Source organism: Candidatus Zixiibacteriota bacterium, assembly GCA_019038695.1.
Classification (GTDB): Bacteria; Zixibacteria; MSB-5A5; order GN15; family FEB-12; genus B120-G9.
Genome location: JAHOYZ010000021.1, coordinates 1 through 57,671, shown reverse-complemented (window position 1 = coordinate 57,671; position 57,671 = coordinate 1). Strand labels below are relative to the sequence as shown.

41 protein-coding genes, 2 rRNA genes and 1 riboswitch (1 of these 44 running past the window's edge) are annotated in these 57,671 nt (G+C 50.2%); of the genes, 11 read left to right on the top strand and 32 right to left on the bottom strand.

Annotated features, from left to right (window positions below; translation table 11 throughout):
* From KOO62_07235 to KOO62_07225, 3 genes are all read left to right on the top strand, one after another.
* Positions 1-230, top strand: the 3' portion of a protein-coding gene (locus KOO62_07235) for a zinc ribbon domain-containing protein (protein ID MBU8933785.1). It extends 61 nt beyond the left edge of the window; 230 of the gene's 291 nt are visible here — the last part of the coding sequence; the start codon falls outside the window, past its left edge; the stop codon is at positions 228-230.
* A gap of 45 nt (positions 231-275) precedes the next feature.
* Positions 276-1,640, top strand: a complete 1,365-nt coding sequence (locus KOO62_07230; GenBank protein MBU8933784.1) for an FAD-binding protein — start codon at positions 276-278, stop codon at positions 1,638-1,640.
* A gap of 164 nt (positions 1,641-1,804) precedes the next feature.
* Positions 1,805-3,085, top strand: a complete 1,281-nt coding sequence (locus KOO62_07225) for a citrate (Si)-synthase (GenBank protein ID MBU8933783.1) — start codon at positions 1,805-1,807, stop codon at positions 3,083-3,085.
* 51 nt (positions 3,086-3,136) lie between these two features.
* On the opposite strand, the gene KOO62_07220 is transcribed toward KOO62_07225, so the two are convergent.
* From KOO62_07220 to cobO, 4 genes are all read right to left on the bottom strand, one after another.
* The gene (locus KOO62_07220) at positions 3,137-5,161 is read right to left on the bottom strand and encodes a PAS domain S-box protein (GenBank protein ID MBU8933782.1); all 2,025 of its coding nucleotides are present in this window, start codon (positions 5,159-5,161) and stop codon (positions 3,137-3,139) included.
* Positions 5,162-5,209: 48 nt separating this feature from the next.
* Positions 5,210-7,198: a PAS domain S-box protein gene (locus KOO62_07215; GenBank protein ID MBU8933781.1), complete on the bottom strand. Its 1,989-nt coding sequence runs from the start codon at positions 7,196-7,198 to the stop codon at positions 5,210-5,212.
* Between the two features lie 383 nt (positions 7,199-7,581).
* A complete protein-coding gene (gene trxB / locus KOO62_07210; GenBank protein ID MBU8933780.1) occupies positions 7,582-8,517 on the bottom strand; it encodes a thioredoxin-disulfide reductase in 936 nt (311 codons plus the stop codon).
* 97 nt (positions 8,518-8,614) lie between these two features.
* A complete protein-coding gene (gene cobO, locus KOO62_07205; protein ID MBU8933779.1) occupies positions 8,615-9,166 on the bottom strand; it encodes a cob(I)yrinic acid a,c-diamide adenosyltransferase in 552 nt (183 codons plus the stop codon).
* A gap of 232 nt (positions 9,167-9,398) precedes the next feature.
* On the opposite strand from cobO, the gene KOO62_07200 reads away from it, so the two are divergent.
* The 5 genes from KOO62_07200 to KOO62_07180 all read left to right on the top strand — a co-directional run bounded on the left by KOO62_07200 (position 9,399) and on the right by KOO62_07180 (position 16,417).
* On the top strand, positions 9,399-9,836 hold the full coding sequence (locus tag KOO62_07200) for an Rrf2 family transcriptional regulator (GenBank protein MBU8933778.1): 438 nt from the start codon (positions 9,399-9,401) through the stop codon (positions 9,834-9,836).
* A gap of 100 nt (positions 9,837-9,936) precedes the next feature.
* Complete coding sequence (dcd, locus tag KOO62_07195) at positions 9,937-10,491, top strand: dCTP deaminase (GenBank protein MBU8933777.1); 555 nt, start codon at positions 9,937-9,939, stop codon at positions 10,489-10,491.
* Between the two features lie 59 nt (positions 10,492-10,550).
* Positions 10,551-14,174, top strand: coding sequence for a pyruvate:ferredoxin (flavodoxin) oxidoreductase (gene nifJ, locus KOO62_07190; protein ID MBU8933776.1), 3,624 nt, complete (start codon positions 10,551-10,553; stop codon positions 14,172-14,174).
* A gap of 179 nt (positions 14,175-14,353) precedes the next feature.
* Complete coding sequence (locus tag KOO62_07185; GenBank protein MBU8933775.1) at positions 14,354-15,202, top strand: hypothetical protein; 849 nt, start codon at positions 14,354-14,356, stop codon at positions 15,200-15,202.
* Positions 15,203-15,409: 207 nt separating this feature from the next.
* Positions 15,410-16,417 carry a hypothetical protein gene (locus KOO62_07180; GenBank protein ID MBU8933774.1) on the top strand — a complete coding sequence of 336 codons (1,008 nt, stop codon included), beginning with the start codon at positions 15,410-15,412 and terminating at the stop codon, positions 16,415-16,417.
* Positions 16,418-16,489: 72 nt separating this feature from the next.
* Here the strand turns inward: KOO62_07180 and KOO62_07175 are convergent, their stop codons facing one another.
* From KOO62_07175 to KOO62_07135, 9 genes are all read right to left on the bottom strand, one after another.
* Entirely contained in the window at positions 16,490-17,983 is a 1,494-nt protein-coding gene (locus KOO62_07175; GenBank protein ID MBU8933773.1) for a leucyl aminopeptidase, read from the bottom strand.
* Positions 17,984-18,208: 225 nt separating this feature from the next.
* A complete protein-coding gene (gene aroC, locus KOO62_07170; protein MBU8933772.1) occupies positions 18,209-19,408 on the bottom strand; it encodes a chorismate synthase in 1,200 nt (399 codons plus the stop codon).
* 47 nt (positions 19,409-19,455) lie between these two features.
* Complete coding sequence (locus KOO62_07165) at positions 19,456-20,781, bottom strand: HDOD domain-containing protein (protein ID MBU8933771.1); 1,326 nt, start codon at positions 20,779-20,781, stop codon at positions 19,456-19,458.
* Between the two features lie 85 nt (positions 20,782-20,866).
* Entirely contained in the window at positions 20,867-23,794 is a 2,928-nt protein-coding gene (locus KOO62_07160) for a response regulator (protein MBU8933770.1), read from the bottom strand.
* A complete protein-coding gene (gene miaB / locus KOO62_07155; GenBank protein ID MBU8933769.1) occupies positions 23,794-25,113 on the bottom strand; it encodes a tRNA (N6-isopentenyl adenosine(37)-C2)-methylthiotransferase MiaB in 1,320 nt (439 codons plus the stop codon). The genes KOO62_07160 and miaB overlap by 1 nt, the downstream gene beginning before the upstream one ends.
* A 228-nt stretch (positions 25,114-25,341) precedes the next feature.
* Positions 25,342-27,684: a hypothetical protein gene (locus KOO62_07150; GenBank protein MBU8933768.1), complete on the bottom strand. Its 2,343-nt coding sequence runs from the start codon at positions 27,682-27,684 to the stop codon at positions 25,342-25,344.
* A gap of 274 nt (positions 27,685-27,958) precedes the next feature.
* On the bottom strand, positions 27,959-30,475 hold the full coding sequence (lon, locus tag KOO62_07145) for an endopeptidase La (GenBank protein ID MBU8933767.1): 2,517 nt from the start codon (positions 30,473-30,475) through the stop codon (positions 27,959-27,961).
* A gap of 108 nt (positions 30,476-30,583) precedes the next feature.
* A complete protein-coding gene (locus KOO62_07140) occupies positions 30,584-33,346 on the bottom strand; it encodes a DEAD/DEAH box helicase (protein MBU8933766.1) in 2,763 nt (920 codons plus the stop codon).
* A gap of 24 nt (positions 33,347-33,370) precedes the next feature.
* Entirely contained in the window at positions 33,371-33,829 is a 459-nt protein-coding gene (locus KOO62_07135) for a hypothetical protein (GenBank protein ID MBU8933765.1), read from the bottom strand.
* 296 nt (positions 33,830-34,125) lie between these two features.
* On the opposite strand from KOO62_07135, the gene KOO62_07130 reads away from it, so the two are divergent.
* Entirely contained in the window at positions 34,126-35,559 is a 1,434-nt protein-coding gene (locus tag KOO62_07130) for a VCBS repeat-containing protein (GenBank protein ID MBU8933764.1), read from the top strand.
* A gap of 169 nt (positions 35,560-35,728) precedes the next feature.
* Here KOO62_07130 and KOO62_07125 read toward each other — a convergent pair whose 3' ends face one another.
* Positions 35,729-36,238 carry an energy transducer TonB gene (locus KOO62_07125; GenBank protein ID MBU8933763.1) on the bottom strand — a complete coding sequence of 170 codons (510 nt, stop codon included), beginning with the start codon at positions 36,236-36,238 and terminating at the stop codon, positions 35,729-35,731.
* A 226-nt stretch (positions 36,239-36,464) separates the two neighbouring features.
* On the opposite strand from KOO62_07125, the gene KOO62_07120 reads away from it, so the two are divergent.
* Positions 36,465-37,667, top strand: coding sequence for an aminotransferase class I/II-fold pyridoxal phosphate-dependent enzyme (locus KOO62_07120; protein ID MBU8933762.1), 1,203 nt, complete (start codon positions 36,465-36,467; stop codon positions 37,665-37,667).
* Between the two features lie 103 nt (positions 37,668-37,770).
* On the opposite strand, the gene KOO62_07115 is transcribed toward KOO62_07120, so the two are convergent.
* From KOO62_07115 to KOO62_07075, 9 genes are all read right to left on the bottom strand, one after another.
* Positions 37,771-38,514 carry a TonB family protein gene (locus tag KOO62_07115; protein MBU8933761.1) on the bottom strand — a complete coding sequence of 248 codons (744 nt, stop codon included), beginning with the start codon at positions 38,512-38,514 and terminating at the stop codon, positions 37,771-37,773.
* A gap of 283 nt (positions 38,515-38,797) precedes the next feature.
* On the bottom strand, positions 38,798-39,526 hold the full coding sequence (locus KOO62_07110) for an energy transducer TonB (GenBank protein MBU8933760.1): 729 nt from the start codon (positions 39,524-39,526) through the stop codon (positions 38,798-38,800).
* 3 nt (positions 39,527-39,529) lie between these two features.
* Entirely contained in the window at positions 39,530-40,183 is a 654-nt protein-coding gene (locus KOO62_07105) for a biopolymer transporter ExbD (GenBank protein ID MBU8933759.1), read from the bottom strand.
* Between the two features lie 73 nt (positions 40,184-40,256).
* Positions 40,257-40,745, bottom strand: coding sequence for a biopolymer transporter ExbD (locus KOO62_07100; protein ID MBU8933758.1), 489 nt, complete (start codon positions 40,743-40,745; stop codon positions 40,257-40,259).
* Positions 40,746-40,748: 3 nt separating this feature from the next.
* Positions 40,749-41,507 carry a MotA/TolQ/ExbB proton channel family protein gene (locus tag KOO62_07095; protein MBU8933757.1) on the bottom strand — a complete coding sequence of 253 codons (759 nt, stop codon included), beginning with the start codon at positions 41,505-41,507 and terminating at the stop codon, positions 40,749-40,751.
* Between the two features lie 48 nt (positions 41,508-41,555).
* Positions 41,556-42,548 (bottom strand): hypothetical protein, encoded by a 993-nt coding sequence (locus KOO62_07090; GenBank protein MBU8933756.1) that lies wholly within the window; start codon positions 42,546-42,548, stop codon positions 41,556-41,558.
* A 32-nt stretch (positions 42,549-42,580) separates the two neighbouring features.
* Complete coding sequence (locus KOO62_07085) at positions 42,581-44,500, bottom strand: tetratricopeptide repeat protein (protein MBU8933755.1); 1,920 nt, start codon at positions 44,498-44,500, stop codon at positions 42,581-42,583.
* A 92-nt stretch (positions 44,501-44,592) separates the two neighbouring features.
* Complete coding sequence (locus KOO62_07080; GenBank protein ID MBU8933754.1) at positions 44,593-44,796, bottom strand: hypothetical protein; 204 nt, start codon at positions 44,794-44,796, stop codon at positions 44,593-44,595.
* A gap of 291 nt (positions 44,797-45,087) precedes the next feature.
* A complete protein-coding gene (locus KOO62_07075) occupies positions 45,088-46,194 on the bottom strand; it encodes a hypothetical protein (protein ID MBU8933753.1) in 1,107 nt (368 codons plus the stop codon).
* 163 nt (positions 46,195-46,357) lie between these two features.
* On the opposite strand from KOO62_07075, the gene KOO62_07070 reads away from it, so the two are divergent.
* Complete coding sequence (locus tag KOO62_07070; protein ID MBU8933752.1) at positions 46,358-47,863, top strand: oligosaccharide flippase family protein; 1,506 nt, start codon at positions 46,358-46,360, stop codon at positions 47,861-47,863.
* A gap of 202 nt (positions 47,864-48,065) precedes the next feature.
* Here KOO62_07070 and KOO62_07065 read toward each other — a convergent pair whose 3' ends face one another.
* The 9 genes from KOO62_07065 to KOO62_07025 form a co-directional block, all read right to left on the bottom strand.
* Positions 48,066-50,798, bottom strand: a complete 2,733-nt coding sequence (locus tag KOO62_07065) for a hypothetical protein (protein ID MBU8933751.1) — start codon at positions 50,796-50,798, stop codon at positions 48,066-48,068.
* A gap of 254 nt (positions 50,799-51,052) precedes the next feature.
* Positions 51,053-51,472 carry a hypothetical protein gene (locus tag KOO62_07060; protein MBU8933750.1) on the bottom strand — a complete coding sequence of 140 codons (420 nt, stop codon included), beginning with the start codon at positions 51,470-51,472 and terminating at the stop codon, positions 51,053-51,055.
* A gap of 160 nt (positions 51,473-51,632) precedes the next feature.
* Entirely contained in the window at positions 51,633-53,669 is a 2,037-nt protein-coding gene (locus tag KOO62_07055) for a TonB-dependent receptor (GenBank protein ID MBU8933749.1), read from the bottom strand.
* 67 nt (positions 53,670-53,736) lie between these two features.
* A riboswitch (cobalamin riboswitch) is annotated at positions 53,737-53,939 on the bottom strand.
* A gap of 155 nt (positions 53,940-54,094) precedes the next feature.
* On the bottom strand, positions 54,095-54,490 hold the full coding sequence (locus tag KOO62_07050) for a VOC family protein (protein MBU8933748.1): 396 nt from the start codon (positions 54,488-54,490) through the stop codon (positions 54,095-54,097).
* Entirely contained in the window at positions 54,490-54,852 is a 363-nt protein-coding gene (locus KOO62_07045) for a DUF1801 domain-containing protein (GenBank protein ID MBU8933747.1), read from the bottom strand. Before KOO62_07045 ends, KOO62_07050 begins: the two co-directional genes overlap by 1 nt.
* Positions 54,853-55,529: 677 nt before the next feature.
* Positions 55,530-55,985, bottom strand: coding sequence for a hypothetical protein (locus KOO62_07040; protein MBU8933746.1), 456 nt, complete (start codon positions 55,983-55,985; stop codon positions 55,530-55,532).
* Positions 55,970-56,515 (bottom strand): hypothetical protein, encoded by a 546-nt coding sequence (locus tag KOO62_07035; GenBank protein MBU8933745.1) that lies wholly within the window; start codon positions 56,513-56,515, stop codon positions 55,970-55,972. The genes KOO62_07040 and KOO62_07035 overlap by 16 nt, the downstream gene beginning before the upstream one ends.
* 78 nt (positions 56,516-56,593) lie before the next feature.
* Positions 56,594-56,710: ribosomal RNA gene (gene rrf, locus KOO62_07030) — 5S ribosomal RNA — on the bottom strand.
* A gap of 100 nt (positions 56,711-56,810) precedes the next feature.
* Positions 56,811-57,671: ribosomal RNA gene (locus tag KOO62_07025) — 23S ribosomal RNA — on the bottom strand; the annotation flags it as partial.

The window sequence follows — 57,671 nt, the reverse complement described above, 5'->3', positions numbered from 1 at the left end:
TAACAGCCCCCCCGATAACTTTCTGCCCTGAGTGTGATGGACTAACTGAGCGGGTGATTACTGGTGGAGTCGGATTTATTTTCAAAGGTCACGGCTTCTACCAAACTGATTATCGCAGTGATAAATACAAATCGGATGCTCGCAAGGATACCACGACAGCTACGACCTCCTCCAGCACCAGTTCATCCGATAAAACCAAGAAGAAAACGGACACGAAAAAGAAGGATTGACGTCTGTCCTAAATCCTAACAGACATCAGTACTTCACCGAGATCAATGCTATCCAAATCCGATTGCGATTCACTCCGAAAGCAACTCTCGAATCCGGATAGCCTCGTTCTTGATCCAGACCATTTTGAACCCTATCGTCATGATGCCACCGACGAGACTGGTGAGCCAGCCGCGATTGTCTTTGCCGAGAGCGAAGAAGATGTGATCGCATCGTTTTCTTTTTGCCGTGACAAAGAAATACCACTAATCCCAAGGGGTGCCGGTACCGGTTTGTCCGGCGGGTGCGTACCTGCTTCAGGTGGATTGGTTCTATCTACCGAGAGAATGATGAAGCTGGACATCGATACGAAGTGTTCTCGCGCTTTCTGCGGTCCAGGTGTTATCACCAAACAGTTGCAGGACGCCGTCGCCGAGCACGGTCTGGCCTACCCACCCGATCCGGCAAGTTTTGAAGAATCGACACTCGGCGGGAATGTCGCTGAAGGTGCCGGCGGTCTACGCTGCAAAAGATTCGGCGTCACTAAAGATTATATCATCGGACTAAGAGCGATTACTCCCGACGGAAGTCTGCTGCGAACCGGCCTTTACGGTGGAGGAAAAGGTTTCGCGCTTGGAGATGTTCTGATCGCCTCCGAGGGTACGTTGGCTGTGATTACAGAGATCGCTGTCCGTTTGATCCCGGCCAGTGACGTCGGCACGACCTTGTTGGTCGCTTTTGACCATACACAGTCTGCTGCACAGACTGTATCCGATATTATTCGAACCGGACTGGTGCCTACAGTACTCGAGTACATCGATGGCGATGCTGCCGCTTGCGCCAATGAATACGAGCACTCACAAGAGCTCGATAATGCTGCCGCACTCTTGCTCATCGAAACCAACGATCTCGAAAGGGAAATCCAGACCAATACCATTCGGCATCTGTGTGAATCCAATCAATGCTCATATCTTCGGATCGAAACTAACCACAATAAGGCCGACAGTCTCTGGGCAGTTCGCCGTAATATATCAAAAGCCATGAAAGCGATGGCTGTCTTGCGAATGTCCGAAGATGTAGCAGTGCCTATCTCCCGACTGCCTGAGCTGGTCGCCTTTGTCCGTCAAATGAACACCTCTTCCCCGCTTCGCATCAACTGTTATGGCCACGCCGGTGATGGCAACCTGCACATCAATTTCATGGCGACAGAAGACTCCGCCAGTTTTCGCCGGACGATGGAACAAGAGATCGAACATCTTCTTCATAAAGCTATCGAACTTGGCGGCACGTTGACCGGCGAACATGGTATCGGTTTGACCAAACGCAAATATCTGGAATCAGAGTTCAATGCAGCCACACTATTGAGCATGAAACGAATCAAGGACGTTTTTGATCCAAACCAGATTCTCAACCCCGGGAAAATCTTTCCTTAATAGATAAGAGCGTCTCATTTTAACTGTCTTGGACTTGACAATACCTTAAGGACATATTACAATTACGCGACAGAGGATGTGAATTGTTTCACATTGGAGGCCGTTTAGCTGAGTAAAGAAACTTACGAAATACATAAACTCACAGATCAAAGGAACATCTCATGGTGAAGACTCTGAAAGAGACATTGGCTGCACAGATCCCGAAGCTCCGCAAAGAGCGCGTCAATCTTCTCAAAAAGCACGGAGCTACAAAGATCTCCGACGTCAACATCGCTCAGGCGATTGGTGGTATGCGCGGCATCAAAGGTATGTGCTGTGATACTTCAGTCGTTGAGCCGGATAAGGGACTCATCGTCCGCGGCTACACTCTTGATAAACTCATGAAGAAACTCCCCGAGGAGATCTTCTGGCTGCTCACGATCGGCAAACTACCGACCAAGGGTGAGTTGGCCTTGTTCCAAAAGGAACTCAAGACCTACGGCAAAGTTCCCGACTACGTCTGGAAAGTCCTTAAAGCTATGCCGAAATCATCGCACCCGATGGCCATGCTCGACACTGCTATCCTGGCCATGGAAAACGAATCTGTCTTCCGCAAGCGTTACGCGGAAGGTATGGCCAAGCAGGACTATTGGGATGCAACGTTTGAGGATGCCATGCGAGTGATGGGCACGATTCACACCATCGCCGCCGGTGTCTACCGCATTAAGTATCACAAGGCAAAATTGATTAAATCGTCGAGAACTCTCGATTGGGCCGCCGACTATGCCAAGATGCTTGGTTTGGCTCCTCGCAAGGGCGACACCGCCAAAATGATGCGCCTCTACCTGACTCTGCACTGCGACCATGAAGGTGGCAACGTTTCAGCCAATACCTGCCACACGGTAGGATCGGCTCTTTCTGATCCTTTCTACGCCGTCTCAGCCGGTCTGAATGGTCTGGCTGGTCCTCTGCACGGTCTCGCCAACCAGGAATGCCTCAACTGGGTCCTGGAGACAATCGACAAGTTTGGTGGCGTACCGACCAAGAAGCAGATTACCGATTATGCCTGGGAGACTCTCAACGCCCACAAGGTGATCCCTGGCTACGGTCATGCTGTACTGCGTGTTACTGATCCGCGCTTCACCGCCTTCCTCGCCTTTGGCAAGAAGTATCTCGCCAAGGATCCGGTCTACAAGACGGTCAAGCTGGTTTACAACGTTGTGCCAGGCGTTCTGAAAGAACACGGCAAGGCTGCTAACCCGTGGCCGAATGTCGATGCCGGTTCCGGCGCCGTTCTGTATGCTTTCGGCCTAACCCAGTTCGAGTACTACACAGTACTGTTCTCGGTTTCACGTGCAATGGGTATGCTGTCGCAGTTGATTCTCAACCGCGCGCTGGGCTCCCCGATCACACGGCCAAAATCAGTCAGCACCGCCTGGCTGAAGAAGGCTGCAAAGAAAAAGTAAACACGATTTGTGTGACTACTTTGAAGGCGGTCCCGATGGGGCCGCCTTTTCTTATGAAGGTATCCTGATGATGAACTCCGCACCGCTGGATTCGGACGCTCCCACCGTTATCGTCCCGCCAAAATCAGAGACAATGCGATGCACTGTCGGCAGTCCCAATCCAGTTCCCCCATCCTTGGTCGTGAAGTATGGTGTGAAAATCTTATCGCGCTGATCAAGTTCGATCCCGGGGCCGTTGTCCGAGAATCTGATCTCTACTCCGATATCGACTCTCTGAACACTGATGCGAACTTGTCCGTCGGAACGACGAACCAGAGCTTCTTTAGCATTACCAAACAGATTTGTGAATAGCTCGCGCAGGCGGTCGGAATTGGCCCTCACGGCAAGATGCGGTTGGACTTCAATCTCCAGCCTGATGTTCAACTCACCAGCCTCAATCTTCAGAAGACGGCCAAATTCCTCAAAGAACTCGCTGAGGACAACCTCCGACAAGACCTCGCGCCCGGTCTGGGCCAGAGCCAAGAATCGGGTAATGATGTCATTGAGGCGCTGTGCTTCCTTACGGATTTCACCGGTGAATGCTTGATACTCATCCTGGTTGGAGTCCGGTATAAACTCTTTGGCTAATCGTTGGGCGGCGATGGCAATTGCATTCAAAGGATTTCTGATCTCATGGGCTACTCCTGCGGCCAATTCACCCATTTCGGACAGCCGTTCACGCTGAGCGGAAGCCTGTTCGATCTCTTTCAGGCGTGTGATGTCATAGACAACGACAACCAATCCCGAGGGGCTTTTCTCACCAAGAGCAACTTCGGAAGCTGCCACCAATAGAGTCTTGCTCCGACCATCAGCACCAGTCACAATTTCGCGTTCTTCAGAAAATCTTTGCCACTCTCCCACCTCTCCCAAGTGTAGCTCGGGAATAGTGACAACCTCATCCCATAACCGTCCCAGGACATCTCTCACACCCAGAATCTTCTCGAAAGCGCGGTTGGCGATAACTATCGTACCATCGGGGCTGAGTGCTGCCACACCGGTCCGCATCTGATCAAAGATTACGTCCGTGCTGGATTTTATGTCACGCAATTCACGACTGATTTGCCGACGTTTCTGACGACTGTTGAAATAAAGCAAACCAAACAGAAGCAGACCGAACATAGCAATCGCCAGAACCGCCATCAGACGATCGAACCCCCGCGAAACGGCATAGAACCCGTCCAGTGAAAGGCCGATCCGAAACAATCCGAAAGGATACTCATCGGTCGCAAACGGCCGCACCAACTCAAGCACGTCCCGATCCTGGAACCGATATTGTCGATGAACAATCGTATCACCTTCAAGGGCTGCGGCCAGAAAAGGATCGGACTCAATCGCCAGCAATTGACCGGTAGCACGGGAGGCAAAGATGATGCCGTCCGTTGATTGATAAATGATATATTCCACACCCGCTTCCCGGGCCATGCTCTGTACCAGGTAACCAATCTGAGTCTGGCTGAGTCCTTCCGCATAGTAGAGGGCATCAGCCACCACCACGAAAACACGATCAAGCGTGTTGGCTAACCGAAGATAATAATGATCAGCCTGACCCACGTCACCACCCTGATAGAAGAGAAGCACATAGTAGCTCTCAGGATCGTCAGCCAGAGCTCTGATTTCCTCTATCACGAAATCTGGAAGAGAACCGTACTCCCCATTGTTTGGGGTGGAGACTATTGTCGAGCCGTCGAGGTCACATATGAATGCCGCTCTAAGATCATGCCGCTGAGCGATCTGCTGCAACGATTCGTCAGCCTTCCCGTCCAGTGGGATGTCACTCAGATTCGCTACTATCTCACTGAATCGTCGATGAACCAGATGATCGTAGAATGACTCCGATGCAATTGCATTCCTTGAGGAATTCGCTAGCGCCTCTGTAAATGTCGTCCCCTGCATCACCAACAGGCTAAGACTGTCAGCCCGGCTGACTCGCATCCCGACCCACGCAAACACGAAGACTAATAGGGCCAATAGCACTACGACTATCACGAGCACAGGCCGATCAAGTCCCGATGCGGAAGTCCTTTTCAACTCACTCATGTAATGAAGAAAGAGGCGCGAGCTCCTGGCTGCAACAAAAAGCTATGTCTACGCACTGGGCATAAGCGTTGAAGAAAACGAAGTCACGTCAAAATCGGCAGACTGCCAGACGGGCAAACAGAGGGTGAAGATCGCACCCTGGTCATAGGCGTATGTAATTTGACCGTTATGGCCGTCGAGTATTTTCCGGCAGGTCACCAACCCAATTCCATTTCCCCGTAGTTTGGTCGTAAAACGGTGCTCAAAGAGCCTGTCTACCTTATCAGACGGTACTCCTGGACCATTGTCGGAAACCTCAATACAGGCAGCCCGCTCACCGCAGATAACAGTAGTCGCTGTAGAAACAACAATGTGTCCCTCAACTCCACTATCGCAGATGGCCTCAGCAGCATTATCAACCAGGTTCACCAATACCTGCTGAACCTGTGCCGCATCAATTTGCACCAGTGGAACACTCGTCGATAGACGCGTATCAATGGTAACCCTATCGAAACGATTCTGTGGTTTTAGAAATGTGATCACATTCTCTACCAATTGGTTCACATCACACACTTCAAGTGTAACATCACCCTGGACACTCTGATTGCTGTCCATCAGTCCATCCGAGAAGCGATTTATGCGTTCAACAGCTTCCCGCATTTGTTGCAGATTGCGATCAGTTTTCTCTTGCTCTCCTCTCGCCATAGCAAGTGGCAGCAATTCCAGATTTCCGGACAGAACCGACAGGTGGTTATTGATTTCGTGAGCAATCTCGCCCGACATCCGTCCGCGGTTATAGAACCGGTCCAACCGAATCATCATTTCCTGAAACCGCTTACTTTCGGTAATATCCCGGACCATGTACAGTTGCGCAATCGGAGATCCGTCGCCAGCGGCTAACGGCAGGCTTATCAGGTAGGCTGGAAAATGGCTGTCATCCTTCCTGCGTCCAACAATCTCAAACCCTGATTCGCTATCGGTGGATTTCTCTTCGTCGGTCTGAGAGTCAACTGCTCTGTCGAATATTGTCTCCAGTGGACTACCCATTGCCTCCCGAATACTATAACCAAAAAGCTCCGATGCTTTGCGATTGAAAATGATAATACTACCGTTGAGATCGCTTGCCACCACCCCGACTGGTGAGTTTTCAATGATCGTCCCGAGCAGAATCTGTGACTCCTTCAGACTTACAGTGGCATCTTTCAGTCGATGGTCATACTGCGCCATCTTTTGCTGGTCATCCCACAAAGTTCGAGATATTTGGTTAAAGGCAGTTCGCACTCGATCCAATTCCTGTTCACCCTCTCCCTTAATTTCGAAATACATTTCTCCTTGTGCCGTTTGTTCGAGACCATGAAGGAGGAGGCGGTATGGATGGTTGAACCGTCGAATGATGAGATAGACCATCAACAACGCCGACAGTGTCGCGCCGAGGAAGAGAATCAACAAGGCATAGAGCATTGCGGACCGGTCAGACACCAGAAGATTATGTTCCCACACAAAAAGGAGCAACGCTGTATTGCCGGTTTCTTCTCCGAATGAATAACCGTACAGGATACGTTCGTTATCCAGTTCAAGAGGAATCAAACGCCCATGCAGATCTGCACCCCACAACTGCCGGTCATCAATGGCTCTGACTTCGCACAAGATATCCAGATCCTGGCCGACGGCTGCCGTAGTATCAGGCCGATACCAACACTCCAGAGATTCTCCATCAGATTGGTGAAAACGAAGTTGGGCTAAGACAATGCCCTTGTCCACAGCCATTGTCTCCCCCAAAACAACCTCGGCCCTGGCTTGTGTCAGCGAATCAGCTGGCCCACCGTTCGAGTCGCCCATAACCGTCAGCATCTGCGATTCATGCACCTTCAAATGCGCTGTTAGACGCTCGGTATCCCTACTCCACGATCCCTGAGCACTGGGATACAGGACTATCAAGATGAAAGCCGCAAACACAAAAGCCACCTGTACGATAATCAGATGGCTCAACCTGACCATCAACCCAGGTTTGTGATCAGCAACAAACTTCTCGAATGCTTTTTGCGTGTTCTGATACATCAACCTATATATCGGCAGATTTTGAATGAAGAGTCGGGTTGGATAAAAAAAACTGGGAGTGGTGGAGGGGGATTGCCCGACTCAGATGTCAGGTGGCTGGAATACCAGCGCGCACCACTCCCAGGAATTTCCCTGAAAGATAATTATCACCGCTATGCATATATAGCAATCCACATGCCGTTATTCAACATAGGGACGTTCAAGATTGTAGCTTGTTCAATGTATGACGCGACTTAGGCGCTGTATGGTATCTTCCAGACAACAGCAGAGCAGTTTCAAAACCAGTTTCGTACTGCCTGCTGATTCATCAAATGCGCAGGATCATGCACACTTGACCTCACTAGTTTGTGCCTTCGGAATCAGAGTTCGACCAGAACGGAGACTTAATCCCCCAATTCTTCCAGCCGTTTTTCAGCCGCAACTGCCGCTGTTGTACCGTCGCCAACGGCATTGGTAATCTGTCTTACTAATTGAGCCCGAACATCTCCGCAAGCATATATGCCGGGAATGGAAGTCTCCATCTTCTCGTCAGTGAGAATGTACCCACCCTGGTCCCTGCGAAGCGCCTCGCGGGTAATGTCGGAGTTGGGTCGGAAGCCAATAAATACAAATATGGCGCCAACCTTAAGTGTGAACTTGTCTCCCTTTTTGACATTCTTGATAGAAAGATCTGTTACCTTATTGCCATCTCCATTGACAGATTCCACTACCGAATCCCAGATAATCTCGATCTTGTCATTGTCGAAAGCTCGCTGCTGAATGATCTTCTGGGCGCGGAGTTCATCACGGCGGTGAATTATGCATACCTTGGAGCCAAACTTCGTCAGGAATATCGCCTCCTCCACCGCGGCGTCTCCCCCACCAGCAACGGCAATAACTTGATCGCGAAAGAAGGCTCCATCACAAATGGCACAGTAGGATACCCCCTTACCAGTATATTCCTTTTCTCCCGGTACACCAAGATACACGGGTGAACCACCTGTGGATAATATGACAGCCTTAGCCCGATAGGTTGTCCCGGAGGCACAACGCACCAGTCGGTCTTCGCCTTCAACACAAATTTCCTCAACTTCTTCCGATTCGATTTTCAAACCGAATTTCTTAGCATGATCGGCCATCTTCTGAGCTAATTCCCACCCCGAAATGTGTTCAAACCCCGGATAGTCCTCCACCTCTTCGGTGTTGGCGATCTGTCCTCCGGGTTGGAGCTTCTCAAGGCACACGACCTTACGTTGCGCTCTGGCCGCATACAATCCAGCAGTCAGTCCACCCGGTCCGGCGCCTACAATAACGATATCATACTTTTTCTCTTCAGCCATCTGTCACACCTCTATATCGTAACCCGTATAATTAACCTGAATCTCTTGCCAAACTAAACCACAATCCGGCCGGGAAGATCTCTCATTTCTAAACATTTCACCAGTCAATTCCCTTTTTGGCCAGCACACCCTTCTGGAAAGGGTGTTTGACTTCCTTCATCTCCGTAACCAGATCAGCCCTTTCGATCAACCACTCTCTGGCATTGCGACCGGTAATGACCATGTGCAATCTACTACCCCGAGCTTCCAGTAATTCCTCGACCTCTTCGTCAGTCACCAAACCAAGATCAACCGCCACATTAAGCTCATCAAGGACAACAAGTTCGTAACCATTTGATCGAATCTTTTCGATAGCGAGCTTGACTCCATTTCGCGCCGCCTGCCGATGTTCCTCGAAATCCTTTCTGTCATTCATGATGCCCACACACCCCTCACCTACAATATTCAGTTCAATGTGTGCGCCAAGCCGTTTGAGTCCCTCAATTTCCCCGTACTTCCAAGTTCCCTTGATAAACTGTATGACACATACATGCCAATCATGTCCAATCGCTCGCAGGCACATACCAAGCGCCGCTGTGGTTTTACCCTTACCGTCGCCGGTATAGACAATCAGCAGTGATTTGCTCTGTTGCTCGGTTTGATTTTCCATCACATCCTCGGTATCATATCCACCGACTGCACCAAGTATCTAAGTTAGCAACCCCAAAGGCCGAATGTCAACAGATGTTGTGGTTCTTTGGGACATCGGGTGACGAACGAGGGAAGATAGCATTTATTTTGACCTAAAGGTCTACATTATGTATAGTTAATTGGTTTGTTGATTTACTGGCTTGCCCGACCGGATTGTAATAGCCATAGGGCGAGGCGCAACGACGACAGATATGGAATCGACCATGCAGTTCACCAAAGCAGAAGAATACGGCATCCTCGGGGTCATGTACCTGGCTGAGAAAGACCAGAATATAGCCACTCCTCTCTCAGAAATTTCGGAAGCAACTGATATCCCGGAGAAATTCTTGGCCAAGATATTTCAGTCTCTTTCCCGGGCAGATATCATCCGTTCCCATCGTGGCGTCAGGGGCGGGTTCTCCCTATCCAGAAACCCCGCTGAAGTAAGTACAAAAGAGGTCTTAGAGGCGATTGTCGGATCGTACCATCTTATGAAATGCACCAATGATCGATCGGCTTGCGACAAAGACGGTTTCTGTGCCCTGAGGGAGTTGTTGGTCCTCGCCGAGAGCAAAATGGTCTCGGTTTTTGAGCATTACACAGTAGAGGACCTGGTCAAGTGGCAGAAGCTCCAGGAGTCCCCTTCCTGAAGGTAATCAGGCCAGTTCTTCATTAGATTTGTGTTTACACTTTACATATTTGACCTTATCTTCCGACACAAATTTTGATTGGTTAAGGAGTCGCCACAAGATGGCTGTAAAACCGGATAGTTGGATAATTGAAATGGCACGGAATCAGGCAATGATTGAACCTTTCTCGGCTGAGCAAGTCAGGACTGGTGTCAGCTATGGTGTATCCTGTTACGGGTATGATTTCCGTCTATCAAACAAGTTCAGAAAACCAGCCTTTGACGGTGTGGCTGAGCTGGACCCTAAACAGGTCGATGACAAACTATTCACTGATGTTAAGGCCGAATCGATCCTGATTCCGGCCAATTCATTCATTCTGGGCAGAACGCTTGAGTACTTCCGTATCCCGCGTGGAGTCATCACAATCTGTACCGGTAAGTCAACTTATGCCCGGTGCGGCATCGTGGTTAATGTTACTCCTTTTGAACCGGAGTGGGAAGGTTTCGCCACCCTTTCACTGGCTAATACCTCGCCGGTACCGGTCCGTATCTATGCCAACGAAGGCATCGGCCAACTGCTGTTTCTTGAGGGTGCTGATAGCTGCCAAAAATCCTATAAGGACAAAAAAGGAAAATACCAGAGCCAGCAGGAGATTACTCTGTCAAAGCTGGACTGAGTTCTATCATAATAGTGAATTGCGACAATTCGTGACATACACATTGCAGGAGATTTGAAATGAGTCAAGAAGCTGTAGCATCAGCTACGGACAAACAGAAAAAACATGACGATCGCAAACGACGCATGGTCACTATCGATGGTAACACGGCGGCGGCCTATGTCGCTCATGCAACCAACGAAGTTATTGCTATTTATCCCATCACTCCGTCATCGGATATGGGTGAGATGTCCGACGCCAAATCGGCCGCCGGTGAGAAGAACATCTGGGGTGCCATCCCCGATGTAATCGAAATGCAATCCGAAGCGGGCGCCTCCGGTGCCGTACATGGAGCATTGACTACCGGCGCTCTCACAACGACCTTTACGGCTTCACAGGGTCTTTTGCTGATGATCCCCAACATGTTCAAGATAGCCGGTGAGTTGACCCCGACTGCGTTCCATGTCACAGCCAGAGCTGTGGCCACCCACGCTCTGTCAATTTTCGGTGATCATAGTGATGTGATGTCGGTTCGAGGTACAGGCTTCGGACTCCTTGCTTCCGGTTCGGTCCAGGAAGTCATGGACTTGGCCTTGATCGTCCAAAGGTCCACGCTGGAGAGCAGAGTACCTTTTGTTCATTTCTTTGACGGTTTCCGTACTTCACACGAAGTACAAAAAGTCCAGGAAATCTGCTACGATGACATGCGCGATCTGCTACCGTCAAAGCTGGTAGCTGCTCAGCGTCAACGCGCCCTCTCCCCCGACAGTCCGACCATCAAGGGTACTTCTCAAAACCCCGATGTTTTCTTCCAGCACCGTGAAACGATAAACAAGTACTACGAGAATACACCGGCTATTGTCCAGAATGCTATGGACAAGTTTGCTTCTGTTGTGGGACGCCAGTATCATCTCTTTGACTACATCGGCCATCCCCAGGCAGAGCACGTCGTGGTTATTATGGGAACCGGCTCCGAAGTCGTTCATGAGACGGTTGATGCTCTCATGGCCAAGGGAGAGAAAGTCGGCCTCATCAAGGTTCGTCTCTATCGGCCATTCTCCGTGGATGCTTTCATGAAGGCTTTGCCAGCCACAGTTAAAAAGATCGCTGTCATGGACCGCACGAAAGAACCCGGTGGCATTGGTGAACCAATGTACATTGACGTACAGGCGGCTGTGACTGAAGCCCTGGCCGACAAGACAGCACCCTTCGCCGAGCACCCGGTCATAGTCGGCGGACGATACGGCCTGGGTTCCCATGAGTTCAATCCCCCCATGGCAAAGGCTGTTTTCGATAACTTGAAAGCGGACGCCCCCAAGAACCACTTTACCGTAGGTATCAATGATGACGTCACCATGACCTCACTTGATTCGGACCTGTCCTTCGATCTCGAAGGTGACAATTTCCGAGGTCTGTTCTTCGGCTTGGGATCGGACGGCACTGTAGGAGCCAACAAGAACTCGATCAAGATCATCGGCGGTAACACAGACAACTTCGCCCAGGGTTACTTTGTCTATGATTCCAAGAAAGCCGGGGCAATCACGGTTTCACATCTGCGCTTTGGCAAAGAACTGATTCGCAAACCTTACCTGATTAATAGCGCGCAATTTGTCGCCTGTCATAATTTCTCGTTCCTTGAGAAATACAACATGGTTGGCAAACTGATTGAGGGCGGCACTTTCCTGCTAAACTCACCGTTTGGAGCGAACGAAGTCTGGGATAACATCCCTAAAGAAGTCCAGCAACAGGTTATCGACAAGAAAGCCAAATTCTTTGTGATTGATGGCATCGCGGTGGCCAAGAAGTTAGGGCTTGGCTCTCGGATCAATATGATCATGCAGACCGCCTTCTTCTTCATCTCCAACATCCTTCCCAAGGACAAGGCCATCGACGCTATCAAGGATGCCATTGTCAAATCCTATGGCAGTAAGGGACAAAAAGTAGTCGATATGAACTTCGCGGCGGTTGATGCCGCCGTTGAGGCTCTCAAAGAAGTGAACTACCCTCACAAGGTCTCCAGCACAATCACCATGCCCCCGATTGTACCGGACCATGCTCCTGAGTTCGTCAAGTCAGTTACAGCTGAAATCATCGCTGGTCGTGGTGATGATCTCCCGGTGTCCGTTTTCCCTGATGACGGTACATACATGACCGCTACAACTCAGTACGAGAAACGTAATATCGCCGTCGATATTCCTGTCTGGGACACGGAGGCGTGCATCCAGTGCAACATTTGCTCGATTGTTTGCCCGCACGCGGCTATCCGCCCCAAAGTCTTCCAGAAAGCTGATCTCGAAGGGGCACCCAAGGCATTTAAGGCGGTCGAAGCCAAAACGAAGGCTTTTAAAGGACTATGGTATTCCCTGCAAGTCGCGCCTGAGGATTGCACCGGATGCGAAATTTGCGTCCATGCCTGCCCAGCCGAAGTCAAGGATACTGAGGGCAACAAGACCGGTAAGTTCGCCATTGAGATGGCTCCTCAGCCACCACTGCGCGAACAGGAGAGAACAAATTGGGATTTCTTCAACAATCAGTTGCCTGAACCGGATCCGGCCCTGTTCAAGATCGAGACCGTCAAGGGTTCCCAATTCGTGAAGCCACTTTTCGAGTTCTCCGGAGCTTGTGCTGGCTGTGGCGAGACACCTTACGTGAAGCTGATGACACAATTGTTCGGCGACCGCGCTCTGTGTGCCAACGCCACCGGGTGCAGTTCGATCTATGGCGGCAACCTCCCAACCACTCCGTTCTGTACTCGAGCCGACGGACTGGGACCGGCCTGGTCCAACTCATTGTTTGAAGATTGTGCCGAGTTCGGCATGGGAATGCGACTAACCGCCGACCAGCTCCAAAGGTATGCGCTGGATCTCACCAAAGAACTTGCACCCGAGATGTATGACGACCTCGCCAACGCCGATCAGGACAATCAGGAGAAGATCGAGGAACAACGCAAACGCGTTGCGGCGCTCGTGGCAAAACTCGACACACTCCCCGATAATGACAAGGTAACGGCGCTCAAGAATGTGGCCAATTTCCTAACCAAAAAGTCCATCTGGGCAATTGGTGGTGATGGGTGGGCGTACGACATCGGGTTCGGTGGACTTGATCATGTACTGGCCTCCGGCCGCAACGTGAACCTTCTGGTCCTCGACACCGAAGTCTACTCCAATACCGGCGGACAGATGTCCAAATCCACTCCGCGCGGTTCGACCGCCAAGTTTGCTGCGGCTGGCAAACCACTTGGCAAAAAGGACCTTGGATTGATGATGATGGCCTACGGTTCGGTGTATGTAGCTCAGGTAGCCATCGGAGCCAGCCACAACCAGACCGTCAAGGCGATGGTTGAAGCTGAACGATTCGACGGCCCCTCCCTTCTCATCTGCTACAGCCATTGTATCGCCCACGGTATTGACATGGCCAGTGGACTTGAACAAGAGGACAAGGCGGTCAAATCCGGCCATTGGATGCTGTACCGCTATAACCCGGATCTCATCGGACTGGGCAAGAACCCGCTACAGCTCGATTCCAAGGCACCGTCCATTTCGTTTAGCGACTTCGCCTATTCGGAGAACCGTTTCCGTACTTTGAAGGCCATGGATCCGGACCGGGCTAAAAACCTGATGGAACTCGGTCAGATCGACTGTGACCGTCGCTGGAACATGTATTCACAATTGGCCAAGATGGACTACTCGCTCAAAGAGAAGTAGTCAAGGGCTGATGCCAATGGCAGGCGTTCTGGCCTGATAACCAGACCAATCCAGGGCGGGTCGTAATGACCCGCCCTTTTCTTGAGTGCATATTCTACACACAGCGAATCAAGAAACCTCTCAATTCGTCCGATAATCGAACAAATAGCTGTTTCAACTGAACGTACCCGGGAGGTATTATGCGTCGAGTTATTATGATTCTCAGTGCCTTGGTCATTCTTCTGGCCGCCGTCACCACCGTCAGTGCCCAGACCGAGCAGGATATCATCGATAAATTCCTCAAGAAAACTGAGGAAAAACACACCAAGAAGCTCAGTTGGATATCTCTGAGTTATACGGCTAATCGAATAAACCGGGATAATTCGTACAACCGGTTCGCCACTGCCAACTCTGCCCGGGTTAACACTGCCGACATTGCCTCGCTCGACCTGGCCTCGTCATTCGGACTTGAAATGGGTCTGCGCATTGGTAATCGGATAGCCTGGACCGTAGGCGGCGAATACTGGATGCAACTCGGATCTGATGAAGCCGGACCTTTCACATACACACCTCCGTCGGGTACACCGATAGAAGTTAGTGATCTCACCAGCAAGATCAAAGTCTACGGGTTCTCCACAGGCATAAACTATTTCCTCAAGAACTCTCCGCAACCAGGGACACCGATCCAAAGTATATCTATTCGCCTTAACTCAACGGTGGGCTTATACAACGCCAGTTGGGACCTTTGGAACGAATATGAAAATCTCAACCTGGCCACGTCGGTTCCGATTGAAGGTAATACTACTTTCAAGGGTTCGGCCCCCGGTATCTCCTTCAATGTAGGTGTGGACTATCCGTTGAATCTCTTTAATCTGGCTCTCTGTGCTGATGCCGGCTACTTCTACCTGAACTTCAAGAACATAGCCTGGTATAATACTCAAGGTGACGAAGTTGTTGTGACCTATGATGAGACAGCCGACAGTCGGGTTGATCTGAACCTGTCTGGATTCCGGGGTAAAGTCGAATTTAGACGGTATTTTCAGTGGTAAGGCTGATCAAACCCTGCTGACGACCGGACTTGACCCAAAGTGGGGACGTATACTTCTGCCCTCTACGAGCAACCAAGCCTAACGGCGAGAGGGGTGCTATGACAATCAATGCAGGGGGGGTTGACACACGGCCTCTACCGAGTATACTTGGCTGTGCCCGTGAACATTAAACGGAGATTGAAACCTGTGATTGGAAGTGAATTTCGGATGAGAAAATTAGCTCTGACTACTCTTGCGCTGATTATGCTGCCGCTGGTAGCAATCAGTGCTGTTAAACTTCCGGCTGACAAAGCCGGGACCATTGGCCTACCTGAGGGGAAAATTGCCTTTCTCAGAAGTGGGAACGTGTGGGTCATGGACGCTGACGGAAAAAACCAGGATATGATCTGCGAGTCCATCAACGCCGACGGCCGTGTCAGCTGGGCACCCGATGGCCGCAGGATCGCCTTCACTCGCTCTGGCAAAGTTGACCTGAAAGGCCCCGACCCTGTCGTGGGCGGTATGCACAAAGTTTATGACATCTTCGTGGCCTGGCTGGATTCGGCATACGCCAACAATAGGATGTGGTGGACACGCCTGACGGACGACCTCGGTAGCAAAGGACCCGAGTGGTCCGCCGACGGACAAACGATCACGTTCTGCAAGGACATGAACGCCAATTTGGTCAATGCCAGCATGCCGAATTACCAGATATGCACTATGGGACCAACCGGTGAGAACTTCCAGATTCTCCGCAACGACTGGCAGAACTTCGATGACGATTTCCTGATCGCCCCGACAGCATCACCACAAGGTAAGATTGCCGCCGTCACTATCTATAAGAAGCGCCCGGTAGGATTTGTCGTCTTTGACAAAGATAACTTTATGGTCCCGGTTGATACCATCCGCGCTCGTTCCGCTAGCAATGTCAAGCTGGTTGCTCCAGCTTTCTCACCCGACGGCGAGTGGCTCGCCTACATAAACAACAACATCAACGATGGCGGATTGTATATAGCCTCCTCAGATCTGAGTGAACACTACCTCGTTTTCACGCCCCCGGTTGGAGCCTATATGTACACTCTCGCGCCATCCTTCTCGCCCGACTCCAAGTGGATAACTTTTTCGACCACCGATGGTTCTGTCTGGATAATCGACATAACCGGCAACGGCGCTCGTCGCCTGACCGGCCCCGGACTGGACAAATTCCCCGCCTGGTCAAAAGCCGTGCCTAAATAGATTTTCAGAATATCTCAAAGAAAGGCCGCTCAAATTGAGCGGCCTTTTTCTATGTCTATCGATGGGATTCTGCTACAACTTTTTCCAGTTGCTCAGAAGTTCGACCATCAGGCGCAATCCGAAACCGGTAGTACCTTTGGGCATATAGGGACGACCTTTCGGTTCCTGGTCCACTGAAGCGATGTCAATATGCACCCACGGCCAATCGCCGACGAATTTCTCAAGAAATACGGTAGCCGTAATAGTCCCCGCATACTTGCCGGCAGAATTGACCATATCGGCCAACGATGATTTCATCTGGTCACGGTGGTAGTCCCAAATCGGCAACTCCCAGACCGGTTCGGCTGTGGCCACCGAGGCATTTATCACTCGTTGCAATAGCTTGTCGTTATTCCCCAGAACAGGCGCTCCGGCATAACCCAAAATGTACTGCGCCGCTCCCGTAAGAGTAGCTATATCCAAGACCGCCTGTGGCTCAAAAGTATTGGCGAAATCAAGTCCGTCGGCGAGAATAAGCCGTCCTTCAGCATCGGTATTTATAACTTCAATAGTCAACCCCTTGCGCGAAGTGATCACATCTCCGGGTTTGGTTGCCGTACCAGAAGGGAGATTCTCGACCGCCGGCATGAGCGCAACCACATTCAGTCGCAGCTCCAGCTGAGCCGCAGCAACAATGGCGGCCAGAACTGTAGCCGCCCCAGCCATATCTCCCCGCATCTCGTGCATCAACAAAGGTGGTTTGAGCGATATACCTCCAGCATCGAAAGTCACTCCCTTACCTACCAACACGACCGGTTTCTGACCCGGATGACCACCTGAGTATTTTAAGATAATGAATTTCGGCGGCTCAACTGACCCCTTGGCCACCGACAATACGGCTCCCATTTTCTGGGCTTCGATTTTCTTCTGATCAAGGATCGTACATTCGAGACCATTAGCCTTCGCCAATTTCTTAGCCAACGTAGCCAACTTGGCAGGTGTCAAATGATTCGAAGGAGTATTGGCCAGACGACGCACCAGACACTGTCCTTCAGCCATAATGCGGCCGCGTGTGACAGCTTTCTCCAACCGCTTTAAAAGACGCTTGTTATCGATTACAAAATTAACCGTCTTGAGTTTGGAATCATCTTCGGCGTTATCCCCGGTCTTGAATTCTCGTTGCTTGAAACCACCCAGAATATAGCCTTCAATCGCTCCCTGATAAAATGTAGCATCTTCCGCCTTGCCAAAGTAGAACGAAGCCGAGGAAGAATTCTTGAGGCCGGGATCTTTGGACAAGCGCCCCGAAGCACGACGGTATGAGTCAGCATCCACCTTGCGGTGGTCACCTATTCCGACGAGAATGGCTCGCTTGGTTGAATAACCAGCCGGGTGCATGATGGTCGCTATCTGTCCTTCTCTGCCCTTGAACTGGCCCGAGTCCAGCAATGTTTCGACAGCCCCGCCCGAAGTTACGTTAAGTTCCCGCAGGGTTTTGTCGGAGATCTTCTCATACTCAGTCGTGAATATCACCAGACTGTCGGCGTCACAATTGGCCGGGTGTTCGGCCGTGTACTTTAGATTCATAGCATAACTCCTTGTTGTTGAGAACAAGCTAAGCATTGGACACAGCGTGGGCAACCGATTTGAACCTGAGACTTCGTTATACTCTGAATAATCACGGAGAGATTCCCCATTTACACTGCAATGAAGATTACCGTACTTATCAGTAGGTTAAGCTGCCTGCCATTTGATGATCAAGGTACATGATTTCAATACCAAACCAACAGGCGAATTGACATGCATAGACAGTTAGAACTCGGATTTAATAAACGATCGATAGTTGCGCTCCGTCTCAACCATATTATCCGAACCAAATTTTTGCAGAAAGGCTTCCGCCAACACCAGGGACGCAACTGTCTCTCCGATGACCGCCAGAGCAGGTACTACACAGTTGTCGGTTCGCTCCACCATTGCTATAGCCGGTTCCTTGGAACGCACATCAACTGTCGCTAGAGGGCGAGTCAAGGTCGAAATCGGCTTACTTGCCACGCGTATGATGATGTCCTCGCCGTTGGTGATACCACCCTCAATGCCGCCGGCGTTGTTGCTCGAACGGTAGAAATATTTCCGGTTCCTGCTCCCCTCAGGGTCGTGAAATATCTGATCGTGTACTTCGGAACCGTGCCGCGTGGCCATTTCAAAACCCATCCCTATTTCCACCCCTTTGACGGAGTGAATAGCCATCATGGCTCCCGCCAGCTGACCGTCAAGTCGATCGTACCACTGCGAGAAGCCACCCAGTCCGACGGGTAGACCACGGATAATTATCTCGGCCACACCACCCAGCGAATCGCCCGCTTCTTTCGCCTCATCTATAGCGTCCTTCATTCTCTCCCCGGTCTCCTTGTCAAGGCAGCGAACTTCGGATGCCTCCGTAACGCTCGTCACTAGACCAAGATCTGAAAGATCAGATTTTCTATCCAGAGCCACTGGTCCTATGCGCACTACGTGAGAAGCGATGGAAACACCGAAATGCTCCAGAAGCTGTCGTGATAAGGCACCCAGAGCAACTCTGGCCGCCGTCTCACGAGCTGAAGCTCGCTCAAGTACGTTGCGCATATCATGGTGGTTCCATTTCACAGCCCCAGCCAGGTCGGCATGCCCCGGTCGCGGACAGGATGTCTGGTACGCCAACCGACGCTCCCCTGGCGACAAATCATCTGGCAGGTCGTTGACGGGATGCATAATTCGCTTCCAGTTGACCCAGTCACGATTGGGAATAACGAATGTAATCGGCCCTCCGATAGTTACTCCCCCCCGAATACCAGAGACAATTTGGACTTGATCGTTCTCGATTTTCATACGTCCGCCCCGACCATATCCCTTCTGACGACGAGCGAGTTGGAAATTGATCTGGTCGATGTTCACTGATAGTCCGGACGGGAGTCCGTCCATAACGGCCGTCAATTGCGGCCCATGAGATTCGCCGGAAGTGAGGTAAGTCAACATGAGCTTAAATTAAGGATTGGTTGAGATAGAGTCAACCGGATAGGACATCACTTGCTCAACTCGGCAGTGCGCTTCTCAGGCAAGGTACTGTCGAAATCCATCTTCGTTAAACGCGACTCAATCCGATCGTCCAGGTTGAGAGCTTCCGACATTGAATGAAGGCGCTTCGAATCAATAGGTGAGATATCTTTCATCTCCGCCAGCACTGCCACCATCCTCTTTACTGAATTATCGATGACATCGAGTTCTCTTGGCAGGGTGTCATAGATCTTCTCCGTTTGTCCTCGCTCAAAGTGCATTCGCATTATCTGGGATCGGCCAAAGATGGCCATGATAGCGTTGTTGAGATAATGTGATAGGGTAGCCATCGCAATATTCTTGGCCTCCTCTGCCCCACGAACGCGTTCCTGCTCCAGAAGCTTCTGAGTAAGTTCCGAACGTTCTTTGAAGAGGTTCTCAATGGTCAGGTACGACTTCCAGATTTCCTGGTTGGCTCGCGTCAGGATTTCTTCGACATTGCCAATATCAACACCCACAAACTCGGCCGTTTCCAAAGTCTTAGGGAGTAATGAAAATGTAACTTCGTCAACCTGTTCCTTGCTGATTCCAAGCTCGTCAACAACCCGGGCAACATCTTCCAGTCGCCTCTCAATTGGTTGTTTGAAGCCAGAGAATTCATCAGTCGTCAGGAGGACAGCCAAACTCACTGAATTTGTCAGTGGGTGACTGTCTTGAAGTTCTGAGATATCGTGGTGTCCTCTTATCGCCTTCAGCACGTAGTCCGGCAATCCCCAGGTCTTAGCCAGGTGATACCCAACCTCCATATGATCAGTGCCGAAAATCTCCCGCTCCGCCTCAACCAGGTTAGGAGCCGAACTCCGTCCGGAGACAATTTCACCATACTCCCGGGGATAGTGATGCAGGAAAAACAGGACTCCAATATCGGTAAGGAGTCCGGCCACGAATGCTTCCTCCGATGCCTGGTGGCCCAAGCACTTGGCCAACTGTTCACTGGCCGCTGCAATCGAAAGAACGTAGGTAAAGAAAGACTTGGGATCTACGCCGGTTTCGGAGGCAACCTTGTCGGGATGAAACACCGAGGTGGACAAAGCCATACACTTAACGGTCGTCATGCCCAGAATCGAAACCGCCTGTTGAACAGTCTTTATCTCGCTGAGCTGGTGATAAAATGAAGAGTTGGCCAGTTGGAGAATTTTGCCGGTGAGTGACGGATCTTTCAGGATTATCTTCGCCAGCGAATCCGGAGAGAAATCATCTTTGCCAACTTCCGCCAGAATCTCCGAGAGCGTCTGTGGTAATGATAGTATCCGGTTGTTTTCTCTGATTTGCTCAATAATTCTCGTTTTATCCACAGCTACCTCTCAGTTTCTCTTTCTCTTATCGACCGATAACCCAAAATCGTTAGCCATGAGGTCAACAACTGGTTGGATAGAATGATCAGCGAGAGTCGAGTACGTGGGCAATAGACTGGATTTTTTCTGTTAATTGCTCGATCCTGAACGGTTTGTACAGCACATCTTCAATCCCAAGGGCCTCGAGTTGAGCGGGATCAATATCGACGCCCCATCCGGTGACCAGCACAATGGGCAGACCAGGGCTGATTCGCCTGATTTGGGCGGCGGCCTCCAGTCCCGACATCTCTGGCATAGCCAGATCCAGCAGAATGATGTCAAATCTTGAATCACGTACCGCCTGTATGGCCTCTTTTCCGGATGTAGCGGTTTTCACACTATAGCCAAGAGACTGACACATGGCCGAGACCAGATCAAGAATAACACTCTGATCATCCACTGCCAGAATTGATACTTCCTTGCTTCCGGCGGAGTACAAAACATCCTTCGGGGATCGAACGGGAAACCTAAACGAGAGATATGTAAGTGTCTGATTCGTCCGGTCATAGGCATATCGACAACCGGTATCGACCGCATGCCTGAGATAGCTATCGGCTGGACGAAATCGCAGGGCTTCCTGCGGAAGTTCGTAATCTCCGAAACCGGACACATGCTCGACGGGAGGAAAGTTCTCCTGATGACGCGAAATGTCAACGTAAACGTATTCACCTTCGCGGTAGCTTGTTACCGCGAGTCGGTCATCCTCTGCGGCAACGGCACCAAACCGATCCAGAGCACCGAGGACCAGATCCTGGACCCGCTGATCGATCGCATCAATTACGGTCTCGGATTTCAATTCCAAACTGAGCTCCCGCGGACGATCACCAATCATATGCAGCTTACCTGATATATGATGCGGCTTCAAAAACGACCGAATCAACACGTCCAGAGTTGGAGCTTCGTCCAGAATCGCTGCTTCATCGGCCGCTGATTCTGCCCCAAAAGTATCTTTCATATATCCCGCAGCCAATTCCGCTTCGATAATAATGCTGCGCAAATGCTCTGCCACCTCACCACCGAGTTCGGGACGCGATATGGCTAGCTCCGCATTTCCGATAATGGCAGAAAGATGGTTATTGAAACGATTCGTCGCAGCCCCAATCTGAAGGCCACTCTCGCCACCTTCCAGCGTTCGTCCCACCCGATGAAGTTCCCCGACCGTCAAACGCATAGAGTACAAAGACATGGCGAGCGTGAGAAGTCGTTCCCACTCTCCACGCTCACTCTCGGTCATATCAAAGACAAAGAGCATCACAACTCCTACTACCTGCTCTACGCAGTGAACAGGACAAGCAGCCACAAACGGCGGTAGACCACGTTCGCCTAACATCCGATACAACCTATCGCGAACGGAGGAATCGAAATCCTCAAGAGCTCTGGCCACGTCCTTCCTACCATACACAAAAGATGGCTCTCCACGATTGGAAGTTGCTCCAACCATTCCTTCACCGGGTAGGATTTCAAGCCCTTCAATCTCGCTGTCACCCAACCGCAGTCCCCCAACCGCCTTCATGCTACCATCTCTGGACCGCACAAAAGTTATTCCCTGACTGCTATTCGGGAGGAGTTTGTTCATTTGCTCAAGGAAAAACGCGGGAGAATCCTGAAAACGACCATCACCATCGAATTGCATCAAGCCCAGTATCGTCTGAAAACCACGACGTTGTGTAACACTAACGCGACGAGTATCATCCCTCTGAAGAGCCAACCGAGCCAGAGGCACGAACATCTCGACCGTTTTTAATTCGTAATCACTCAACTTGAACTGGGAACCCTCACGTCTCAGTAATAGAGCATTTCGGTCCGACGAATCGGGGATCGGAAACACTAAAGTGGAATACGCCACATATTGACGCCCACTATCCGCAGTTGCCTCCTGATTGATGATAAGAGGCTTGTGACGGTCAACGGCATCAACGAGAGCTGTCTTGTAGCTTTCCGATAAGCTTTGCAACGGTTCGCTTCCGCTAAGAACTTGTAATTGGCCGTTAACAATCCCAGCCAAATGCGCTGATCCGGCCGAACCCAACCCTACCAGGCAGCGACAAAATGCAGTCGCAGCATCTGATGAAGTCAAGGCACTCGCTACTTCCAGCACACGCGCCGACAAATCAGCCCTGGCCGTATTGTAGTTTTTTGATTCAGTTTGTGCTGCTGACAATTCCCGTTCCAATCGAGCAGACTTTATTCTCTCAACCAACCACTCGGCCACTGGTTGCAGATAGCGTACTTCCTGATGACTAAATGATCGATCATCATCACCCAGTAGAAGAATGCCTCCGATCTTGTCTACTCCCGAAATCAAGGGCAGAACCAGGGATGATTTGAATCGGGAAGAGTGGATTTTTCCTGATCGATCAACAAGATCAAACGGTCCCCCTAATAGTGGCTCTCCAACATCAAGTGCCTGGCTAACCAGATTGTGCTCCAACGGCAGGTACTCCAGCACCCCCTGTTCCGATTTGGTGAATCCAACTCCGGCGCCAAGAACGAACTGGCGTTGATTGCGATTCAACAGGAAAACTGCTCCGGCACACTCAGGCAACTGGGCAATGATTTCCTTGACCGACATATCAAGCAACGCCATGAGTTGATAGGGACCGCGAGCATCACGCTGCAGGTTATCCAGAATGGACAGTTTCTGATCCCGGATCTCGATCTCACGCCGCTTGCACTGCCAATGATCAGCGTACAGAGCGAGACCAATTGTCACCAAGGCAATCCCAATCAGAAGTACGCCCAACCAAATCACATCAATAATCTGGTAGACTCCGTCAAGGAACCAGTCATTGTACGCGGTTAGATATGTAACACTCCGCCATACTGAAACCAGCACGAGAAGAACCCCTCCCGCCAGGAAGAAACCCCTGCCCGAAACTCCCTCTCCGGCGAACAGTCGTAATCTAACAACCAGAAACACAATCACCAGCACGACGAAAACTGAAAGCAACATATGCGGCCACAACTCCAGCATCAGGGCGTCACCTCCATACAACCGTGCAATGTATAGGCATCGGCCGAGGTAATCCGAATCGGAACAACTTTGCCCGTTTCGACTTCTGCCGCCTCGAAGAGAGCAGTCTTGTTACCTTCAGTCCGAGCACGTAGCACATTGACATCGCGTCGTGAGGTCCCCTCTACCAATCCGTATCTGACCTCACCGACTTCTCGCTGATTACGTTCATTCCCGATTTGCTGCTGGATCTCAATTAGCTGGTTCAGACGGCTAATCTTCTCTTCCTCTGACACGGTATCATCCCAATCAGCCGCTTGCGTACCAGGACGAACCGAGTAACGAAACATGAAGGCCGCATCATACTTAACATGTCGAACAACCTCAAGAGTCATTTCAAATTCCGTCTTCGTCTCCGAGGGAAAACCGACAATCAAATCCGTGGTAAGGGATACATAGTCGAGAGTTTCGCGCAGACGATCAATGATCTTCATGTACTCCTCAATCGTGTAGCCCCGCCCCATCTTCTCCAACACCCGATCCGCTCCCGACTGAAGGGGTAGATGCACATGCGGCATAATCCTCGCTTCACGAGAGATGATATCGATCAGGTGAGAAGATAGATCCTTGGGATGCGAAGTCATAAACCGTACTCGCGGGACCTCGGTTTCGTTCATGACTCTCTCGAGTAATGTTGGGAAATTAACGTCCCCATGTCGGTAGCTGTTGACATTCTGCCCCAGCAGAGTGATTTCAACCACTCCATCCCGGACCAGAGATCGAACGTTCCTGACAATGTGATCGGCCGAGTGAGCTCGTTCAGACCCACGCACATGGGGTACAATACAATATGAGCAGTAATTGTCACAGCCACGAGAAATCGTAACAAACGCGGAAAACGGAGACTCGCGGGATGGCAATATCTCGTCCATGTTCTCATGACCAAACGCGGTCATTACTCGTGTCGTTCCTTCGATATTCTCCAGGACATCTGGCAATTCAAACAGTCGATCTGTGCCCAGAACAAAATCCGCCCCGGGATTGGTCCTTAGAAGGCCCTCCCCCAGCCGTTGGGCCATACAGCCGATCACTGCCACCTTCAGATGTGGTCTGAGACGCTTAAACCGCTTCACTTCGCCTAGTCGCCCAATGACTCTCTGCTCGGCTTTTTCTCGAACTGAGCAAGTATTGAGTATGAGTAAATCCGCCTCTTCCTCCCTGAAAACCTGTTGATACCCACGTGTTGTCATAGTGGCAACTAAGGTTGACGAATCCGCCAGATTCATCTGGCAGCCAAAGGTTGCAATGTGGAAGGTCTCTATTTGACTGTTTCGAGTCACCAGGAATCCTTTGATGGGAACCGAGTCTTCGTTTTCCTGTCTCCGGTCACACAATAGCCAAGTAGCCAGCCCAGATGCAACTAAAACTACAGATGAGACCCCACAAATGCCGTGGTGTATACAACTTCCATCCATCCCCGCAAGCTTCCACTTGACTCAGGGATACAAAAAGAGCGTCACCTCAGATTGAAGTGACGCTCCTGTATATCACGACATTTGATTCAGCGGCTAATACGGATTACCGCACGGCATTGGTCCACCGCTGAAGAGATAGCTGACGAAGTAGGTCAGATCAAGAATATCAACTGTGTGATCGCAATTCAGATTGCCGACGAAGTAGGTCGGAATCGGTCCCGGACCACCCAGGAACAAATAACTTACCATATAAGTTAAGTCCAGGATATTGATTTCACAACTGTAATCCATGTCCCCGTGGAATCGCCAGACCCGGAACAGTACATCAACCCGTTGTGGGCTATTGGCCGCTTCATCCGAATGAACAAAGAAGGAGTCAGGATACTCACCAAACACAAATCCATCGGCGTTAGACCCTATAGAGAAACTCGATGGAACCGTACCGGCCGTATCCGTTGGATACATCCAGGGAACGTTTTCAATGACATACCAGTCCATACAACCACCGTGTACATTATCAACACCCATTCCTATCGGCGGGACAGGTCCCGAGTTCTCCTTCGCAGGAATAACAAAATCGTATCCCGTCAGCCATATCTCGGGTGTCTCGGTGGGCTCTATCACATCATAACGTACGATCACCGTGTCCCACTGGATCAGCGAGGTTTGGGCATAGATCACGATCGTGTCCAGATAGGTCCCCACCGGCAGATTGAGATAGTTGGCCTGAATCATAACACCCGTAGGGGCATTAGGGAAAAGTGCTGTAACCGAAAATAGATCAGATTCCCAGGTGAGATCGAAGCCCATAGGATCTTCACCGCCAACATTGTCCACCGTAAACATTGATATCGGTGGGACATTACCCGCCCCCATTGTGCATTCATATAGCTCCAGATAGACCGTATCGCTGGTCACATACATGTACGCGGGGTTGTCCAGCAAATGAAACTGGAACACTACCGGGAACGGAGAATTAATGGCCTCATTGGAATACACCCAGAGTGTATCGTCATAGATATCACCCGCACTACCGGAAGTGAGTTTGAAACCGACCTCAACCTCCTGTGAAGCCGTACCCGAACTAGGAGTAACGGTGAACAGACGAACAGAACTTTCTTCCAACCAGAAGTTCATAGTACCAGCGCCAGCATTCCTGATTAGAATTGTACGAGGATCAACCGCCATCTTGGCCGTTGGTACCACTATATAGTTAAACGCCGAATCCACTTCAATGATGGGTAAGTCTGATCCGACCGACAGAAACACCGGTACCTTAACAGGATCATTGGATGCCATGGGGTCGGTGATAACAATTGTGTCCACATAATCATCGTATGAGAGACCAGTAATGTTGACAGAGACAGTCACATCGCCAGCATCAGTTCCAGCTCCCGGTGTCAGGCTAAGCCAGCTTTCACTATTGGAGACAGTCCAGTTGAGCGTGGGGCCACCCTCGTTAGTAATCGTAAGAATCTTGGGATCGGGATCATCCTCTCCGGCAACCGCATTGAAATAGAAAACCGTTGGAGTAGCACCGATCTCAGGTGGTGGTGATTCGATTACGAGCTCCACCTTCAAATACTGAGGAGAATTACCTCCCAAAGCCGATTCAACGCGAATCGAATCCAAATAGGTACCCGTCGACATTCCGATCGTGTTCGGCAAAACGCTGATAACTTGCGTGGTCCAGCCCGAACTGGGACTTATAGCCAACCAGGGAATGGTTTCAGAAATATTGATGAACAGCGGTACACCGTCGGAGCTAACCGTAAAGGACTGCGGATCCGGGCTTGACGCCCCCTCCACTGCATCAAAACTCAGCAAATCCGTCGATAGCACAAGGTTCGCCGAAGGAATACAGGCCGTATCATATGCTACAATCCGTCCCTTCCAATAGGGCTGATAGATATGATTGCCCTGACCAACAAGTCCAAAGTCCGATCCAGGTGAGTAGGTCAACGAGTCCAGAGCAATAGAGTCGCAGATATCCCAATCAGACAGAGTGAAATAGTAGCTCGCCCAAATCTGGCTCTCTGGCGCTGAGGCCACTCCGGAAGCGAACAGGAGTGCTCCGCCAAACAGAAAGCGCTGATTACTATTGGTCAGGTCAATGTCGGCGTCTTCATAAAAGAACGGTCCAATATCAAAAGCATTATCCGTCAGATCAGATGCAGTAGCGCTGTCCATTTGAAGATTCGCATTATCCCAGGTAAAACCTGATGTTGCACCTATGAGCAAATTCGCATCATTAAACACCCAGAGATCCATCTGCACGTTATACTGACCAGTAGTATAGTCGGGAATAACAGAAAATACCATTTCTACCGTATCCGCCGCCCCGGCATCATTGGGATCCTGTTCAAACTGAGCCATGGCTGACGTAGTCAATGAGATGACCAGAATCAACCCCAACACAACACGCCACTTCTTCATTTGTATGCCTCCATGCTTGTTACAAACTGTATTTCGCTCACAAGGATTGACCAGCACCCTTCACAGTCTCGAACACACGATCGCCCACTCGAAAACAGGGAGAAGACGTCATTGACCAGGAGAACCAGACGACCGCTGTCATTTTGTATTCGACTCATTTAGAATGCGAGGTTCAAGAAGTTTACGGTCAATTCAACAGAAGACCATTTACCCTTAGAGGTAGTATAGCAATTGTCACCGCACAGTGTCAAGCCCAAATCGCATTCCACGAACCTTACTTCTTCTTGCCAGTGTTCCGGCGCGCTGCGGATTTTTTGACCGTCGACTTACGGACTGAACGGGATTTGCGCTTTTTCGCCTTCTCGATCTCTTCAGCAAAGATCTTTTCAAGCGTATACGATGACGGAGTAAAGTCGAGCAAGCAAACCTCAAACAACTCGTCAACTCGCTCGATGAATGTGAATTTTAGCTTGCGAAGGATCTCCTTCGGCAAGTCTTTAATATCTTTTTCGTTTTCCTTTGGCATAGCCACATGGCTTATACCGGCTCGATAGGCAGCCGAGATTTTTTCCTTGATTCCACCAACCTGAAGCACTCTGCCCCGCAACGTCACTTCTCCGGTAACAGCCACATCGTTCCGAATCGGCCGTTCAGCCATCACTGAAGCAATCACCAAACAGACTGTGACGCCCGCCGAAGGTCCGTCCTTGGGAATAGCCCCGGACGGAAAGTGGATATGAATATCAAACTGACTGAAGTCGTTGGAGTCGATACCAAGAACATCGGATTTGGAACGGACATATGAGTGGGCCGCCAGGATAGACTCTCGCATCACTTCACCCAGCGAACCAGTAGTAATGATCTGCCCCTCCCCCTTCATCTTCAGTCCCTCAATAAACATCAAATCACCACCCGCTCCTGTCCACGCCAAACCAGCGGCTGTGCCAATTTCAGGCGTACTCACAGCTCGCTCGGGGATATAGATTGGCGGACCGAGGTAGGAGATAATATTTCGTTCGTTGATGCTCCATGATTTTCTTGGCTTGGCTGACTTAGCCAGAGTGACCTTACGGCAAATCTTCTCAATCTGCTGCGAGAAGCCAAGTAGACCGGCTTCCATAGTATAATTCGAAATGATCCTGGTCAAAATTTTGTCCGTGAAAGATAATTCCGATTTCCGCAAACCATGAGCCTTGAGTAGTCTCGGAATGAGAAATTTTTTCGAAATAGCAATTTTCTCGCGTTCAATATAGCCGGGTAACTCCAGAATCTCAAATCGCGGTATGAACTGTTCCGGTATCTCCTCGAATGACCGCACAGAGCAGATGAACAGAATACGGCTGAAATCGAAATGAACCCCAAGATAGTTGTCCAGGAAACGTGAGTTCCATCGATTGTCTACAACCTCAAGCAGGGCCGTATTGACAGAGGAGTCGTTGTCCATATTGAAATAGTCAATGTCCTCAATCAGCACCACCGGGTCACAGGTACCCGCATCGCGCAGAGTGCGAACAATCTTGCCCGGCATAGCACCCATAAATGTCCGGGGCGACCCCTTGACCTCAGCAACGTCCGATATCCCACCCACCGAGATTCGAACGAATTCTTTGCCCAGCGCGTGGGCGATCGCTTTGGCCAATGATGCCTTACCCGTACCGGGAGCACCCACAAGGCAGAGAGTCGGAATGACATTAGCGCCACCAGCCAACTTGCGCACTGAAAGACGTTCCAATATCTGTTCGCGAATGTTCGCGGGACCGTAATAGTCTTTCTCCAGTATCCGCGATACGTCGGCGATCTCGTAATCCTCGGGAGTACATTTCCCCCATGGCATGGCAAGAATCCAATCAAGGTAGCTCTTGACATCACCATACTCAGCCGAGGCAGGAGACAACTGCGATAGACGGTCGATTTCAATCGTCGCCCGAGCCACCACTTCCGACGGCAGCTTGGGGGTGTCCTTCAATATCTTATGAAACCGCACCGCCTCTCGCTCCTCAGACAAATCCTCGCCCAGCTGACGGCGAATCTCATGGAGTTGCTGTTTGAGGTAAGAGCGCTTTTGTTCTTCGGCAATTGTGGACTTGACATTCTCATCAATACTACGAGACGTCGCTACCCGGTTCAATTCGGCATTCAGGTTAGACAGGAGGTTCTCGTACCGCTTTTTGAGGTCAGCCGTATCCAGTAGCTTCTGCTTGCTGGACAGAGGGAAATGAAACAGAGAAGCAGCCTTATCTGCAAGTAAGGACGGGTCATTCTGATTCATCCGCAGAACATTCAGTACTTCGGACGAATAGCCGGGATCAAGCTCAGTAATCTCTTTGGCAATCGAGATCACGGCATCAACTTTGGTCTTCAATTTTCGATTTACTGACTTGGGCCACTGGAGATAACTCACCGTCGCCATCAGATAAGGTTTCTGACTGACAATCTTAGTGATTACAACCCGCTGCATTCCCTCCAGCGTAACAACCAGCGAATCGGCAGGTCCTTCCCGACTGTCACGAACAGTTGCAGTCACACCAACCTGGTGAATTGATCCACCATTCTGGTCACCGGGATGCGAGGATGAATATGAAGCCACAAACTCGCGTTTGCCATCCAGGCAATACCTAATCAGCTCCAGGTTGTCAAGTCGCCCAATCTGCAACGTCATCATCGTTCCGGGAAACAGAACGCCAGTCTGAAGCGGCAGAACCGGGAATCGATCCTCCTGATCCGAAGGCAGAATTGGAAGACTGCCTTTGGGCGGTACAATGGTCGGTGTTTTCCTGTCAGTACTACTCACTGCACATGATCTCCTTTCACTTGAGAAAAGGTAGACCGACCGTAGCGCAAATGTCAATTTTAATTTGTTGGGGACCGGTGATCATTCCCTGTCGAGAATAGAAGCCGATCAGTTCACCGGTCCCGATTCCCTTCCTGAGATCATATCGCGCAGTTCGTAGTCCGGATGGTCTCGGAGATTCTCCACGTTAATATCTATCCTGGTTGGATCGATCTGCAACCGGTAATAACCGAGACGATTGTTCTCAAAGACGGGCCAACTCATTCCCAACCCGGCCGCAATTTCATTCTTCATCCTGTACAGGTAACGCGCCTGGTTGAATCCCATCTCAATGTCTTCCTTATAAATCCAACCCCCATCGCTGCACAACCGGCCCCAGGCCAGCTTGGTAAAGTACTTAAACGACTTCCCCGTCAGCCGAACCGGAAAGCCATCAATCCTGACCAGATAGCGTTCCCGTTCGTAACTGCCATCGACAATAATCGATTCGGGTTGTGCCACCAGCACCGGCCCACGCGCCGTCACTCGTTCTTCGGTTCCAACATTGGACTGCATGTCTACCTCCTGTTTTAGTATTTCCACTTTCTCCATAAATGACATAAACTTACGAGCATTATCGATAATTTCCCTGAGTCTCTCGGAAGAACAGTCAAAAACGTCTCTCAAACTGACGAGACCGGCCTCCTTCAGAGCAACAAAATCAGACCTGACCAGACTACTGCCGAAGTGCCCGTACAACTCCCGCAGATCAGCCACCAATCCAAAACGAAGACCGAATACGAGGCCCTCAAGTTCACAATTTGACCCTGCCTGCCGATTCCCGACATCATCAAGACGTCTCAGCGCCATCACCAGGTGGGCCGCCTGATCCCCAAGATTCATTATCTGACCGAGATGAGCTTGAAAACGCTCCTCGAGACGTTTCACCGGTGTCATGCTAATCCATTCGCAGAGCATCAGCAGCCCCTTCAGGCGTACCGCGACAGATCTGCCAAGCGGCTCGCTGTTCGATGGTCGACCAATCAACATCGCCGCTGCGTCAACCAAATGATCATAGTGCTGCCACAACAGTTTCGCTGGACCGTTGCCCACCTGTTCCAACCGCGTCAGCATCCCCGCCGGCGGTTCCCAATCCGGCGCACTCAAAGCCAACGCAAGCCATGCCTCGAGAGATTCGGGCCTGTGATCGTTGAGCTTTTGTTGGAAAAAACCTGCCTGCCTGACCGAAAGCCCGATCAGTGCTACCGTCCGTCCAAGCGGGGTAACAATAATAGTGTCATCCAGCTCCAGTCGTACCAATCCCCTGTCTTGCAGGCACTGCAATGCCGTATCGAAATCAGGGGACAGTCCACCAACAATACTCACGGAATCATCAACCGGCCCAACGGCCGCATACAAGGTATTCGCAAACAATGAATCCAGATCCGTTCTGGCGCAGGCGACCCCGGCGACTGCCATGTTTAACACCCAATCCTCAAGCGGCAGACTTCCCAGAGCAGACCTGATCGGCGCCGATGTTTCCGGCATGATATAATTGCGCCAGAGGACATCGCGGTCAAACTCCGAGACCGCCAGGACAATCGCCCGACCGGGGAAATCACCCGAAAGCCCCAGACGTCCAGCTCGACCGGTAATATTGTCAAACTCCGCCAGACTGATCGGCACCAGTAAAGGACTGCCGGCATAGGTTCCATCGGTGTATTTGACCGTCTCAAGCAAAACTCGTTCGGCCGGGAGATCAACCCCCATAGCTAAAGTAGTAGTTGAGAATAACACCATAATATCATGTCGCGTAAAGGCATTCTCTACAATTGTACGCTGCCTTGATGACAAATCGGCGCTATGAAACCCCACTCCACGGCTGAGCGTTTGGGTGAGTGTGCGGATCAAGAAGGACGGCTCCTCGGCCTTGAGTTCCTCAATTGCCTGTTCGGCCGGTGCCCAGGCGACTGATGCGGCCAGTTTGAAAGCACAATCAATCGTCTCGCGGCGCGACTTCAGAAACACCAATGTCGGAACCGCCTCTTTTCTCAATTGGTTGGCGAAAGACTCGAAAGGCTCATCTCCCGCTTCCGGTGTTTCAAACGGTTCGCTCCCGTCTACACCGTCATTGTAGGACCGGTACCGGAAAGATCCTTCGGCGGCCACCCCGCGCAGAAGATCAACCGGACGTGTTGTCTCCTCTATCAGCGTGGCTCCCAACCAGTCAGCCAACCGACCTGCGGCTGTGTCCGAGTCACCAATGACAGCCGACAGCCCCACCAGCGAAGGAGTATAGACAGAGGAGATAACTTTGGTCAGTAACCGTTCAAGTACCGCCCCTCGCTTTGGCTCGGCAATCGTCTGAATCTCATCAATCACTATCAGCCCAATCCCCCCCAGCGCATCAAGATTGGCCGTCAGCAACAAATCGAACTTCTCATAGATAACAACTGCGACCTGGTACTCACCACGGGCCAAGAGAGCATCGTTCTCCGGGTGATCGCCGGTAGCTATGATGCACTTTATTCCCAGCGGAGCGTAAGTCTCCTCCAAGACACGGTACTTCTGCTCCGCAAGTGATTTCAACGGATACAGCAGCACTGTCTTTTGTCGTGATGTCAGCGCCTGTATCATGGCCATCTCAGCACAAAATGATTTGCCCGATCCGGTGGGCGCTGAGACCAACGTTCGCAGCGACACTCGACTGAGGTCCTGCCCCTCCATGCCAAGCAACCCCTTCCGTACTGCTTTGCTCTGCACCGGTAGCAGACGTGACCCCTGGCGGTCATTCCAGATGTCGATGATCCGCGACGGTATTCCCCATTTTTGTAAATCCATAACTGTCATATCGCCCTCTGACTCCTCACTCCAGGCTCGTTTCCCAGCCATCAATGGTATCCCATCGATCCATAATCAGCAGCAACTCCCCCAACCGCAGGCGGGACAACTGAAACAGCTCCCCAAGCGCACCATACCCGACCCACAGTCGGGACAGCTAGCAGCATTAACATAGTGACACCGATCAGGCGAAGCACCAGCCTCGCCAATGCGGTTGCGTACAGTATCACTGCATACAGTATCACTGCGGACAGTATCACTGTGAACCAAATCCTGGCTGATCTCAACCCAGGGATATGATATTTCTCCTTCACCCGCCACAGACATAACACCGACATCCGAGCGGCCTTGATCCAGTGGGCGGCAGACGCCCCCGTCTGCCCCATTCATATGAAGTGGCGGTGGGGCAAGTTGCAGTGATACTGTCGGCCTGCCGCTTGACGGGGCATGGAATTTCTTCTCCGTGTCAAGCCGACAGGCGGCTTGATCTACATGATTTTCACTTGCATTGTGTCCAAAAAGGAACTCCGACATGCTCTTTCCTTTCTCCAGCTACTTCCTTGTATCGGCTTGTAATCAACAATACTGCACATTTGTGCAGTTGTCAAGCAAATTAATCAGGAAAAACTCACGGGGTAATGAAGACGCCAAGAAGGTTGCGGTATTAGTATGACTGATAGTAGGTTACAAATTGTGTAGGTCGTGGTTCCGAGTGAGTCCGGCGTCAGACGGACAAATGAGAAACCCGACATCTGGGTTTCCAGTTGACCGACTGGATCGGAACTATTATGATAGTCCCATATCATCATTTCTTACGTATGGAGGATTGTATGAAAACTTGTTCACTTTTCAGGATTCCAATATTGGCTGCTCTGCTAACAGTCTCTCTAGCAGCCAATGTCTTCGCTCAGAATATGTTTGCCCCGGCGGTCAATTACGCGGCGGGAGACGAACCCAGATCAGTCTTTGCAGCTGACCTTGACGGCGATGGGTACAACGACCTGGCAATAGTTAATACCATTTCCGACAATGTCTCTATCCTGATAAACAATGGCGACGGAACATACCAGGCGGCGGTCAATTACGGTACGGGAGACGGCCCCAGCTCCGTCTTTGCGGCTGACCTTGACGAGGACGGTGACATCGACTTGGCGGTGGCTAATTATTTTTCCGACAATGTCTCCATCCTGATGAATATTGATAATACCGGAACATACCAGGCGGCGGTCAATTACGGTGTAGGAGACGAACCCTCTTCCGTCTTTGCGGCTGACCTTGACGGCAATGGGTACAAAGACCTGGTAACAGCTAATACCACTTCCAACAACGTCTCCATCCTTAAAAACAATGGCAACGGGACATACCAGGCGGCGGACAATTACGGCGCAGGAGATGGACTCATATCAGTCTTTGCGGCTAACCTTGACGGCGACGATGACATTGACCTCGTGGTAACTAATTATAATTCCGACAATGTCTCCATCCTGATGAATATTGATAATACCGGAACATACCAGGCTGCGGTCAATTACGCGACGGGAGACGGACCATATTCAGTCTTTGTGGCCGACCTTGACGAGGACGGTGACAGCGACCTGGCGGTGGCTAATTATAGTTCCGGCAACGTCTCTATCCTGATGAATATTGATAATACCGGAACTTACCAGGCTGCGGTCAATTATGCGGCGGGGAATTATCCCTATTCAGTCTTTGCGGCTAACCTTGACGAGGATACTTACATCGACCTGGCGGTTGCTAATCAGAATTCCAACAATGTCTATATCCTGATAAACAATGGCGACGGAACATACCAGGCGGCGGTCGATTATGGGACGGGAAACTTACCCTTGTCAGTCTTTGCGGCTGACCTGGACGGCGATGGCGACAATGACCTGGCCGTGGCTGATGGAGAATCCGACAATGTCTCTATCCTTCTCAATAAAACGGCAACGGGAGTTGATGACAGTCCCTTTGGACAAGTACCTTCAGGTTTCGAGTTGGCCCAGAACTACCCCAACCCCTTCAACCCGGCCACCACGATCAAGTACAACGTAACGACTAAGAGCAGAGTTGTAATCGACATTTACAACCTCCTCGGCCAACGCGTTGCCACCTTGGTGGACGAAGTGCAGTCAGCAAACACTTACGAGAAGGAATGGGATGGAACCGATAGCCGCGGCAAAGCGATCGGGACGGGAGTGTATTTCTACCGTATCACGATGGGCGAGCATGTATCGTCGAAGAAGATGCTCTTGATCAGGTAGGATCCGCGATCAAGTGGCCTGCCGCTTGACTGGGAGACTGGATGCCGGATCAAGTCCGGCATGACAAGGCTGAGCATAGCACCCTGTGTGACAATGTTCACAAAAAAGCCCCCGGGCATAAACCCGGAGGCTGCAATCACGACGCAGGGCGCGTGAGAAAAGAAGTTCCCTAATCCCCCAAAACGAAATCTACTTTGTAGGTTGCCCAGTACAGAATCGGCTTCCCCTGATAAATTGCTGGTTTGTATTTATTTTTCGCGGCTGCCTTTTTAGCCGCACGATCAAGCCAGACATTGCCCGAAGATTTCAGTACGGCCGACTTGAGCACCTCACCCGATTCATCAATCAACGTTTTGAGATAAACTCTGCCGGTGATGCGTGCATTCTCGGCGATACGAGGATATTCGGGCGGATGACGATAGACCAGTTCCGGCTGAGTGTCGACCGGAATGAACGTATTCATATCAGGCAGCGAGTCAAGCATCACGGCGCTGTCGCCTTGCGATGTGCTCTCCCCTGTCACCGTTGTTCCATAACTTGGCGCGGCCCACAACAGCGCGATGGCCATCAGAGTCGTCACGGCAGCGACTAATACCCTAATCCGGCGGTTTTGCAGAGTCAAATACGGCAGCACCCGGGCTTGAACAGCTGATTGATTTGCCTTTCCATGATTTCTCATTTCCTCCCAATCCTTTCTTTTCAATCCAGTTGCCTTCGTCTGCAGTACTGTCTCACTCCTCTTATGTGTAATACGAGGGAAACAGATAAAGTATTCACACAAATCGAAAGAATTCTTCACATCGGATCACTTGTTCCCTGATCATTGAGACCGTATTATGAACGCATGATTGATTCCGTATTAAAGTTGACGACAGCCAACAAACACTCAAGTGAGATTCGATAAAATGAGCAAGACTGACAAACGAAACCAGGGCTTCAATTCCCGGACAGTTCACGCTGGTTATCATGCACAATCAGGACCGGTGAACCCCCCCATAGAAGAATGTTCGACGTACGCTTTTGAAACCTGCGACGACGGTGCCACTCGCTTTGCCAGTCGAGACAAGAAAGGAATATATTCCCGGCTCTATAATCCGACCGTATCAGCACTGGAAGACAAGCTTGCCGATCTTGAGCACGGCTACGGCGGAATCGCCACAGCCTCCGGGATGGCGGCTACAAACGCAATCTATTACCACTTCCTGGACAAGAACAGCCATGCTGTTACAACTGCCTCCATGTACGGCCCCTCGCGCACTATTCTGGAAGAAGATTTCTTTTACGGCAAATGGGGGTGCCGGGCTACATTTGTTGACACTTCTGACTTGGACCTTGTCAAGAAGGCGATACGACCAGAAACAAGACTCATCTATATAGAGACTCCCGCAAACCCCACTCTCTCGATAACCAACATCAAAAAGGTCTCAGAGATTGCTCACGGCAAAAATATCCCCCTCGTTGTAGATAACACATTCTGCTCTCCATTCCTCCAGAATCCCCTCGATCTTGGCGCTGACGTCGTTGTCCACTCCATGACTAAATCCATTGGTGGCCATGCTGACGCGGTTGGCGGGATGATTATCTCAAAGACCGAAAAAGATTTCTATGATCTACGGAATATCGTCATGAACACCGGCGCCACCCTGTCCCCGCATTCGGCAGCACTTTTCTTCAAGGGCGTCAAGACGCTCGGCCTCAGGATGACGGTCATGCAGGATAACGCGATCGCTCTAGCTGACTACCTCAGGAATCATCCAAGAATTGAATGGGTGGTTTTCCCCGGATTCGATGACCATCCCAAATATGACCTGGTGAAAAGTGGTACGCAGATGAAAGGTCCCGGCTCGATGATCTGCTTCGGCGTCAAGGGAGGTCTCAACGGAGCCAGAACCTTCATGAACAGCGTTCGGCTCAACACCATCGCGGTGTCGCTCGGCGGAGTGGAATCCCTGCTTGAATCTCCCGCATTGATGACTCATGCCGGTATACCAAAGGAGAAACGAGAGGAAGCTGGCATTAAGGATGAACTCGTAAGATACTCGGTCGGGATAGAAGACGTCAACGACTTGAAAGCCGACCTCGAAAGTGCACTGGAGAAGGTCTCGTAGTCTCGCCAGCAGTACAAAACGGTACACCACTCAGAGCCGAAGGCGTCGGGGGAGAATCGAATTGTGGTATGTACCGATCGTCATCGTTGGGTACCAAATCAACCTACAACACGAACTCTACTTTGTATGTCACGCCGACCTTAACCGGTCGGCCATTTTGGATCCCAGGGCTGTATTGGCATTTGTATGCGGCCTTAACGGCGGCTTCATCCATTGCATCGTTCCCGCTCGATCTGGCCACTTGTGCCTTTGTCACTTTCCCCTGCTCGTCCACTAATGCCCACACCCATACTATACCGGTGATCCCTGCCTTCTGGAGAAGCTTCGGATACGTGGGTGTCTCTTCGTAGATCATCTCAGGCTCTACTTCGACCTTGACGAAGTCACCCATGCGAGGTTCCCAATCGCTCATAGGAGGAAGTGACCTACCCCGCAAATCAGTCTCCGGACCAGCCCCACCTCCACCGTCAAAAGGGTTTGTCCCTACCTTGTTCCTCAGATCGGCTTGCGATGCGATCAACATATCCTCGTCCGGTCCTTCCGTGTCAGGAACCGGTGTCGGAATACCGACTTCAACATTCTCCTTCCTCCGGGGAGCCTCCACTGTAAAGTCTTTCTTTTCACGAATTATCGTCGGTGGCGGTGTGGTGTTAATGATGATCTCTATGTACTCTTCCTGCGTATCAATCGGCTCAACATCGACGGCACTCAGTTGTGCCGCGACCGCCGCCGCCAACAAAACGACCAACACTGCGCTAGTAACAATCATCATAGCCACCAGCATATTGCGCTGGTAGGTCGCTTTGAGTTCGTATGCACCATAAGGGGTGCGCTGCTTGTGTTTCATTGAAGACATCCCAACCTCCTTCGTATTGGTTGAGCCGCCTGGCGAGCGGCATTCCAATGTCAGTGAAGGGCACCTTACGCAGGTGAGGCGGGACAACATCTTCCACACAGTTCTGCGGTGGAATCAACCTGTGTGGATTCACCATAATGACGCACAGAGTCCCCTTTTTGCTTACAACAAAATCGCAACAGGACCGTAAATCAGATTCAGACATAGAAAAACCCTCCGAAGAAACCTCCGGAGGGTGTAAATATTCTTTATTCTACTATCTATAAGTTACAATCTACAGTACGAAATCAACTTTGTAAGTCACCCAACATTTGATGGGTCGGCCATTCTGAATCGCGGGTTTGTATTTGTACTTGTAGGCTGCTTCAACTGCAGCTTCGTCCAGCGAAGTGGTACCCGATGTTTTGCCCACAATCGCCTTAAGCACGCTGCCACTTTCATCGACCAGCGCCTTGACCCATACAACACCGGTAATCCCGGCCTGCTCGGCCAAGCGCGGGTACTTCGGATCTATCGAGTGAATCATCTCCGGGATATGTTCCACCTTTATGAACTCATCCGGTGCCGGCAGGTAATCATCATCGGCGATGTCCACGACAATGTCACCGGCGTCACTCGAAGATGAGATATCCGGTGCCACGATTTCGGCCAGTTCGTCGCGAGTAGCGATAACCACATCTTCGTCCAACACTTCATCATCTGCGACAGGCTTCGGGATACCAACCTTTGGGGCTGCGACGTTCGGCTGGGCAAGTTCGATCTGTGGTTTGGGCTTGCTGATACTCGGTGGAGGTCCCAGATCGGCCACAGTTTTGATGACGACCGCAGGGGCATCAAGATAGTCTTCCTCGCCCATTATGGAGATCACCCACCCAATGAGTAGGATGAGCAACACAAAACCGAGCATAGATCCAGTACCGATTATGAAACTCTGCTGGTACTTGGCTTTCAGAGCATAGGCACCATAAGATGAGTACAGAGCGCTGTTGGTGTTATCAGCCATATCTTACTCACCTCCTCCTGCTGCCATCACATTGGCCAGAGCCGCCTCTAGGATCTTGTCATCGCGTGGGTTCCAATCACCGATAGCGTAGCGATAAGAGAACTTCTCATCCTTGGTAAGCTCATCTACTTTCTTACCGAGCTGGTCGGCTGTATACTTGTTCCAGGAACGCTCGATAAGGTCAACCTCGTCCAGAATGTCTACCATGTCGGCATAAGTGGCATCTTTGTGAATAAGGATTAGCGTGTTGAGCTTGTCGTTAGCTCGGTTCTGTTCCAGAAGCAAGCCCTGTAGAGTATCCGGGTTGAGCTTGTAAACTATCGAATCCGGCTTATTAGGATTCGACGGAAGCATCAGCGGCAGGTTCTCCGGTGTCGGGGTCTTAAGATTCCACCAGAAACGACTTTCCTCGTCGATCCGAATGGTCAACAGGTTAGATTCCTTGACCTCGATCTCCTCAGTCTGATCATCCGGCGGAAGGTTAATCTCCATCGCCTGAGGCATGGAAAATACCGTTGATACCATATAGAAAATGAGCAACAGGAAAGCGATATCCACCATCGGCGTCATGTCGATGCGGATCGAGATTCTGCGCTTCGGCCGTCTTAGACCTTTTTTACCGCCTTTTTTCTGGCGTTCTACTACGTCACCGGCCATGGTATATAATCACTCTCCTCTCAGGATCGTGTGTCAGTCCTACTAAATTATACAATCACAGGCATCGAAAGGCTCAACTGCCCTCCGCCGCCGCCTTCGTCTCAACTTCGTTGTCCGTGATGATAAGAAATCGCTCCAGGTGATTTTCCTGCATCGACGACATCACATCATCCATAATTCCAAAACTCGCCCGCCGGTCCGCCTTGATCACAAGTAAGGCCCTGAGAATCTTGGCGCGAGCGCGGTTAATCTCTTCCGAAACATTGTACTTGTCGCAGGTGCGAACATAGCGAACAGTAGTGTTAACCATCTGACCTTCGATCTCAATGGTAGCGATCTGGACATAATCAACATAGATTGAGTCGTACTTGGTGATCGTGATGTTGATAATGTCCTTGCCCGGCAATTCGATTTGCGAATGAGATGCGGGCAATTCTACCGCGCGTGCCTCCGGCGGCTTAAACGTGGTGGTCGCCATGTAGAAAATCAGCAACAGGAAGGCGATATCCACCATCGGCGTCATATCAATTGTAATTGCAACTCGCCGTTTCTTTCCGGCCATGACTTAGATCCCCTGTTTCGCTTTCAGGATCTGAATAATTTCAAAAGTGGCTTCATCGGTCGTGTAGTTGAAAGCATCCACCTTGTTCACAAAGAAGTTGTAGAAGAAGATACCCAAAATACCAGACAGCAAACCACCAGCTGTGTTGATCAGCGCCTCGGAGATACCGGTCGCCAGAGCGGTAGCATCAATAACGCCACCCTCGACATTACCGGTGGCGGCGAAGGCGCGAATCATACCAATCGTCGTTCCCAGCAGACCGACCATCGTTGCAATGGACGCAATCGTCGAGAGAGCGATCAGGTTCCGTTCCAACAATGGTCCTTCCAACGCATTGGCCTCTTCAATCGAAGCCTGGGTCAGCGTGATTTTCTTCTCAGAGTCATAAGCTGAACTATCCTTGACCTCGCGGTAACGGTCAATACCGGCCCGCAGGACATTCGCAGTTGTACCGCGTTGCTTGTCGCAGGCAGCCAGAGCGCCATCAAAATCATCGTTCTGGATCAGAGTGACAAGCTTCTTAAAGAAAACCTGTACCGAGCTCTTCCCCTTAGCCACCTTGTACAACGAAACGTAGCGCTCGATTACGAATACCATACACATGATGAAAATCGCGATCAACAAGACTACCAGCGGACCACCCTGGTAGACCGAGTGAATGATGGGATTCTCCGACGTTCTAAATACACCGTAAAAGAGACCACCGCCTATCGCGAAGGCTACGATCGCATTAAGCGTCACAAAGATCGTCTGTTTAACCACTGGGTCAATCCTCCAAAGTAACTATACTATAACTAATACGTTCTTTCTTCAAATCTCTGATCCCTTAGCAGCCACCAAAACAAAGGCGGCCAGAGACACTAAGATTCCCCATGACAGAGAATCCATGAACACACCAACCGAATAAGAATCTCCCAGGCTGGAAAATGCTGCTACGGAATCGAAGCCGTAGTCCGCTCCGAAAAACGACAGGAGCAACGCTAACACGAACAAGCATAACGGAATCCAGTTGTAACGAAGAATCTTCTTCAACTCCAACGCCTTTTCATCCGCATCACCCTTGACACCAAAAATGCCGTAGAGGGTATAGGCGGGAAGTCCAATACTAAGTAGCGTATAAAACAAGAAAATGACCGCCGTAAGGATTAGGACAAAGCCGGATGAGAACATGCTCCCCCCGACAGAACCAATGGAGATGAGAGCACCCAAACCGGATTTGTGAACCACCTCCTTGTGGACCTTCTTCTTCGCCACATAGCCGTGGATAACTTCCTCGGCAGTACTCCTGCTCGCTACAGCAGCATCAGGTCGTTCTTCACTCGCCTCAACGGTATCCTCGACTACAGCCACCTCTGAAGGTTCTTCCTCTACAGCCGTCTCGGATAGCAAAATTGCAGAGTCACTCTCGACAAGGGCAATTCCCAAACTGTCAGTCGCGAGCGAATCAACCACAACGGCGGCTACTGCCGTGCTATCAACCGGCGTTGGCACGGTTGTTATCTCTTCAATCTCATTGTAGAGACCGTACCACGGGATGAACAGCGTAATGAAGATTACCACCGAAGCGACCGTCAGGGTGATGCGATCACTCATATTGATGCGCTCTTCCATAAGAGAGCAATCTCTGAGGATATCCCCGCTATCCCGCTTCTGACGGACTTCATCCATCAATTTCTTTTTTTCCGCGTCAGACTTGAACAGGTCCTTCGGCTTGCCGGGGAAAACCTCGAAACCGATGAACTTGAAACGATCCTGATCACTAACGCGATTGGAACTACTTTTCTTTTTGTCCTTCTCAGGCATTCAAACTCCCAGGCAGCAACATGAGTCTGCGGTCAATTTTTCTCCGAAAACTCGAATTGGATTTCATCCCGGTTCTTCTTGGCTTCAGCATGTCCGGGTTCACACTGGAGCACACGACCATACCACTTATGAGCTTCTCTAAAATCATCCTCGCCCGCACCATCTCCCTGATTCTGAGTCTTTTCAGCAGCTCGCAAATGGTAACACTGAGCTACCCATAGCACCAACGCCACATCCGTACACGGCCCACCAGCATCGGTGGACTTGTAACAGGTATAGGCATCTTTGAGATATCCCAGAGCCTTGGTGTAGTTCTTGTTGCAAACTCCACCGAAATAGGCATAACCGAGCGATTTCTTGGCGTCACAATTGTCCGGATCAACAGTCAGCAACTGCTGGAAATACTTGACCCCTTCAGTACAGTTGGACAGCTGGTAAAGGTAGGTGTTGGCCACCATCAACATTGCTTTGACATCCTCTGGGTGATACTCGATGTACAGCACCATGTAATCCACGGCCTTCTGATACAACTCCTCCGGACTGGCCGGAAGCGCAATGTCCTCTTCCTCTTCATCAATATCTTCATCGTCGCCGTCACCCGCCTGATTGGCTAGGTTAAGTGCACAATATGCAGCGTTCTTCACGATCGAAGCGCTGGTGGAATCCAGCCCGGCTTCGATCCGCAGGTCGTAGTATTCAATCGCCTGTGCGTATGACTGAAGCGAATGATAACCAATAGCGATGTTTTGAAGCAGTCGCTTCTGTTCCGGTCTGGCTGCAAGTGACTTCTTGTAATGAGGTATAGCCGAGGCATAATCTTTGTCAGGTTTGCGATAGAAATAATCGTCACCCAAAAGTTGGTACAATTCGGCCTCGCTGATACGCGAATGGTAATCAGCATCCTGCTGACCCACCCACTCGATATGCTTCATCAGCATCTCGGCACTTTTGGCATACTCCTTGGTACCCCAGAGCGACTTGCCATAGTAGAAGTAGACATCCTTGGGCTCGTAAGGAATCGACAGAACCTGTTCAAAATACTTACCCGACTCCTCCCATCCAGACAGATTCACATACGATAGTGCGAGACCAAAAAACACACGAACATTGGAAGAATCCGGCTCGGTGGCAGCCAACTCAAGATACCGCTTGTAAGATCCAATCGTTTCCTTGAATCGCTCGTTTCGTTCGGCACGCGACCGCGAAGACAGCGCCGCTTTGAAATAAATCTCGCCGGCCCGCATCCACGCCGGGGCATGGGTGCTGTCTTTCTGGAGCACAGTACGAAGCTTCTCGATGGCACAACCATAATCCTTCGTCTCCAGGCAAGCTTCAGCCCAATGAAAATACACTTCAAGACTAGCCGTGTCCAACTGCAGAGCTTTCTCATATTCCACAATAGCCAGATAAGGAACACCCGAATAGAAATTCGCATCACCGAGATTAATATGGTACTCGGCATTCATAGAATCCCCTACGAGAGCCTGTCGGAAGGCATGATCGGCTTCCCGATAATCCCCCTGAGCCAGTTTTACCAACCCGTAGCCATTCTCAAACATGTGCTTCAGGTCCTTCTTGGCCTTTTTCCGGCCCTCTTCCATCAGCTTTTCGGCCTCGTCGAGCTCACCCAATTTGATGTAACAAAGCCCCAGGTAGTACTTGGACTCAAGGTGTTTCTTCTTCTTGGTCAGAGCCACTAAGAACTGGTCGCGGGCTTCGGGGCATCGACCCTGATTGAAGTGGATTCTTCCCAATATATAGTAGTTGTAGTGGTAAGCCGGGTCGACATCGATTTCATTGCCGAGAAGCCCAATCGCTTTGACGGTATCACCTTTGGTGAGAACCTCATTAATGATCGGTTTAACATCTTCGGCCTGAACCAAAGCTGTTGCTCCCAAAACAAGAACAGCAAACAATACTTGATAAGCAAATCGCATCAAAAACCTATTCATTAGAGTCACATATTCTCTCTACCATTATAACAAACAAGACCACATAATAATCTGAATTACAATGTTGTCAAGCTAAACTTTTTTTCGCCAAATCACCGCTCTACCGACGGCGAGATATCTCTTTCACTAGGCATAAACTGATCCAGCCGCAACAGAAAGTAAAGTAGGGCGCCCGCTACAATCAGCATCCTGACGGCAGGGGAAAGTATTACAGCAAATCCTACCTGAACATAGATTCCTGTCACGAGCAATAGTACCGCCGACAGAAGGTTAAGTATCCTGATGGTCCACTCCATGTTGTCACTCCTCTCGTACTACAGTTGACTCGTCTGTTTCTTCCAAAGCAAATGGCGGTAGAACGGTGAGCTAGTCACAGAATAGTTCAATAATCATGCCAAAAAGGACGCGCGATCCTCGTTGTCGCCATTAGTCGTTGACAAACAACATGATACAGATCGGTGGAATATTACAACGTGTGTATTAAATGCTCCCAACGCAAGATATGCGCAGCACATACCAAAATGAGTAGCCTGTAATCGAGTGTTCCCCCTATTGTTACGCAGATACGACTCTAATCACCTAACCTGCTACCACAGACAGTCGATTCGTATCCTTCCACTAACATCAAGCACGAGATGCACCAGTCCGGAGAATCGCTGAGGCCGACCGGCATAATCGAGTGCAGGATGAAAATCAAGTCGACCCCGCAACTCCCCTATTGCTTTGCGAATAGGTTTTGACACTTTGTTCGTTCGACGTACAGAGGCGTTACCTGAAGTATCAAACATGAGGACAGCGCTGACCGTATCTCGAGTGGGGAATGCACGAGCCGAAACATTGATCACCAACTCACCCGCTCTGCGAGGTACCGGTTTACGCATCAGACCAACGGTGTCGGCAATCAACTCGACTCGCCAACGTTGTGTTGGCGATAGAGTATCCGAATCATCGGGTCTCCACTTTCCGAGAGAGAAAGCTATTGACGGAAAAAGTGAAACGGCTACAAAACATTCGGACGAAACCGGCTTCCCTTTGACCACAGCTGGAGCATACTCCGCCCACAATGCCGCTGACGAAATCATCTGTGTGCAGGGAGCATAGGTCGAAAACACTTCCTGGACGTCGAGAACCTCCCCATGCTCGTCAAGGGCAATCTTCAGCATCATAAACCGATATAGGTTCGTACTGTCATCAGGCAAACTGCAAAAGTACTTGGGGAACATCTTTAGAGTAGGAAGACGGATATCATTAAGTTCGAATGTCCCCAGGTACAATTCGCGATCTACTACTCCCCCATCCTCACTGAAAGGGAACATGAAATCGGGATACTTGCGGGAAGGCTGCATAGTGACATAGACCGGCAACTGTGACGCTATCGGTTGATTCTCAAATAGCGCCGGTTCAAATGCCATCGTCTTTAGATAGTCGCGTACATATGTTGCAGTGGGAGACTGCTGGCTATCATCGGCCTCGACACCGGTCACGCGACCGGATTCATCTACTTGAATAATTACTCTGGTCCGCTCCTCTCTTGTGCGATAGGGCGGATTCGACGGCGGCGTGAACGCTGTCAGGGTATCTTCCAGATAGGCTGGCGAAAACCCAAAGAGCGACGGTCGCTCCGCAGCCGCTACACCAACGGAATCCATGAGAAGCACAGCAGACAATAGAATGGTCAAGATAATAGCCAACATATTCGTTCCTCCTGAACGTCCAGTATCATTACATGGATTATACGCTGCCACCCGATCACCGCGCAAAACAAAAAACTCTACCTCTCCCCTGCTTGACACCGGTACAAACAATGTCGTTTACTGTTGTGGCGAATTGGAGCTTTGATCCAACCGGAGGAAACTCGTGCTTAATGTTGGTCAACAATTTTTCAAGAACATGTGCTCATCATGGTCTGCCTATCTGGTACGGATCATAATCACCTTTTTCTTTGTACCCTACATAACTTCGGTACTCGGTGGTGAACGCTACGGTGTATGGGTAATAATCTTTCAGACTGTCTTCTATTTTTCACTGCTTGACTGCGGACTAACCTCGGCTCTCACCAGGTATATTAGTAAGTTTCTTGCTCGTCGTGACCATGATAGTATCAATCGAGTACTCAATACAGCCAACGTACTCTATTTTTTCACTGGTGCACTGGTTCTGGCCGGCGTGGTTGGCTTTGCTACTCTGTTCTTCCATTACTTCAAAATATCCGATCCGGCGCTGATGCATGAAGGAAGAACGGCTTTGATAATTCTCGGGGCTTTCATGGCTTTCAATTTCGTGGCTCTCCCCTTCGGCAACTCGCTCGGCGCGTTTCATCGCTACGATATTGTCAACGGTTTGAATGTCTCCGAAGAAATAATCCGTACTGCGCTTATGGTTTTCATGCTGACCCGTGGCCACGGTCTGGTGGCGCTCGCATTGGTAATTCTGCTCCTGACTGTGGTCAAGCATCTGGTGGCAGCTGGAATTCTGTTGCACCAGCAACCGGAAGTACAGATTGCCCCCTCACAAGCCGACAAACCAACAGCGCGGATGCTATTTACATATTCCAGGATCTCAATGGGCATCGCCCTGTGCTGGCTGATTCTATACAACACTGACTCCGTACTGCTTGGTTTGCTGAACTCCACAGTAGCGGCAGCAATATATAGCCCGGGTGCTCAACTGATGCGCCACCTGCGGGGTATCATCAATGCCATAGCTATTCCTCTTGTGCCGGCGGTCTCGCATATCGAAGCCACCAGTCCTCTGGAAGTCATTCGCAGTGTCTATCTGCGAGCAATCAAGTACGTCAGCTTTTTCTCCTTCTCAGTCGCAGTCGGGGTCGTGATCTACGCCCAGAACTTCGTTGATCTCTGGCTGGCACCAGAGTTCTCACAGGCCGCTGATGTCATGCGTATTCTGGCCGTAGGTACGGCCGTATTGCTGCCACAGATCATCGGTGATGCTATCTTGTTTGCCATTGAGGAACACCGCAAATTGCTGGTGGTGCTGGTGTGCGAGTCGGTTCTCAAACTCATTCTGGCTGTGTTCCTGATCCGTGAGTATGGAATTTTGGGGATGGCCTTCGCAGTAGTAATTCCGCAACTGCTACTGTTCACAACCCTCTACCCCTACATGATGTCGAAAGTGGTCAAAACATCCTGGTGGCGAATCATGCGTCGAATTGCCCTGGCCGGAACGACAGGAGCCGCTCTGACACTACCCACTGCGTATCTAATTCGATGGGTCTGGGAGCCGACAACATGGACCGGGTTCTTCGGTAACCTGTTTGTCATCCTGGCGATTTGTCTGACAGTCGGATATTTCCTGGTGGAACCAGAAGACAGAAAACGGATCAGAGGATGGACGGGACGATAGAAAGCAGTCACCTCCATGTGACATTACTTTCTTCTTGCCGTCACAAGCGAAGCTTGATGCTATAACTACAACCCTAGAATCGGAGTCCCGAGTTTTAGGAGTAGAGATCTGGGGGGTTAGGGAGGTTGATGAATTATTAACATAAGAGTGGGAAGCAGCATATAAGCAGAGAGAGTAACACTGCTTCCCACAGTAGGATATTTCACGGACACGCTACCGGAGCCGGTCCTCCCTTGAAAAGATGATCTACCAACAATGTCAACTCACTGACATTGATGCTCCTATTACAATCAAGATCAGCAGTCACCATAACCGGGGGATGAGGACCACCCAGGAATAGGTAATCAACCAGGAATGTTAAGTCAGCCACATTGGGACCGTTCCCATCTCCATTTATGTCACCAGGTATGTGACCAATAATGATAGTCGAGCCATTAAGAAGAAGCGGAGTCTCATCGGAGAAAGCACCGCTAACTGAATAGGTGACTTCGTTGATACCCCACGGTAGCCCATAACCCATTATGAATTCCTTGGCCGGGATAACCAAAGCCAGTACTTCCCCATTGAAATCGGGATGAGACGGTAATAGTGTAACCGATTCTGGTACCATCGACCCATTGATCAACAGGCTGGAATAATCTATATCACCTACAGGATCACTGCCTTGCCGGGTGATGAATATCGTATCCATAAGCGGATCCAGTGCAAACATGAACAAACCGTATTGCGGATCAGGCCGGATGGCAGCTATCAGTTCTGTCGGTGAAGGTGGTGGTTCGAAATTTAGAACTTCTTTAAGAACGGTAATAGAGGACAAATAATCCAAACCTTGGCCAACCGCAAGTTTGATTAAGACATATTGGCTGTCGCCGGGATTAAATGTCATGGGTCCAAAATTCCCCATCATCCGACAATCTGATGGATCAGAATCAATATCGCCTACACCTGTTACAGGATCCCCGGGTACCGCATACTTTGTACCGTTGGGAAGCGGTGTACCATCCCTGTTCAAACCCTGCATATAATTATAAGTCTCTTCATAATCATCAGGATCGGTTCCATTGATATATTTAATGAAGGCAGTCAGTCCGAGATTTTTGTATCCGGGTATATGGTTTCCGTCGAAAACTGCCGTACTACCCGGTGATGGTACAGTGGGTCCTTCGAGAACTTTGAATCCCACGGCTGGTGGATATACTCCGTATTTATTGTCTATCGGTTCGCCATTATAGCAGAAGAAGATATCGTCCAGAGTGTCGCAGCCAACAAGATCATCGGATGCCTGGCCGAGGTCGGAATCTGACCAGAGCGATATATAAAAATCATCAATTGTATTCCCGCCCTTATTATACAATTTGTATTTTATGTATATCGATATTCCTTCCGGACCACTGGTTGCTTGTTCGTAACTTGGAGTGAACGTAAATGTATCCGGTATGCCTGGATTACCAATTTGGGCATTAATTCTCCATATATCACCCGGATCAGGTTTGCCATCACCATAACGATGTCTAACCCATCCTCCGATCAAGCAATCGAAGTTACCAAAATCATTAAACAAGGCTTGATCCTGTGCATATGCCGGAATTTCCGAAGGAGAATAATCGGAATCTAAGATGAAGAAGTACTCCCTACCGGCTAGGCTATCACGGAATCCATTAATATCATACTGTTCGCCAGGATTCCAGATCGAGTCAGCGTCCTGTCCACTCGTATTAGAAGGATCATAAAACTCTACAAAAGCAAAATTTATTTGCCGTTCGGGTGAAGAGGTTACATCCCAGACAGTAAGATTCTGGGGAAACAATCCATCATAGGTATAGCCTTGATCGCGACGGTAGCAATATCCGTTTTGACCGGTTCCGTCCTCTATCCATCGTACTTCTACATTAAATGGAGATATGAAGTCAAATGATGAACCGAAGAATTCATATCCCAAACCAATTCCGCCAAAGAACCCTGATCCTCCCCAGTCTACACTTGTAAATGGTCTTGTCGAACCACTCCAATTCCATGAGATACCTTCGGGCACAATTACTCTTATTCTTAAACCATCTACAACCGGGCTGCTGTCATCTCCGCTGAAATTCGTCTGGTTAGTAAGGAGTTCTACGCTGGTTGTCGTGTTTATCAGATTCCAGACCGCACCATACCCTACGACACTATCAATAACAACCATGTAATCATCACCAGTGAATGCCGAACCGTCAACAATATCTACCTCTACGCCCACATCTGAATAACCATAGTGATATACCGGTATCGTATAGCTCAGAGGTATAGTAATAGAACCGTCTTGATCCTCTGCCCAGACTGTTTGCTGCACCTCTATTCCAAGCGGAGCGGTTTCCCCTGAGCGGTTATCGTGTTGAAGCGGATCGGCGTCGTTGAAAACTGCCCACAGCATTTGATCACCGATTATCTGTGGATTTCCTGATTCATCAACCGGCGCGCCCTGATCAACCGGCCATTGCAAATAATCGATGTTCGGATTGCTTTCTAAACTGTCTTTGTACAGCTTATAAACCCTGAAATCCGGATTATCGGGTTGATAGGTTCCACCTGCCATTGGACCGGAGACGTACTCATCGGAGTATTCGGCGATGGCCACCCGAATTTCGCTGTTGACAAGGCCACCCATCCATAGTCCGGCTGCATATAGTACACTCATATCGAGATTGCTATTCATAATTTCCTGATTGGAAACGTATGGATAATATGTACCGAAATCATTGCCGAATATACCAGCCAGATCACGACCGAAATTGCCGTGGTTTGTTACAAACATCAGGATTTTATTGGCATTGATATACGTGTCATTGTCGATAGATTTGGAGTCTTCAAACTCACTTTGAGGTTCATAGCCCGGAGGGGGCGCAGCCATAACCAAGGCGGATAATAAGAATATCAATACGAACAAGTATGCTGTTTTCATAAGTACCTCTTATTCCTACAATTTGCAGTATCTTGATATGTATTTCAGCGTGTAGCACGCTTGGTTCCTAAGATTAATAAGATACTCCATTCAACTAATATTGTCAACATGATTGCATTGGTAGTAGTGAGAATAATTTGTAATAACGGTCATTATTACAAATTAGCAAATCGAAGAATAGATTGTAAACTCTCACTGGTACTGGAATAAGAATGGGAAGCAGACCAACCCCTGCTTACTCCCATTTTCATAACTCAACGCCCCCCTAAAAACTCTCCTACCGTGAATCCTTGTTCGCGAAGAAACAACGCACCGTCCTTATGGTTACGATACATCTTGGAAATACTGCGCGTGCCACCGATGGCTATCATCCTCTTCAACTGGCCATAAGTAACCGTATTGTCTATGATATTGACCGACCACTTCATATTGTGTTCACGGCACCATCGTAGATGATCGCCTATCATTCTGATACATTCCGGGTGACAGGTTTTCCACTTCAATAGGTCAGTCAGTTCAACCCAGGGTTTCTCAATAATCGGAGTGACCTTCTCCTCGAAATCCCTGAGATATGCCAGAGTTGTATCAGGACGAAAAATGCCGTAGATCTTTTCGTAGACAACGCCATTTTCCTCATCAACGTCAATATCATATTCCAAGTGCCATCCGTTCATAACTTCCATCCTGTCGAGCGGTCTAGCCAATTTGCAATGACTGGGCTTATTATTAGTATACTGCTCCTATCCGTCGCAGTCAATGCCTAAAGCGCCGATTGTAACAATTGCGCCCCCCTTCTGCCCTCGCCGAACGCATCGCCGAAATGCTGTTAGTCACTCAACGTGGCGAAATCTTAACTTCCAGCAGGAACCTTCGGCCCAAACCGGGATAGTCGCCATCACCTGTTGTAAACCCAAACTGATCCGGACGACGCTGGTCAGTGAGATCATGAACGGATAATCCAAAGTGAAAGACACGGGACAAATGAACTCCCACTCCCAGTCCCAGTTCATAGACGGATGAGATTTCTTTTTCGCTTCCCCCCCACATTTCAATCGAACGCTCGGAAGTGTGTGACACCGTCACACTGCCATCCCAGAGCGCAGAATGCACTGCAAGGTCCGCACGCCACTTGATATCCGGTACATAATATGCCTTAACAAAGGTCTGCCCATGATCGGTAGTCTGCTCAGCCTCTTGTACAACCCCATCCCAGCTCAAACTGATTCCACTGCCCAGATCGGCTTCCAGGTTGATGTCAATTCCGGTCGAACGGAAACGCTCAACATTCACCGGCGCCGAGCGGAAGATCGTCGGATTGTACTCATACAAAATGAGCGAGGCGATACGTTGGTGAAAAACAGTCGTCATACAACTCAACCGGTCGCCCAGAGCAGAAACGGCGACGCTGCCGTGAAGAGATCGCGCTGTTTCGGGATCAAGGCCAGAGTTGCCGGCAGTATAAACATCGTCAGCGAATTGCTCGGCAATACTCGGTAGACGAAAGGCGTAGGCATAGCCGAGTTTGACACGAACAGAATGTGTGGCATGGTAGTTCAAGCCCAGATTGTAAGAGGGTTGCGTTTTTCTTCCACTAACAAACTGGAGTCGCCCACTCACATCGATGTGCATGCGATTCCACTCGGTAGAGGCTACATTCGACCACACATCAAATTGGTTCTGACGCCCATCCCAGTCGGCCGCTGTTACGTATCCATATTCGTATGGCGCAAATGGCCCAACGATATTGGTAGCGTGACTGGTATCATCGCTGCTGGCATGAAGAGACCCTGACAGCCAGTCCACTCCCCCGGCCAGAACCATTGGTCCCGTATCTCTTATGAGCCTGACCGACAAGCCGGACGACCGTTTCAAATACCGACTGTAGGCCAGCACATCAACAGAATCGACATTGAACGATTCATCTTCCCCTTCATAAAAGAAACTGTAGTTGTAGAGCGACCTATATTCCAACTCCTTCTTCTCCCAGAACAGATCAACCTGGCCACGGGTCGATTCATCGTCGTCGTATCGATATTGAAGGTCAAACGAATAGTTCTCATCCTGCTGCCGGGCAGTGAGGCTATTGGATTCGTTGTTGCCGTAGGCCGGAATGAAATCCTGATCGGGCACCGGACCGGGCACACCAAGGCTGTCGTTGAAGTAGCGAGCGGTAAATGCCAGGGCATGACAATTATCACCGGAGACATAGTCGCCGCGCACACTGCCGAGTAGCCTGTCGACTCCACCATTTGCGCGTCGGTTATCGGTCGTGACCTGCTCCATCCCGACCCCGATTCCCAACGGACCAATCTTGTGAGCCATGTCGGCACGATATTGCCGGTATCCGAACGATCCAATCCGACCAACAAAATCGGTCCGCTGAACCATCGCGTTGCGCGAAATGAGATTCACCACTCCGCCGACAGCATCCGAACCATAGAACGCTGACTGCGGTCCTTTAACGATTTCCACGCGCTCGAATTCATCCGCACTGAAATCGGAAAGATTGAACCCGCCCAACGAATAGTCTTTAACCACTCGTCCGTTGTATAGAAGCAGCATATGACGATTGAACACCCCCCAACTGGAAAGCGTCGCCACCGAACCGTCACCATTGTAACTGCGAATGTCGACTCCGGCTTGACCTTCAAGTACAGTTGCCAACGATGGTTGGGCTAACTCCCGGTCGAGGGAAATGATTGTCGCGGGCCAGATCGCTTGTTCGAACGATAGGCCGTAGCGATTGGCGGTGACAACGGTTGAATCGTCGAGCTGATGCGGCGATTCAAGACTGCCTTTGTTCTCGGTTGCAGTGGCTCCCAACGCGCCACAAACAACTACCAGACACGTGCAAAGAAAAACGCGCCTCATAATGATGACCTCCTGAGCAGCCACCGGCGCGGAAGAACAAACCGTCGTACCCGCGCAGACGGCGCCTGGATGCAAATGCGGTTATGGCAGGTTTCCTGGCTTGGGCATTAACCCCGTTCGACGCCTTCCCCGTGCCGCCATCGGCGGGTCTATTTACGAGTGGCATAGTGTCGAACGAGTAGCCGTTACAGTAGCGGGGCTGCGATGGAGTCTCACCATCTTCCCTATTATCCGTCCCCATCGGACGGCACCACAACGATGTAGGGGTATGGTAATTCGGAACAGAGTAACAGTCAAGTACATTAGCGCGATCGTCAAGCGGCAGGCCGCTTGACCTACTATTATCTTCAGTGAGCGGAGTCGAAGGGGGCGTGGTGATAAGATTCCCGGTCAAAATGAGTTTGAGCTGGACACTCATTGTTATCTCATTTGAAGTATTGCTTGAACTCCTCCGCTGGTTCCCTGTCGGAGTAGATGTAGAGCATGACTCCATTCGGATCCAGAATTGCAAACCCACGATCGCCCCACGGGTGATCTTCGATTGGCATGATGGGAGTTAGACCCTCACCAGTAAGTCGTTCATATTCCGCATCCACATCTGACACCGAGAAATTATATGTCAGACCCGCCGGGTTGCATGCTGGAGGTCCCTGCTCTTGCGGTGACATGAACTGCAGCTCGGAAGTTTCCTTGCCGATTTGTAGATTCACATACCAACCGCAGTCAAATGTGATCTTAGCATGGAAGTGCTTTACATAGAAGTCACGGGATTCTTCAATCTTCTCTGTGACGATGCACGCAGACACTGTTTCTGCGATCATTACTCTTCCTCCTCATCCAATAAGAACGATCCTTTGATATATGAAGACAGGTGTTTTTCCTTCAGGTCATTCAGACACCGAATCTTGATATGCCGCATGATGTGACCTTTGCCTTCCAGCATTGCGTCTGGATCTTCCAATTCCACACCACGATCAAAGATTACGGAAATATACTTCTTGTATGGCATAATACCGACAAAAGCACGATCACCCTTGAAAAAGCAAAGGGCATTCCATTTTATATCTTCACGCACTTCATCAGATTGTTTAAGAGCCAACTTTCTCAAACGCGATACTATGGTCTCTTCATTCTTGCTCAATATCATCATGAAATCGAGAATTTTCTCATTCTTTTCCATCATATTACCTATTGCTGAGAACTAACGATAGATTTCCTTTTTTTGCTATATACCGTGACACTGATGTTGGCACAATCACAAATAGACCTTCCAGTTGTGTATACTGGGCGGTGGCCCAGCCTGCAAACACTTCCGAACCTTCTTTTAACGTCATTCCGGCGAACGCCGGAAACCAGGCTTCCAATCCAGAACTGGATGCCGGATCAAGTCCGGCATGACAGAGCGTTCGACTTGGTTTTGATCTTGGATTGCCTCTTGTTTCCGTGGGCGGCAGACGCCCTCGTCTGCCCCATTCCTATGCGACGATTCCCTTCCTGTCACTCCCGCGAAAGCGGGAATCCAGTCTTCTCTTCTCAAAATGGGTTCGTTTGGTAATACGCGTTTTGCGTTTTTGGTGTAACTCCTTGTCATTGGATGCGTACGGCGGATTTGCTTATAGTTTCATGCCGTGAAATTGTAGTGAATATGGGGCACTTTTTGTATTGCTTTTGGATATGAATTGGGGTTCGTCCGTTTTGTGCTTGTCTCATAAACAAGGGACGGGAGGAACAAGTTGGTGTGATGTTGTAGGGAAAGGGCGTTACATACCCACCCGACGCCCGCCAAAGGGGCTTAGGGATGGGGTACCGGTGTTGTCTCGGACTGAACCCATAGCAAGCTATGGGGCACCGGGGCCAGCCTCAAGTCCGTATTGACAGCTTCAACCTCACGGCATCAACTCTCTTCAAATTTGCATCAATCAGATCGTGAATGCTATCGGGATGAACGGCGAATAGTCCATTAGAAAGCCCGATCATGTTAGACGAGGCTTCGTCGATATCCTGTGTCGTGGGCAATTTGGCACGCAGGCGAATCCACGGTCTTGTGGTTAGTTCATAGGAGTTTGCACGAAGTTGGCCCGCAAGATGACGGAGTTCCCTACTAGCCAGCTGTAGATCTTCGGTCATCAAAGTGCTCGGATTGCAGTAGGCATTCGCATAGAAGTCGAGAGCATATGCCACTTCTCTCACTGTACTCCTGAACCTGATGATCGGCTCTATGAGAAACTTCTCAGTCAGGCGGCCAACAACAAGCACAAACAATCCACCTAATACAGTTAAGGCGGCTGTTAGGGATATCGTTAGGACTTCTGACATGCCTTCGCCCAAGAAGGCTTGTGCTTCTTCTTTGTCCGTTGTGATCTCCAAACCCTGCCCGTGGAGTCCGTTACCTCGGCAATAACGTCCCTCCAATCCCGCGAATACTTCTCCATACCTACTTGTTCCATAACAATGGTCATGGGAGGGTCACCTTCTTTCAATGTTCGCCCCGCGATAGCGTCTTTGAAGAGAAAGCGTGAAGGCCTAGACCCCTTAGGGAGTTTGAAACATGCATGACTTACGAAAACGGGTCTTCTTCCAGTATTGTGAATGGTAACTACCGCGTAGTATTTACTTGGATTTGCGTTTTTCTGGTCGAGTATTCTCGACAATTGCTCCTCAGTGAACATCGGCAATCTATATCGTAGTAGTTTCTCATAACCATCGGTCACACTTAGATCCCATACAACTCCAACAACTACCTTGGCTTTGTCCCGTAGGAAGTTCACAGCCCCGAGAACTAGTGCTGAAACCCCTACAACGATGCCAAGCACCGTACCGATGTGATTTAGTATGTCTAAGTCCATAGGCTACACGATAACATGAAAACAGCTCTCGTCAATCACAAAAAAACCCCTCTATTACTAGAGGGGTTTTTAATTTAAACCCGGCAGCTTTCTACTCTCCCACGCAGTGACCCACGCAGTACCATCGACGTAGACGGGCTTGACTTCTGTGTTCGGAATGGGAACAGGTATGGCCCCGTCGCCATCGCCACCGGGAATACTTTTCATAGATTTTTATTCGAGACGCGATATTGCTTTGGCATCGCCTAATAGGCTGTGCCGCTTTGATCATACGATCAAGTAACAAATTTTTATATCGGTTAAGTCTCACGACCGATTAGTATCACTCGACTGAACACATTACTGCGCTTACATCTGTGACCTATCAACCTGGTAATCTTCCAGGGGTCTTCAGGAACCGAAGTTCGGGAGATCTAGTCTTGGAGTTGGCTTGGCGCTTAGATGCTTTCAGCGCTTATCCATTCCCAACGCAGCTACCCTGCGATGCGGCTGGCGCCACAACAGGTGCACCGGCGGTTGGTTCAATCTGGTCCTCTCGTACTAAGATCGACTCTCCTCAAGTTTCCTACGCCCGTATCAGATAGGGACCGAACTGTCTCACGACGTTCTAAACCCAGCTCACGTACCACTTTAATTGGCGAACAGCCAAACCCTTGGGACCTTCTTCAGCCCCAGGATGTGATGAGCCGACATCGAGGTGCCAAACCCCTTCGTCGATATGGACTCTCGGAAGAGATCAGCCTGTTATCCCCGGAGTACCTTTTATCCGTTGAGCGACGGCACTTCCATTCGCTACCGCCGGATCACTAAGACCTTGTTTCCAACCTGCTCGACCTGTATGTCTCGCAGTTAAGCTCCCTTATACCTTTACGCTCTACAGCCGATTACCACCCGGCTTGAGGGAACCTTTGCGCGCCTCCGTTACATTTTGGGAGGCAACCGCCCCAGTTAAACTACCCGCCTGATACTGTTCCTGGACCAGATTCATGGCCCTAGGTTAGACATCCAATGACACAAGGGTGGTATTTCACCGGTGACTCCACCGACACTAGCGTGCCAGCTTCAAAGTCTCCCACCTATGCTACACGTGCAACACCAAATACCAATGTCAGGTTATAGTAAAGGTTCACGGGGTCTTTCCGTCCCGATACGGGTA

What these genes read in the sequence shown, in the direction of transcription:
- KOO62_07230 (MBU8933784.1), top strand. Translation starts at nt 276, where the DNA reads ATGCTATCCAAATCCGATTGCGATTCACTCCGAAAGCAACTCTCGAAT.
- KOO62_07220 (MBU8933782.1), bottom strand. Translation starts at nt 5,161, where the DNA reads ATGAGTGAGTTGAAAAGGACTTCCGCATCGGGACTTGATCGGCCTGTG.
- KOO62_07215 (MBU8933781.1), bottom strand. Translation starts at nt 7,198, where the DNA reads ATGTATCAGAACACGCAAAAAGCATTCGAGAAGTTTGTTGCTGATCAC.
- trxB (MBU8933780.1), bottom strand. Translation starts at nt 8,517, where the DNA reads ATGGCTGAAGAGAAAAAGTATGATATCGTTATTGTAGGCGCCGGACCG.
- cobO (MBU8933779.1), bottom strand. Translation starts at nt 9,166, where the DNA reads ATGGAAAATCAAACCGAGCAACAGAGCAAATCACTGCTGATTGTCTAT.
- KOO62_07200 (MBU8933778.1), top strand. Translation starts at nt 9,399, where the DNA reads ATGGAATCGACCATGCAGTTCACCAAAGCAGAAGAATACGGCATCCTC.
- dcd (MBU8933777.1), top strand. Translation starts at nt 9,937, where the DNA reads ATGGCTGTAAAACCGGATAGTTGGATAATTGAAATGGCACGGAATCAG.
- nifJ (MBU8933776.1), top strand. Translation starts at nt 10,551, where the DNA reads ATGAGTCAAGAAGCTGTAGCATCAGCTACGGACAAACAGAAAAAACAT.
- KOO62_07185 (MBU8933775.1), top strand. Translation starts at nt 14,354, where the DNA reads ATGCGTCGAGTTATTATGATTCTCAGTGCCTTGGTCATTCTTCTGGCC.
- KOO62_07180 (MBU8933774.1), top strand. Translation starts at nt 15,410, where the DNA reads ATGAGAAAATTAGCTCTGACTACTCTTGCGCTGATTATGCTGCCGCTG.
- KOO62_07175 (MBU8933773.1), bottom strand. Translation starts at nt 17,983, where the DNA reads ATGAATCTAAAGTACACGGCCGAACACCCGGCCAATTGTGACGCCGAC.
- aroC (MBU8933772.1), bottom strand. Translation starts at nt 19,408, where the DNA reads ATGTTGACTTACCTCACTTCCGGCGAATCTCATGGGCCGCAATTGACG.
- KOO62_07160 (MBU8933770.1), bottom strand. Translation starts at nt 23,794, where the DNA reads ATGCTGGAGTTGTGGCCGCATATGTTGCTTTCAGTTTTCGTCGTGCTG.
- KOO62_07150 (MBU8933768.1), bottom strand. Translation starts at nt 27,684, where the DNA reads ATGAAGAAGTGGCGTGTTGTGTTGGGGTTGATTCTGGTCATCTCATTG.
- KOO62_07140 (MBU8933766.1), bottom strand. Translation starts at nt 33,346, where the DNA reads ATGGCTGGGAAACGAGCCTGGAGTGAGGAGTCAGAGGGCGATATGACA.
- KOO62_07135 (MBU8933765.1), bottom strand. Translation starts at nt 33,829, where the DNA reads ATGTCGGAGTTCCTTTTTGGACACAATGCAAGTGAAAATCATGTAGAT.
- KOO62_07130 (MBU8933764.1), top strand. Translation starts at nt 34,126, where the DNA reads ATGAAAACTTGTTCACTTTTCAGGATTCCAATATTGGCTGCTCTGCTA.
- KOO62_07125 (MBU8933763.1), bottom strand. Translation starts at nt 36,238, where the DNA reads ATGAGAAATCATGGAAAGGCAAATCAATCAGCTGTTCAAGCCCGGGTG.
- KOO62_07120 (MBU8933762.1), top strand. Translation starts at nt 36,465, where the DNA reads ATGAGCAAGACTGACAAACGAAACCAGGGCTTCAATTCCCGGACAGTT.
- KOO62_07115 (MBU8933761.1), bottom strand. Translation starts at nt 38,514, where the DNA reads ATGAAACACAAGCAGCGCACCCCTTATGGTGCATACGAACTCAAAGCG.
- KOO62_07110 (MBU8933760.1), bottom strand. Translation starts at nt 39,526, where the DNA reads ATGGCTGATAACACCAACAGCGCTCTGTACTCATCTTATGGTGCCTAT.
- KOO62_07105 (MBU8933759.1), bottom strand. Translation starts at nt 40,183, where the DNA reads ATGGCCGGTGACGTAGTAGAACGCCAGAAAAAAGGCGGTAAAAAAGGT.
- KOO62_07100 (MBU8933758.1), bottom strand. Translation starts at nt 40,745, where the DNA reads ATGGCCGGAAAGAAACGGCGAGTTGCAATTACAATTGATATGACGCCG.
- KOO62_07090 (MBU8933756.1), bottom strand. Translation starts at nt 42,548, where the DNA reads ATGCCTGAGAAGGACAAAAAGAAAAGTAGTTCCAATCGCGTTAGTGAT.
- KOO62_07085 (MBU8933755.1), bottom strand. Translation starts at nt 44,500, where the DNA reads ATGAATAGGTTTTTGATGCGATTTGCTTATCAAGTATTGTTTGCTGTT.
- KOO62_07080 (MBU8933754.1), bottom strand. Translation starts at nt 44,796, where the DNA reads ATGGAGTGGACCATCAGGATACTTAACCTTCTGTCGGCGGTACTATTG.
- KOO62_07075 (MBU8933753.1), bottom strand. Translation starts at nt 46,194, where the DNA reads ATGTTGGCTATTATCTTGACCATTCTATTGTCTGCTGTGCTTCTCATG.
- KOO62_07065 (MBU8933751.1), bottom strand. Translation starts at nt 50,798, where the DNA reads ATGAAAACAGCATACTTGTTCGTATTGATATTCTTATTATCCGCCTTG.
- KOO62_07060 (MBU8933750.1), bottom strand. Translation starts at nt 51,472, where the DNA reads ATGAACGGATGGCACTTGGAATATGATATTGACGTTGATGAGGAAAAT.
- KOO62_07055 (MBU8933749.1), bottom strand. Translation starts at nt 53,669, where the DNA reads ATGAGGCGCGTTTTTCTTTGCACGTGTCTGGTAGTTGTTTGTGGCGCG.
- KOO62_07050 (MBU8933748.1), bottom strand. Translation starts at nt 54,490, where the DNA reads ATGATCGCAGAAACAGTGTCTGCGTGCATCGTCACAGAGAAGATTGAA.
- KOO62_07045 (MBU8933747.1), bottom strand. Translation starts at nt 54,852, where the DNA reads ATGATGGAAAAGAATGAGAAAATTCTCGATTTCATGATGATATTGAGC.
- KOO62_07040 (MBU8933746.1), bottom strand. Translation starts at nt 55,985, where the DNA reads ATGTCAGAAGTCCTAACGATATCCCTAACAGCCGCCTTAACTGTATTA.
- KOO62_07035 (MBU8933745.1), bottom strand. Translation starts at nt 56,515, where the DNA reads ATGGACTTAGACATACTAAATCACATCGGTACGGTGCTTGGCATCGTT.